Source organism: Streptomyces sp. SYSU D01066-1 (assembly GCF_054956795.1).
Genome location: NZ_JBUDHV010000018.1, coordinates 1 through 57,671, shown reverse-complemented (window position 1 = coordinate 57,671; position 57,671 = coordinate 1). Strand labels below are relative to the sequence as shown.

Here is a 57,671-nt window from a genome sequence, read left to right as displayed (position 1 = left end):
GGTTTCCCCCATGTCCGTGCCGTCCCCCCGTCCGGCCCGTCCGGCGTCCCGGCGTGACGTCCTCGCCCGCTCCGGTGCCCTGGGAGCGGGCATCGTCTTCTCCGGTGCCCTGGCCGAACTGTTCACCGGCACCGCCGCCGCGCACTCCCTCGGTCACCGCGGCTACGGCCCCCTGGTCCCCGACCCCGACGGGCTGCTCGACCTGCCCGCCGGCTTCCGCTACCGGGTGCTGTCCCGGGAGGGCGAGCCCCTGCGGTCGGGCGAGGGCCCGGTCCCCTCCAACCACGACGGCATGTCCGCCTTCCCCGCCGCCCGGGGCCGCGTCCACCTGGTCCGCAACCACGAGAACCGGGCCGACGGCCGGGTTCCCGTCCCCGCCGTCGAGGGCCTCACGTACGATCCGGCCGGCCGGGGCGGCTGTACGGCGCTGACCCTGGACGCCCGCGGCCGGGTGCTGTCCGAACGGGTCGCCCTGGCCGGCACGGCCGTGAACTGCGCGGGCGGGCCCACCCCCTGGCACACCTGGCTGAGCTGCGAGGAGACCGAGGACAAGGCCGGCACCGACGGCTACACCGAGGACCACGGCTTCGTCTTCGAGGTCGACCCGGCCGACCCGCACCGCACCGGCGCGGTCCCGCTGACCGCGCTGGGCCGCTTCCAGCACGAGGCGGTCGCCGTGGACCCGGGGCTGGGCGTGGTCTACGAGACCGAGGACGCCTTCGAGCACCCCTTCGGCCTCTTCTACCGCTTCCTGCCCGACCAGCCGCTCGGCGGCACCGGGTCGCTGCGCGCGGGCGGCCGGCTCCAGGCGATGCGGGTGCCGGGCGTACCCGACCTGTCCACGGTCCGGGAGACGGGCGCGGCGTTCGACGGCATCACCTGGGTGGACGTCCCCGATCCGCTGGCCGCCGGGACCCCGGTCCGCCTCCAGGACTTCGGCCGCGGCGGCGTCACCCACGCCCAGAAGCTGGAGGGCTGCTACTGGGGCGGGCGCTGCGTGTACTTCGTGTCGTCCTTCGCCCGCGGCGCGGACGGCTCGGCGGCCGACCACCACGGCCAGATCTGGCGCTACGACCCCGGGCGGCGCCGGCTCACCCTGGTGATCGTCTTCGGCCCGGACACCGACGTGCGGCTGCCCGGCGAGTCCCCGGACAACATCTGCCTGGCGCCCGCCGGCGGCCTGATGGTCTGCGAGGACGGGGGCGGCGCCCAGCACGTCTTCGGGGTGACCAGGAAGGGCGAGGTGTACGCGGTGGCCCGCGGCCGGCAGAACACCGGAACGGACGGGGAACCCGAGTGGGGCGAGTTCGCCGGGGTGACGTTCTCCCCCGACGGCGGGACGATGTACGTCAACTGCTACACGCCGGGGACGACGTTCGCGGTGACGGGGCCCTGGCGCGCGGCCGCCGGGTGAAGGCGCCGCGGCGCGGGGTACCCGCAGCCGCATGACGGAGAACGCGCGGCCCAACGGCTCGTACTGGTTGGAGACGGCACCGGGTGAACCCCACCCCGCGCTGACGGAGGACCTCGACGTCGACGTCGCCGTGATCGGCGGCGGCGTCGCGGGACTGAGCACGGCGTACGAGCTGACCCGGGCCGGGCGGAGCGTGGCGGTGCTGGAGGCCGGGCGGATCGCCGCGAGCGTCACCGGCCACACCACCGCCAAGCTCACCGCCCAGCACACCCTGGTCTACGACAAGCTGCGCCGCACCCGGGGCCCCGAGGGCGCCCGGCTGTACGCCCGCTCGCAGACCGAGGCGATCGCGCGCGCCGCAGCGCTGGTGGAGGAGCTGGGCATCGACTGCGACTGGGAGTCCAGGAGCGCGTACACCTACGTCCGCGACGCGGACCGGGTGGAGGAGGTGCGGGCGGAGGCCGCGGCGGCGAGGGAGGCGGGGCTGCCGGCCGAGTTCGTGACGGAGACCGGGCTGCCGTTCCCGGTCGCGGGCGCCGTGCGGGTCGCGGGCGGCGCCCAGTTCCACCCGCGCAAGTACCTGCTGGCGCTCGCCGGGGACCTGCTGGCGCGCGGCGGTCTGATCTTCGAGAACACCGTCGTGCACGGGCTGGACGAGGACGAGCCGTGCCGGCTGTCGACGGACACGGGGGCGACGGTACGGGCCCGGGACGTGGTGGTGGCGACCCATTACCCGGTCTTCGACCGGGCGCTGCTGTTCACCCGGCTCTCCCCGCGCCGCGAGCTGGTGGTGGCCGGTCCCCTCGGGGCGGAGCGGGACGTCGACGGCATGTACATCACCCCGGACGAGGGCACCCGCTCGGTCCGCACGGCCCCCCTCGGCCAGGACGGCCGACGTCTGCTCATCGTCACCGGCGAGCACTTCACCCCCGGCACGGGCGACACCCGGGAACGCTTCGAGCGCCTGTCCGGCTGGGCCCGCGACCACTTCCCCGGCGTCACCCTCACCCACTCCTGGGCCACCCAGGACATCGACCCCACCGACACCGTGCCGATGGTGGGCCCGCTGCACCCGGGCGCGCACCACACCTACGTCGCCACCGGCTTCGGCGGCTGGGGGATGAGCGGCGGCATGATGGCGGGCCTGCTGCTCACCGCGCAGATCACGGGCGCCGGCAGCCCGTGGAGCGAGCTGTACGACCCGCGCCGGCTGCGCACCCAGGTCCGTGAGGCGCCGCAGTTCCTGCAGACGCAGGCCGAGGTGGCCCGGCACTTCGTCGGTGACCGGCTCCGCTCCACGCCGCCGGTGGACGCCCTGCAGCCCGGCGAGGGCGCGGTCGTGCGGGCGGACGGCGACAAGGTGGCCGTCTACCGCGACGAGGCCGGCACCCTGCACGCCGTCTCCCCGCGCTGCACCCACCTGGGCTGTCTGGTCGGCTTCAACGCGGCCGAACGCGCCTGGGAGTGCCCCTGCCACGGCTCGCGCTTCGACACGGACGGCAAGGTCATCGAGGGCCCGGCGACCAAGCCGCTGGAGCGGCGGGAGATCTGACCGGCCGCCCGGCCGGGTGACCGTACGGCCGGGTCGGCGCCCGGCGGCGGGAAAACCGGCGAAGCCGCCCATACGTTCGTACGATGATCACTCTCGTACGACGTGCGGTCCTGGTCTCTCTCCTGGGCGCCGCCCTCGCCGCCTGCGGCACCGCCGAGGCGCCGCGCCGCCCGGCCGTCTCCCCTTCCGCCTCCTCGCCGAAGCCGTCCGTCGCGACCCTCGCGCCCGGCCCGGCCGGGCTCACCCCGGTCCTCTCGCACGGCCCGCGCACCGGCGAGCGGACCGTGGCGCTGACCTTCGACGCCGACATGACCGCCGACCAGGGGCCGCGGGCGGCGGCGGGCGAGCGGTTCGACAACCCGGAGCTGATCGCCGCGCTGCGGGAGCTGAAGGTGCCGGCGACGGTGTTCATGACCGGGCGGTGGGCCGAGGAGTACCCGGACCAGGCCCGCTCGATCGGCCGGGACCGGCTCTTCGAGGTCGCCAACCACTCCTACAGCCACTACGCCTTCACCGACGACTGCTACGGCCTGCCGACCGTGCCCCGCGCCCGGATGCGGGCGGACGTGGAACGGGCGTACGCGGCGTTCCGGAAGGCCGGGGTGCGGGACCCGATGCCGTACTTCCGCTTCCCGGGCGGGTGCCACGACCCGGCGGCGCTGAAGGAGCTGACGGCCGCCGGGGTCACCGCCGTGCAGTGGGACGTGGTGAGCGGCGACGCCTTCGCGACGGACGCGGACGCGGTGGCCCGGCAGGTGCTGGACGGGGTCCGGCCGGGGTCGGTGGTGGTCCTGCACTGCACCCGCAGCGCCGCCCCCGTCACCGAGCGGGCGGTGCGGACGGTGGTGCCCGCACTGCGGCGGCAGGGCTACCGCTTCGTCAAGGTCTCCGAGCTGGTCGGCGCCGCGAACGGGCGGACCTGACGGTTCTACGCTGGAGACATGAGTGACGACGACTACTGCCTGACCGACGACGCGGGCAGGCCGCCGAAGGCGGACGGGCCGCCCTACGCGGAGTGTGTCCTGTGCCGGGAGCCGACGGAGTACCCGGAGGCGTACAAGGGCGTCACCCTCTGCCCGGCCTGCGAGTGGCTGGAGGCGCAGCGGACGGCCTGCTCGGGGTGACCCGCGCCGCGGCGGCCTACGCCCGTCCGCCGTACCTCACGTCGCATGGCCCCGTACTCTCCCGGGTCCGCGGCGGCTTGGCAGACTGGGCGCGTGAACAGCGACGCGACACCCGTCCCCGACAGCACCGCCCCCGTCGGCCCCGCACCCGGTGGTCCCGCCGCCGACAGCCCGTTTCGCGCCGGCCCCGGTGACCGCGACCTCGCGCCGCAGTTCGTGCTGCCGCTGGTCGTCCGCATCGAGCGCGCGGCGCCGCCGGCCCGTACCGACGCGCTGGAGACCGCCGCCCGGGCGGTGCTGGTGATGCTCTCCGACGAGCGGTCGGTGGGCGAGGGGGAATGGGCGCGGGCGATGCGCGACTGGCAGGACGCCCGCATCCGCAAGGTGGTGCGGCGGGCGCGCGGCGCCGAGTGGCGGCGGGCCGGGACGCTGCCCGGCATCACGGTCACCGGCGAGTCGGCGCAGGTACGGGTCTTCCCGCCGGTCCCGCTGGACGGCTGGCCCAAGGAGCTGGCCAAGCTGCAGGTCTCCGGGACGGAACTCGACGACCCCGGACCGCCGGGCGACGCCGACCGGTCCGGGCCGGTGCTGTGGATGAGTCCCGAGGTCGAGATGTCGGCCGGCAAGGCGATGGCGCAGGCCGGGCACGGCGCCCAGCTCGCCTGGTGGGAACTGACCGGCGCACAGCGCGCCGCCTGGCGTGACGCGGGCTTCCCGCTCGCCGTCCGCACCGCGTCCCCCGCCGACTGGCCCCGCCTCACCGCGGCCGGCCTGCCGGTGGTCCGCGACGCCGGGTACACGGAGATCGCGCCGGGTTCGTGCACGGTGGTGGCGGACCACCCGGAGCTGCGGTGAGGCGGTGGAGCTGCGAGGCGGTGCCCCGGTGACGCGGTGAGGGCGCGAGGCGGTGACGCGGTGCCCCGGTGACGCTCCCCGAACCTCAAATCTTGCTCTGAACGCCCGCGTTCCATGATTCGGCCCCGCTCGCGGCGGCGATACCCCCGGCATGTACGCAGGAGAGGGGGTGGAGACCGTGCACCGACTGGGAACCGGTATCGGATGGCGTCCGGAGATCGCGGACGCCGTCGAGGCGATGCCGGGCATCGACTGGGTCGAGGTGGTGGCCGAGAACATCTGCCCCGGACACCTCCCGGCCTCGCTGCTGCGGCTGCGCGAGCGCGGGGTCACCGTGGTGCCGCACGGCGTCTCCCTCGGCCTCGGCGGCGCGGACCGGCCCGACGCGGGGCGGCTCGCGGCACTGGCCGAGCGGGCCGACGTACTCGGGTCACCGCTGGTCACCGAGCACATCGCGTTCGTCCGCGCGGGCGGGCCCGGGACCTTCTCACCGCGTCTGGAGGCGGGGCACCTGCTGCCCGTGCCGCGCACCCGGGACGCCCTGGACGTGCTGTGCGAGAACGTGCGCATCGCGCAGGACGCGCTGCCCGTGCCGCTGGCCGTGGAGAACATCGCCGCGCTCTTCTCCTGGCCGGGCGAGGAGATGACGGAGGGGCAGTTCCTGTACGAACTGGCCGACCGGACCGGCGTACGGCTGCTGATCGACGTGGCCAACCTGCACACCAACCACGTCAACCGCGGCGAGGACCCGGCCGAGGCGCTCGCCGCGCTGCCGCTGGAGGCCCTCGCCTACGTCCATGTCGCGGGCGGCTTCGAACGCGACGGCGTCTGGCACGACAGCCACGCCCACCCCGTGACCCAGCCGGTGCTCGACGTGCTCACCGACCTCGCCTCGCGGGTCGCGCCGCCGGGGGTGCTGCTGGAGCGGGACGAGGACTTCCCCGAGCCGGCCGAGCTGGAGGGGGAACTGGCCGCGATCGGGGCGGCGGTGGAGAAGGGGCGGGCGGCCGGGGGCCGGGGGTCCGCACGGCTGCCGGGCGGGGTGGCGGAGAACGGGAGGCGGGCCGCGGCTGCGGGCGACGGGGCGCGGACAACGGCTGCCAGCGACGGGGAGCGGACAACGGCTGCGGGCCAAGAGGACCGGGCAACGGCCGTGGCCGCGGGTGCGGCTGCGGGTCAAGAGGAGCGGCGGGCCGTCGGTGCGGGCGCTCGCGGGCGGCTCGCCTTTGCCCAGACCACCCTGCTCTCCTCGCTCGTCGCGGGGGCCCCCGCGCCCGAGGGGTTCGACCGGGCGCGGCTGGAGGTGCAGGCCCGGGCGCTGGCCGGGAAGCGGGCCGGCGTGGTGGCGAAGGTCGCGCCCGAACTGCCGGAGATCCTGGGCGCGGCGTACCGTCCGGCCTTCCTCGCCTACGCGCGGGAGCGGCCGATGACCGGGGGCTACCGCCGGGACGCCCTGGACTTCGCCGCGCACCTGGTGCGGAGCGGGACCGTGGCGGACGCCCGGGCCCGGCGGGAGGTACGGCGGTGGTGGCGGGAGCGGTCGGGACCGGTGCCCCGCTCGCGGCGTCCGGCGGTGCGACTGGCGCGGGCCACGCGACGGGTACTGCTGGGGCGCTGAGCTTCCCCGAACGGATCGTCACCCACCGGCGGCACCGGGTCCGGACGCCGGGCGGAGCACGGCGCGGGCCCGTCTCCCCGGCCGGGGAGACGGTGTGTTCCGGGTCCTCCTCCTGCCGCCGGTCCGGGACGCCGCCGCGGACCTCGCCCCGGTCGCCGTCCGCGGCGTCCGGGTGATCGGCGAACCGGGCCCGAGCGCGGCCCGAGCGCGCCGCGAGGAGCGCGGGGCCTGCGGGACCGGTCCGTCGGAGCCGCCCCGGGAAGGACGCGGCGCCGACACCCGCCGGGGTGCTTGCCTTCCCCCACCAGCGAACGAAACATCCCCTTTGTCGCACTTTCGCGCACCGAAGGGACACACGATGAGAGCAGCCGCCCTCTACCCGGCCGCCGGCTCCCTGCTCCTGGCCGCCCTCACCGCCGTCCCCGCCGGCGGCGTGCCGGAGGGCCCGGAGGCGGCCACGGCCACGGCCGAGCGGCGGGGTACCGAGGTGGCCGCCGCACGGGCCGCCGCGGCCGGCGTCAGGTTCGGCGACTGCCCGGACGCCGACGAGCTGCCGGGCGGCATGCGCTGCGGCACGGTCACCGTCCCGCTCGACTACGCGCGCCCCGACGGCCGGCGGATCGCGCTGACCGTCGGCCGGGTGCGGGCCACCGGCAAGGACCCGGAACGCGGTGGGCGGGCGGTGCCCCGGCAGGGCGCCCTCGTCCACAACCCGGGCGGGCCGGGCGCCTCCGGGCTGCACTTCCCCCTCATCGGCATGGTGCCCGAGTGGAAGCGGCTGGCGGCGGCGTACGACCTGGTCGGCTACGCGCCGCGCGGGGTCGCCCCCTCCGCGCCGCTGAGCTGCCAGGACCCGGCACGCTCCGTCCAGGGGCCCCGGCCGTCCCCGACGCGGCCCTCCGCGGCGTACAAGAGGGAACGCGCCGCCGAGGCCGCGGCGTACGCGCGTGGCTGCGCCGAGCGGGCGGGCGAGGCGCTGCGCCACTACCACTCCCTCAACAACGCCCGGGACCTGGAGGTGATCCGGGCCGCGCTGGGCGAGGAGGAACTGACCTTCATGGGCGCCTCGTACGGGACCTACGTCGGGGCGCTGTACGCGGAGCTGTTCCCGGGGCGGGTGCGGCGGATGGTGTTCGACTCGGTGGTGAATCCCGACCCGGCGGGGATCTGGTACCGCAACAACCTCGCCCAGTCGGCGGCGTTCGAGCGGCGCTGGCGGGACTTCCGGACGTGGATCGCCGCGCACGACGACGTGTACGGGCTCGGGGCCACGCCGAGCGCGGTGCGGGACAGTTACGAGCGGGCGAGCCGGTCGCTGGCGGCGCGGCCGGCGGGCGGCACGGTCGGACCGGCGCAGCTGCAGAGGTCGTTCCTGCGGGCCGGGTACTACGACGACCACTGGCCGCACCGGGCGCACGCCCTGTCGGCCTATCTGAAGGGGGACCCGGGGCCGCTGGTGGAGCTGGCGGAGCCGCTCCTGGAGACGGCCGCGGAGACGGAGAACACCGGCGCCGTGTACACGGCCGTGGAGTGCAACGACGCGCCCTGGCCGACGGAGTTCGCGGTCTGGGACCGGGACAACACCCGGCTGGCGCGGCGGGCACCGTTCGAGACCTGGGAGAACGTGTGGACCAATCTGCCGTGCGCCTTCTGGCAGGCGCCCCGGCGGCGGCCCCTGGACGTGCGCACCGCGCCGGGCGAACTGCCGCCGGTGCTGATCCTGGCGGCCGAGCGGGACGCGGCCACGCCCTACGCCGGGGCGCTGGAGCTGCGGCGCCGGCTGTCGGGCTCGGTGCTGGTCACCGAGCGGGGCGCCGGCTCCCACGGCGTCGCGGGCGGCCCGAACGCGTGCGTCAACGGGTACCTGGAGGCGTATCTGCTCGACGGCCGCCTCCCGGCGCGGGACGCGTCCTGCGCCCCGCGCCCGGCCCCGGTGCCCGCGCCGGAGAGCCGACCGGGCCTCTGACTTCCGGTGGCTGGTCAGGCCAGCCCGGCGATCAGCTCCGGCAGGTCCTTGCGGCGCCCGGTGTAGAACGGGACCTCCTCGCGGACGTGCAGCCGCGCCTCGGAGCCGCGCAGGTGGCGCATGAGGTCGACGATGCGGTGCAGTTCGTCGGCCTCGAAGGCGAGGATCCACTCGTAGTCGCCCAGCGAGAAGGAGGCGACCGTGTTGGCGCGCACGTCGGGGTAGCCGCGGGCCATCTTGCCGTGGTCGGCGAGCATCCGGCGGCGGTCCTCGTCGGGCAGCAGGTACCAGTCGTAGGAGCGCACGAACGGGTAGACGCTGATGTAGTCGCGCGGCGTCTCGTCGGCGAGGAAGGCCGGGATGTGCGAGCGGTTGAACTCGGCGGGGCGGTGCAGCGCCATGTTCGACCAGACCGGCTCCAGGGCGCGGCCCAGCCTGGTGCGGCGGAAGAGGTTGTACGCCTCCTGGAGCTGGTCGCTGGTCTCGGCGTGCCACCAGATCATCACGTCGGCGTCGGCCCGCAGCCCGGAGAGGTCGTAGGTGCCGCGCACGGTCACGTCCTTGGCGGCGAGCTGGTCGAACAGTTCCTGGACCTCGTCGGCGTATCCGGCCCGGTCCTCGGGGAGCGCGTCCTTCAGCTTGAAGACGGACCAGAGGGTGTAGCGGATGACCTCGTTGAGGTCCTTGGCCAGCTTGCCCTTGTTGGGGATGCGCTCGGCCGCGGGGGTGGAGGCGTCGTCACTCATGGCCTTATTCTCCCGCTCCGCTCTGTGGCCTTCGCACCGGGTCGGTGGTGAGTTCCTCCACACCGCCGAGGGCGTCGTGGACCTGGTCGGCGGCGGCTCGGGCGCTGGCGATGGAGGCCGGGACGCCGACGCCGTCGTACGCCGCGCCGCACACGGCGAGGCCGGGAACCTCGGCGAGGTGCTCGCGGACGCGGGTCACGCGCGCGTGGTGGCCGACGGGGTACTGGGGCAGACCGTCCTGCCAGCGGGTGACGCGGGTGGCGACGGGCGCGGCGGTCAGGCCGGTGGCCCGCTCCAGGTCGTGCCGGGAGACGGCGACGAGTGCGGCGTCGTCGCGGCCGAGGATCTCCGTCTCGCCGTAGCGGCCGACGGAGGTGCGCAGCACGACCAGGTCCGGGTCCTCGCGGTCGATCCAGCCCCACTTGCGGGAGGCGAAGGTGGACGCCTTGATGGTGCGTCCGTCGACCGGCGGCACCAGGAAGCCGCTGCCCTCGGGGAGCGCGGCGGCGTCCGCGCGGCGGTAGGCGAGGGTGATCAGCGCCATGGAGGCGTACTCCACGGCGGCCAGCTCGGCCGCGGCGGCGGGCGCCTCGGCGCGCAGCAGCGCGGCGGCGGCCGGGGCGGGCACGGCGACGATCACCGCGTCGGCGGTCAGCACCCGGCCGCCGGCGACGACGCGCCACCCGGCGGGCGCGGTGCGGCGCACCTCGGTCACCGGGCTGTTCAGCAGGATCTCGCCGCCGCGGGCGCGGACGGCGTCGGCGACGGCCGGGGGCAGGGTGCCGACGCCGCCCTCGATGCCCATGAAGACGGGGCCGCCGGGCGCCGGTGCGGCGGCCGTACGGCCCTGGATCGCGCGGACCGCCTCGGTGAGCGACGGGTGCGCGCGGACGGCGTCGAACAGCTGGGGCACGGCCGAGCGCATCGAGATGCGGTACGCGTCGCCCGCGTACACCCCGCCCAGCAGGGGCTCCACCAGGCGGTCGACCACCTCGCGGCCGACCCGGGCCGCCACGTACCCGCCGACCGCCACGTCGTCGCCGACCTCGGTGGGGGGCAGTTCGGCGTCGCGCTCGACGCGGGCCAGTCCCTCGTCCGACAGCACGCCGGACAGGGCGGCGGCGGTGCCGGGGACGCCCATGACGTGGCCCTTGGGCATGGGCCGCAGGGCGCCGCGGGTCCACAGCGAGGCGGTCGCGGTGGCCGGCGGCTGGAGGCGGTCGCCGAGGCCCACCGCGCGGGCCAGGCCGACCGCCTCGGGGCGGCGGGCCAGCATCGACTCGGCGCCCAGGTCGACGCGCACGCCCGCGATCTCGCCGGGCAGCAGCTTGCCGCCGACGCGGTCCGACGCCTCCAGCACGGTCACCCGCGCGCCCCGCTCCGACAGCCGGTGGGCGGCGGCCAGACCGGCGATCCCGGCTCCGATGACGACGACATGCCCCGTGCCCGCACGGGTCCGACTTGCGCACATGTTCCCACCTTCTCAGACCCCGCCGACAGGGGCCGAAGGGCCCCGGCGTCCGCCGCGCGGGCCCGGCGTCCGGCGCGCGCGGGACCGTCCCTGTGTCCCGCGCGCCGGGCCGCCCCGGCATCCGCCGCGCGAAGCCCCCGGCACCCGGCACCCGGCACCCGACGGACGCCCGTGCCCGGCACCCGCGGCCCCCGGTGTCCGGCGCGCGTCCGGACCGTGACCTCATCGGGACCCGCGCGCGCCAACGTTCCGGCCCGTCCCGGCGTCGAAGGAGCGTCAGTCGTCACGTCCCCGGGGGAGACCCGCATGCGCGCACACCGTTCCGTACGACCCGTTCCGGCCCTGGCCGGGCTGCTGCTGGCCGCCGCCCTCGCGCTCACCGGATGCGGCGGCGGCGCCGACGGCTCCGCCGGGAGCGGCAGCGCCGACAAGGCGGCCGGCCGGGAGCAGGGCGCCCAGCAGGGCGCGGGGGCCGGGGCCGGGGCCGCGAAGGGCTCCGAGGCGACCGCACCGGCGAAGCTCCCTGCGCAGCACGTCATCCGTACCGCCTCCCTGACCGTGCGGGTCGGGGACGTCCCCCGGGCGCTCGCCGAGGCCCGTACCGTCACCGAGGACGCGGGCGGCTACGTCGGCGAGGAGACCACCGGCCGCGACGAGGACGGCGACGAGCACACCGAGGTCGTGCTGCGGGTGCCCGCCGACGCCTACGACCGCGTCCTCACCGGCCTGGCGGGCACCGGCGAGCTGCTGGAACGGACCACCGAGGCACGGGACGTCACCGACCAGGTGGTGGACGTGGAGAGCCGCGTCGCCTCGCAGCGCGCCAGCGTCGCCCGGATCCGCGAGCTGATGGACCGGGCGGAGCGGCTGAGCGACGTGGTGACGCTGGAGGGCGAGCTGAGCACCCGTCAGGCCGAGCTGGAGTCACTGCTCGCCCGGCAGGCGTCCCTGAAGGAACGCACCGCCCTGGCGACCGTCACCCTCTCCCTCACCGAGACGCCGCCCCGCCCCGGCGGCACGGACGGCGGCCCCGGGTTCACCGACGCCCTCGCGGGCGGCTGGCACGCGTTCGTGACGATGCTGCGCTGGCTGGCGGTGGCGTTCGGCGCGGTGCTGCCGTTCGCGGCGGTGACGGCGCTCGTCGTGCTGCTGTGGGTGCGGCTGGCGCGGCCCCGGCTGCCGCGCCGCCCGGCGCCCGCGCCCGCCACGACCGCCCCGGGCCCGCTGCCGGCGGCCCGCCCGGCGCCGGCGGGTACGCAGGAGCGGGGGGAGGGCTGACGGGGACCGGGCCGTCCCGCCCCCGTAGCGTGTCCGCATGGACACGAGTGGTGCGACGGGTGGACGTGAGCGGCTGGTGGTGATCGGCGGCGACGCCGCGGGGATGTCCGCGGCGTCGCAGGCACGCCGGCTGAGGGGCCCCGACGAGCTGGAGATCGTGGCGTTCGAACGCGGCCACTTCTCCTCCTATTCGGCGTGCGGCATCCCCTACTGGGTCGGCGGCGAGGTCGACGACCGGGACCGGCTGATCGCCCGCACCCCCGAGGAGCACCGCGCCCGCCACATCGACCTGCGCATGCGCACCGAGGTCACGGAGATCGACGTGGCGGGGCGGCGGGTACGCGCGCGTGACCTCGATTCCGGTGCCGAGTCCTGGACCGCGTACGACAAGCTCGTCATCGCCACCGGCGCGCGGCCGATCCGGCCCGACCTGCCCGGCGCGGACGCCCCCGGGGTGCACGGCGTGCAGACGCTGGACGACGGGCAGGCGCTGCTGGACACGCTGGCACGCGCGCGTGGCCGTCGCGCGGTGGTCGTCGGCGCCGGGTACATCGGCGTGGAGATGGCCGAGGCGCTGATCAAGCGCGGCTACCAGGTGACGGTCGTCAACCGCGGCCGGGAGCCGATGGCCACCCTCGACCCCGACATGGGCCGCCTGGTGCGTACGGCCATGGAGGGCCTGGGCATCACCATGGTGAACGGCGCCGAGGTCACCGAAGTGCGCACCGGCGAGGACGGGCGGGTGAGCGCGGTGGCCGCCGGCGGCGCGGTGTACCCGGCGGACGTGGTGGTGCTCGGCATCGGCGTCGCCCCGGAGACCTCGCTCGCCCGGGCCGCCGGTCTCCCCCTGGGCGGCCGCGGCGGCCTGCTGACGGACCGGGCGATGCGGGTGCGGGGGCACGCGGACATCTGGGCGGGCGGCGACTGCGTGGAGGTCCTGGACCTGGTGTCCGGGCAGTGGCGGCACATGGCGCTCGGCACCCACGCCAACAAGCACGGCCAGGTGATCGGCACCAACGCGGGCGGCGGGTACGCCACCTTCCCGGGCGTGGTCGGCACGGCGGTCAGCAAGGTCTGCGACCTGGAGATCGCCCGGACGGGGCTGCGCGAGAAGGACGCCCGCCGGGTGGGCCTCCAGTACGTCGCGGTCACCGTCGAGTCGACCAGCCGCGCGGGCTACTACCCGGACGCCTCCCCCATGACGGTGAAGATGCTCGCCGAACGCCGCACCGGCAAGTTGCTGGGCGTGCAGATCGTCGGCCGGGAGGGCGCGGGCAAGCGGGTCGACACGGCGGCGGTCGCCCTGACGGCGGGCATGACGGTGGAGCGGATGACCGCGCTGGACCTGGGTTACGCCCCGCCGTTCTCGCCGGTGTGGGACCCGGTGCTGGTGGCGGCCCGCAAGGCGGCGCGGGCGGTCGAGGAGGCCGGCTGACGCCTCACGCCGTGCCGTTGATCCGGTCGATGACCTGCCGGGTCTGCTCGCCCGGCGGGCGGGGCTGGAGCGACGACACCGAGGCCGTGGAGGGCGCGGCGGGCGGCTGCTCCCCGGCCGGGCGGGCGTGTCCGGCGGGCCGGGTGGAGCGCAGCCGGTGGCTGACGGCCTCGTCGAGGGTGACGGGCCGGCGGTTCTGCGCGGCCAGCCGCCCGGCCTCCTGCCCGAGCCGGGCGACGTCCTCCCAGGGCAGTCGCAGCACGAGCGCGATCTCGGCCTCTCCGTCGGGCAGGGCCTGGAGCGCGGGGGTGATCCGGTCGTTCATCGCCTGTCCTCACCTCGTCCCCGCGACGCGCCTTCGTCCGTGCCGCGGTCGGTCGAGGACACATACGCGGACGGGGGTGCCGGCGTTCACTCCGCCCGCCCGGGCGGGCCGGCCTCCTGCGGCGCGGGGCGCGCGGCCGTCTCCGCGAGCGGGCCGGGCTCCAGCACGGTGCCGGCGGGGCTGGGCGGGTTGACGTACAGGGCGTGGCCGTCCGGCAGGCGGTCCAGGAGGTCGGTCACGGCGAGGCGTTCGAAGGCGAGGCCGCCCACGGCGTCGAGGTGGGGCGGGGAGGTGAAGACCGGGACCACGGGCCGGCCGTCCGCCACGGCGGCGGTCACCGGTGCTCCGTCCGGCAGGGTGAGCACCGCCACCTCGGCGCCGGCCAGCGCGCGCAGGACGTCCTCGGCCGGTCCGTGACCGGTGACGGCTTGCTGGAGGGCCCGGTCCACGTCGTCGGTGGGCGCGGGCCAGCCGAGCGCCTCCGGGGTGGGGCGGTGCCGCTCGTTGTCCTCCCACTCCTCGATCTCCCCGGTCGGGCCCGTGCGCCAGCGGCCGACCACGGCCCAGTCGGGCGGCACGCCCTCGCCGTGCCAGCCGGGGTCGACCATGCTGATCCAGTGGTCGGGCGCGAGCCGCGCGGCCTCGACGATGTCCTCGGGGGGCGCGGGCACCACCGGCGCCCGGCTCCTCCCGCTCGTCCCGTCCGTCCGCACGCGTTCTCCCTGGTCGTCGTGGTGGTCCGTCATTCCGGCCGTCCTTCCGGCTGTCCTTCCGGCCGTTCCTCCGGCCACCCCCGAGGTGACTCGTCCGCGCCCGGGGGCGGCAGGCCGAGGCCGCGCCGCAGCAGGCCGGCGAGGCGTACCGCCGCCGCGTGGTCCGCCCGGTCCGCCGCCAGCAGCTCGGCGAGCCGCCGTACCGCGTCGCGGAACTCCGCTCCGGCGTAGCGGGCGTCGGCGAGCACGGAGTGCGGTGCGGTGGGCAGGAGCAGCCCGAGGGCCGTGTCCCACGCCCGGGCGGCGTCGCCGTCCGCGCGGCCGGGCGGCAGCGCCCCGGCGAAGTCGGTGAACGCCGACCGCCACGTCCGCCGGGCCACCGCGGCCGTGACGGCGTCCAGGGCGTCCGGCCACGGGCCGGGCCGCACCAGCAGCAGCCGTACCTGGTCCAGTGGTTCCAGTGCGGTGCCGCGCAGGCCGCCGCCGAGCTGTGCCTCGACCTCCTGCCCGGGGGTCAGCGCGACGCCCGCGGCCCGGAGGTCGGCCAGTCCCACGGTGTCGGCGCCGCTGAGACCGGGCGGGTTCGCGGGCAGGTCCTCGGCCGTCAGGTGCCGGGCGACCCACTGGCGCGCGGCCTCGTCGTCGGGGACGGCGGGCACGTATCCCGCGTCGGCGGGGTCGGAGCCGGTGATCGGGATGACGTCGGGGCCGCCGGGGGTGATGCCGTCGGGGCCGCCCGTCGGGGTGACGCCGGGGGCGCCCGTCGTGATGACCTCGGGGGAGGTGGAGTCGTCGGGCGGGGATTGCGGCTCGGGCGGACGGGTCTCGGACCAGTGCGGGGCGCCGTCGGGGGGCGACACCATCACCAGCATGCTCTCCCGCGTCACCGGCCGGTCGATGACGCGCAGGGGCCGCGTCGGCATCCACACCGTCCGGGCGGCTCCCCTGCGGGCGGCGAAGGCCTCGGCCGCGGCGGTGTCCGCCGGGTCCACTCCGGCGGGGACGACCGGCACGTCCCGGTCCAGCCTCGCGAGGACGGGATCGTGGGCGAGGAGCTCGGCGATCTCCGCGTACGGCACCGGGCGGGTGCCGCCGCCCGGCCAGGGCATGTCGACCCGGCCCGAGGTGGTGCTGTTCACCTCCAGTACGTACGCGCTGGGATTTGTGCCCTTGCCGGCACCCGGCCGGTTCCAGGGCGCGAAGGACCCGCGGCCCTTCTCCAGTCCGCCGCCGGGCGAGAACACGTAGCGGTCCACCCACAGCGGGTGCAGGGAGGTCCGCCCCGTCCAGGTGCGCCCGGCGCGCACACCGGTCGCGGTGGTGACGAGGGTGCGGTCGTCCAGCGCGCCGTTGCGTTCGAGGTCGTAGGCGGCGAGCGCGGTGGGGTCGTGGACGTCGCGGCCGAGCGCCGCCGCCCTGGCCGCCGTCCGCAGCAGGTCCGTCCGTACGGACTCGTCCCGCGGGTCCTCCCCCGCGTCCAGGTGGAGCGCCTTCGCCGCCAGGGCGTCGGGGTCGGGATGGTTCTCCACGCTCTCCACGGCCTTGACCGTGGCCCACAGGGCGTCCTGCCGGTGGGCCGCGGTGACGGGCTCCGACGGGTGCAGCCCGAGGACCTGGCGGACCCACGGGTCCGGGTCGTCGTGGCCGGTCAGTTCGCGGGCCCGGTCCACGGCGGGCAGGGCGACGAAGGCGGACAGGGCGGTGTCCGGGTCGCCGGCCAGCCGCTCCGCCGCGGCCTCCAGCGCGGTCCGTACGCCGGCGGGGTCCGGCGGCGCGGGCCGGGTGCCGGGGGCGGTCACCAGGCCGTGGTGGGCGCGGGCGACCCGGTCGAGCAGGTCGAGGGTCAGCTCGCCGTACCCCCGCAGGTTCCCGTCCGCGCGGCGCATGACCTCCAGGGCGCCGATGCCGCGCAGCAGCCGCCGGTAGGTGCCGTCGGGGTCGTCCCGGTCGTCCTCCACGTCCGTGCCGAACGTCGTCCGCAGCGCGCGGACCAGGCGCAGCGTCGTGTTCCGGGCCGTCTCCGGGGTGAGGTCCGCAAGCGCCCCCAGGCCGGCCAGGACGGCCAGCTCGTCCAGTTCGGCCGGGGTCGGTTCGGGGCGCAGCCTCGCCATGTCCACCGAGTCGTTCGCCGGGGTGCCGCCGATCCCGTGGTCGTAGAGCACGCCGTCCTTGAAGCGGCTCAAGTGCTCCCGGTTCGGGGCGTAGACGTCGCGCCGGGTCACGTTGGAGACGTCCTGGGCCGGCGAGGAGACGGCGAGCGGGTCGGGGACGAACGGGCTGCTGCGCTTCAGGGCGGCGGCGGTGTGTCCGCCCGGTCCGCTCGCCCAGCAGGACAGGAACACGATGGGGGTGTCGCGGTCCAGCCGCGCCACGCTGGGGCGGCGCCGGAGGAAGCGGCCCGTCTCGGAGCCCGGGACCAGGACGTCGTTGCCGAAGTCGCGGTCCACCATGCGGGTCTGGCCCGGCAGGCCGTGGACCATGAAGAAGTAGGGCTTCCGGCCCTTCCAGGGCACCGGCCGGGGGCCGCCGGCCGGCCGGCCGGTGACCGGGTCGTAGGCGTACCACTGCGTGGAGCGGGTGAGCTGTTCGAGCCACGGTTCGCGTTGCAGCAGGTCGGCGCCGGGGAGCACCGCGCGACCGACGGGCCGGCCCTCTTCGGTGAGGGTGAAGGACTGCACCTTCTCGTCCGGGAACGCCTTGTCGTCGACGGTGCGCAGGACGCCCTGCGCCGCGGGGTCCGACCGGTCCCGGCCGTCCGGCTCCCGGCCGTCCGGGCCCAGGCCGTCCGGTCCCAGGTCGTCCGGTCCCAGGTCGCCGGGTTCGCTGCCGATCCACTGGCCCAGTGGTTCGCTGCCCATCATGCGGTCGTCGGTGACCTCGATGTGGTGCCGGCCGGTGTCGGGGTGCGGCTTCAGGGCGACCTCGCCGCTGTGCGACCACAGGGTCCGGCCGGACCGGGCGGCGGCACGGCGCGGCAGGTCCAGGCCCAGGGCACCGGCGTTCGGGGAGACCAACACCACCTCGGCGCCGGGGTCACGGCCCGCCAGTTCCCGGTCCTGTGCCAGCAGTTCGGCGAGTTCCGCCGCCGACACCCGCCACCTCCTGCTGCCGTCCGGCAGGACCAGCCTGACGTTCCTGTGATCGCCGTCCTTGGCCGCGACGACGTACGGCAGGGGGGCGCCGGGCTCACGGGCCCACGGCGCCGGCCGCGGGTCCCGGTCGTCGCCGTCCGTCACGTCGTACGAGGAGGCGTCGAGGTCCTGGACGGGCCGGCCGGTCCAGTTCCGCCCCAGCGGGGTGCCGTCGGGCGCGGTCAGGCGGGTGGCGTCGGTCAGCAGGCCCTGCCGGCCGAGGTGGTGGGCGGTCAGCGCGGCCCGGCTGGTGGCCCGTCCGGCCGCCAGCGCGTCGTCCACCAGCTCGTACAGCCGGCGCACGCGGCCGGACAGGGCGTCGGTGGTGAAGCGGGGCGCCGGCTCGGCGGTGGCGGCGGTCGCGTCGTCCACCGCGGGTGTGTCGTCCACCGCGGACGTGTCGTCGGCCGCGGATGCGTCGTCCACCGCGGATGCGTCGTCGGCCGTCTCGGGTTCGTGGTCGGACCCGGTCTCGTCCGGATCGGCGGGGCCGTCCGGCTCGTCGTCCGGCTCGCCGTCCGAGTCGTTGTCGGAGTCCGCCTCGTGCTCGTGCTCGTGCTCGTGGTCGGAGTCGCTGCCCACGTCACTGACCACGTCACTGACCAGGTCGCTGCCCACGTCACTGCCCGCGTCACTGATCACGTCACTGACCAGGTCACTGCCCGAGTCGCTGTCCGAGTCGCTCTCGGAGTCCGGGTCGTCGCCGGGGTTGTCGTCGAGGTGCAGGACGTGCCGGGCGAGCCGGTCGGGACCGGTGAAGTAGTCGTGCTCGGCGAAGTCCTCCGGGCTCAGCTCGGCGAGCCGGTCGGCGGCCGCCGCCAGCGGGGAGCGGTCGACCGTGATGACCGCCTGGCGCCGTGCGGCCCGCCCGGTGGCGCCGTCGTAGGGACCTACGGCGCTGATGTCCCGGCCGCCGCTCTCCACGGCGATCGGGAAGTCCTCGGCCCGGACCGCGGCGCCGCGTACGTCCCGGACGGTGTCCACGGCCCCCTCGTGGCGCTCCAGCTGCCGCCGGATCTCGTCACGGAGGAGGTCCCGTACCGCCTCCGCCCGTTCCCGGCCGACCGTCCCGGCGTGCTCCACGGCACCGCCGGACAGCGCGAAGCGCGGCCCGTTGCTGTACCCGGTGACCGTGATCCGGGGGATGCGCAGGCCGGCCCTGAGGTCCCGCAGGCCGGACACCACGATCTCCTCGGCCAGGTCGGCGAGGTACTGCCGCCGGGCCGGGTCGGTGATGTCCCGGTGGCGGTGCTCGAAGGCGACCCGGGAGGCCGGCGGCGCGGCGGGCTCGGCGGCGGTCCGCGCCGCCGGGGACGCCGCGGGTGCGGGGGTCGGCACGGGCGGCGCCGGGGTGTGCGGCTGCGGCACGTGGGTGCCGGCGGTGCCGTCCCACAGCGCGCGGACGGCCGTGTAGGAGTCGCCGCCGTCGCCCGGGGTGCCCTCGGCGACGTCCCACAGCGCGCGGGCGCGGGCCAGTGCCTCGTTCTCCGCGTCGGTGGCCTCGACGGGGTTGACGTCGGAGGGGCGTGCCCCGCGGGGACGGACCGGTTCTACGCTGCGCGGGTGGCGGGTCCGGGGCCGGGGGCCCTCGCCGTACAGGCGGCGCAGCAGCGGGTAGAGGGCAGGCTGCCGGGTGCGCACCCACTCCGGGCCGGCGTTGACGCGGGGCAGCCCGGTGTAGGGGTCGTCGCCGCCGTTGGCCATGAAGTAGACGTTGGTGAGCTGGGCGAAGAACTCCAGCTCGTTGCGGCTGCTGTAGTTGGGGGCGGTGCGGTTGCCGTCGGCGGTGCGGCCGTAGAGGGGACCGTCGGGCCAGTTGCCCGACTCGCCGGCCCGGGTGGTGGTGCGGAAGGTGTTGGTGATGCGCTGCCGGTCGACGGCGGTCAGCCCGTGCTGGTGGATGGTGTGGGCGAACTCGTGCAGGGTGGTCGAGTAACCGTCGGGATAGGCGGACAGGGCGGCGCCGACGTTGGTGCGCTCGCCGAGCAGGTTCTCCTCGGTGACGGCCGCGGTGCGCGCGCCGACGCCCCGCACGTCGTTCCAGGGGCGGCCGTCGCCGGTGACGGCGTCCCGCATGAAGCGGAAGGCGTCCATGGAGGTCAGGGCCTCGTTCACGGGCACCACCACGACCCGCGAGCCGGCCTTGAGCAGCCGCGCCGCGACATCGGGGTCCTGGAGCTGCCGGGCGATCTCGGCGCGGGCCCGGTCACCGGCGGAGACGGGGCGTTCGACCCCCGCGGGCACCTGGGTCATGAGGTACGCGGCGACCGAGGCGAACTCCGCCGGGGGCAGCCCGGCGCGCAGGGCGTCCACCAGGGCCGGGTCGGCGGCCAGCCGCTCGCGGTCCGCGGCCGGCAGCAGGGCCAGCGTCGCGTCGCGGTCGGCGGTGGACAGGCCGGGCAGCCGCGCGGCGAGCTCGCGGACCGGGTCCGCGGTCACCTCGGGCAGGGTGCGCAGCCCGCCGGCCAGCGCGGTCAGCTCGGCGCGCAGCGCGGGCAGGTCGGCGTCGGTGACGCCGAGGGAGCGCCAGGTCTCCTCATGCCGGGCGAGGGTGTCGGGGTCCAGGGCGGCGGAGTCGAGCAGTTCGCTGAGCCGTACGGCGAGGGAGGGGGCGGCGCCGACGGGCGGCGCGGCGCGGTAGGCGTCGGCGCGCGCGAGCGCCGGCGTGACCGTACGGGGGCTGTCGGCGGGGGTGCGGCGCAGTGTCCACAGCAGGTCGAGGAGGTCGCGTCCGCGCGGCTCGGGGTCGGTGCCGACGGCCAGCGCGAGGGCGGCGTCGGCCAGTGACTCCGCGGGCGCGGGCACGGTGAAGCCGTCGGCGGTGACCGTGCCGGCGTACGACCGGTCCACCGCGGTGACCGTGAGGTCGACGCCGTCCACCGACAGGTCGAGGACGCGGCCGGCGGCGGTGGCGGGCCCTACCCGCACCGGCGTGCCGGGCAGCGCCCGCTCCAGCGCGCCGCGCACCACGTCGGCGGCGGGCAGGGTGGCGGCGGGCAGCTCGAACCGCACGGTGTCCAGCGGCCGGGGCTGCCCGAACTGCACCCGGCCGCGGGCGGCCCCGGCCAGCACCACCGGGTGGCCGAGGCCGTGCAGCACGGCACCGGTCCGCCGGGCGACGTCGAGCTTGCGGGTGTCGTCGGCGGACCGCGTGTCCGCCCCGGTCGCCCCGGCTGTCCCGGTCGCCCCGGCTGTCCCGGTCGTCCCGGCCGCCTGCCCGGAGCCGTCCGGGGCACCGCGGCCGCCGGAGGCGGCGGGGGCGGCGGGGGGCGGGGGCGCGGCCTGCGGGGGCGGGACGGCCTCGGGCCGCGGGGCCGGCGGCGGGGGCGGGACGGCCTCGGGCCGCAGGGCCGGCGGCGGGGGCGGGACGGCCGACGCCGTCTTCACCTGGTCGGTCCGTACGACGACCCCGAGCCGGTCGCTGAACAGGGCCGCCACGTTGGTGAGCCAGTCGGCGGCCGCCGCGGCGTCCAGACCGGGCCGGACCGACTCGCTCATGTACCGGCCGGACTTGTCGTTCACCACCCAGGAACGCAGCTCCGCGTTCCAGCGGAACTCGCCGGAGACCCGGCTGCGCCCCGGCAGCGTCCGGCCGGCCGTGGGCGTGCCGTCCGCGGTGGCGAACTCCGCGGCGATGCCGGTGTGGCCCAGCCCGTCCAGCGACGCGCGCAGCCCCTCCGCCGTCAGCTCGGGGTCCTTCTCCCGCATGCCGGCCAGCAGCGCGTCGAACTGCTCGTCCGTGACGATCCGGCTGAGCTCCTCGGTGCCGACGATCACCCGGCCGTCGTCGGTGACCGTGTAGAGCCACACCGCGTCCGGGTTGCCGGTGATCAGCAGGTCCGGGTCCACCTCGTCCAGCGGCACCCAGGCGGGGTTCAGCCGTACGTCGCCGTCGTCGTCGCGCTCCTCGGCCTTGACGCGTTTGGGGCGGACCGCGTCGCCGAACCGGTCGCCGGGTTCGGCGTCGCTGCCGTCGTAGTGGTCGCTGCCGTTGTAGTAGACCTCCATCCGGCGCAGGGCGTTGTCGGGGCCCGCGCCGCTGATCCGCCGGGCGCCCGACGGCAGCGGCCGTACCACGTCCGTCAGCACCCCGAACGCGTGCGCCAGCAGCGGCAGGAACGTCTCGCCCGCCGGAGTCCCCCAGCGGTTCTCCCAGTGGGTGACGGCGTCCACCAGGAGGGGGAGTTCCTCCTCGTCCAGCGGGGCGGTGCTCTCGGTGTAGGCGGTGGTGAGCAGCCGGCCCAGGGCGGCGTCGTCGAGGTCTCCGGGGGCCGGCAGCAGGCCGTGTTCCGCCAGGTGCTCGAACATCCGGCGCGGGCCCAGCTCCGCGGCCTCGGCCGCCAGGGCGGCCCGCGCGTCCCGCGCCGGGACGTCCGGGCCGGGAGGCGTCGCCGCCAGACGGGCGTCGACGTAGCGCTCCAGCAGGTCGTCGGGGTCGAGCGCCTCGGGCACCGGGACGGACCTGACCCCGTGGTGGGCGAGCTGGGCGAGCATCTCCGCCCGGTCCATGCCCTCGACGCGGGCGGCGAAGGCGTTGGCGGACGTCTGCCGGAACTGCCCGGTGATCTGCGGGTGCAGCCGTCCCCCGCTGCGCTCCACGTACGCCTCGACGTAGGACCGCACGGCCCGCAGCGCGGCGACCGCGGGGCCGGTGGGCGGCCGTCCGGTCCTGGCGCTCTCGTCGGCCTGCCGGACCAGTTCGCGGCGGACGTCGGCGGGGCGCCCGAGCCAGTCGTAGGCGGCGCGGTCGGTGGCGGCCAGGCCGCCCAGCCGGCTGCGCAGGTGGACGGGGTCACCGGCCATGAAGGAGTACAGGAGGCACTCCCCGGTGGCGGGCACCCGGACCCGGCGGCCCCGCGCGCGGGTGTCGCCGGCCGGCGACCGCCCGTCCTCCGTGTCCGGGTCCCCGGGCGGCGCGGGAGGCGTGGGCGGGGCCGGTGGGGCCGGCGGCGCGGGCGGTTCGTCCGGGGACGGGTCCGTCCGCGGGTCAGCCGGGTCGGCCGTCCCCGTCCCCGCCGGATCAGCCGGATCGACCGGGTCCGCCGGGTCCGCCGAATCGACCGGGTCCGCCGGATCGGCCGAGTCAGTCGGCAGCGCCAGTTGGTAGTGGCGGTCCTGGAGGCTCAGCACCACCGGGGTGGTGGGGCGTGCGGAATCGGCGACCAGCCCCCGCAGGCCGCTGTCCGCGGCCGGGTCCGCGGGCGGGAAGGTCTGGAAGCCGCCGTCCGCCCGCACCACCGTGACCGGCACGTCGAAGGTCCGGGCGGCGAGCAGCGGGAGCAGGTCCGCCGCGCCGTGGTCCCAGCCGGAGCCGTCCTCGGCGTCGCCGCCCCGCAGGAGCTGCGCGACCGCCAGTTCGGCCCGTACCCCGGGCGTCAGGTCGACGGCGTGCGGCAGCAGACCGCCGAGGCCGTCGAACTCGCGGCGGGCGGGGGTGTCCGTGCCGAGGTCGAGGCCGGCCGCGGCGATCTCCGCCGCGCTGAAGGCGTCGGTGGCGTCCGGGGCGACGACGGCCAGCAGGTCGGCGTCGGCGTGGTCGGTGAGCCAGGACGCCGTCCGGCGGCGCAGGTCGGCCATGGCGCGCGGACCGTCGAGGTCGATGCCGTGCGCGGACAGCAGCCCCGGCGCGGTGTGTTCGAGGCCCTGGGCGAAGGCGCGGAAGAAGGCGTCGCCGTCCCTCGGCACGTCGTGGAGCGTGTACGTCTCGCCCGTGGGGGACGTCAGGACGGTGTCCGCCCCGGTACCGGTCCTGGTGTAGCGGGGCGGGGCCGGTGAGGCGGGCGCGGGCGCCTTGGGCGGCGCCTGGTAGGTCACCGGCGGCGGTTCGGCGAGGCCGTCCAGTTCCGCGCGGCCCTCCTCGGTGGCCGCGAGCCGGTGCCAGCGGGTGAGCTGGTCGGCGCCGGCCCGGACCCGGTGGTACTCCGCGGCGGCCGTCTCCGCCGTCTCCCGCAGCGCCTCCAGTTCGGCGCGGCGGGCGTCGAAGGCGTCACGTGCCGCGTCCCGGCGGGCGGTGGCGGCGTCGAGGGCCCGGCCGGGCGCCCGCGCGGACAGCAGGGCCGCGTCGAGCCGTGCCTCGGCCGCGGCCTTGTCGGCGCGCGCGTCCGCGACCCGCTGGTCCGCCGTGCGGCGCAGGGCGTCGGCGGCCGTCCGCGCCGCGTCCAGCCGGGCCCGGGCGGCGTCCAGTCCGTCCCGCAGGAGCTGCGCCCAGCCGTCGTGCTCGGGTTCGGCGGTGCTCTCGTCGGCGGCGGCCGTGTCCACCTCGGCCTGTGCGGCGGCCACCGACGCGTCCGCGCCGGCGTGGTCCCGGCGGGCGTCGGTCTCGGCCTGCCGCAGGGCGGTGTCGGCGGCGGTGACACCGGCCCGGGCCAGGTCGACGGGGCGTTCCGCCGTGCGGGCGACGGCGGCGGCCTCGTCCAGGGCGGTCTGCGCGGCGTCGAGGTCCGTGCGCAGGGCGGCGGAGGCGCGGCGCTTCTTCCAGTAGGCCTTGTCGGCGTCGACCCACGCCTTGCTCGCGCGGTCGACGGCGTCCCAGGCCGACTTGACGCGGGCGGGGAAGTTGGCGTCGGTGATGAGTTTCAGGTCGCGGGCGACGTCCTCCCGGATCCAGGTGACGACGTACGCCTCGGACTCCATCGCCTGCGGGCCGGGCCGGGCCCTGCCGCCGAAGGTGCCGCGGACGCGGTCGGCGAGTTTCGAGTCCACGACGCCGCGGTGCACGTCGCCGACGGCGAGCCAGGTGGCCGGGACGGCGAACAGGAAGGACCGGCCCGTCTTCGGCTTGAGGTTGCGGGAGGTCAGGTGGTCGTCGCCGACCGGCATGCCGTCGCCGTCGAGGTCGTTGGGGCCGGGGACGGACAGGCCGATCTGGTTGAGGCCCGCGTTGTCCGGCGAGTCGTACAGGAAGGCGCCGCCGAGACCGCCGGCCTGGGTGTGCTCGGCCGCCGCCGACGTGCCGGCGTTCTCCCCGTACCGCCTGAGCACCTCCAGTTTCTTGCCGTCGGCGACGGTCAGCAGCCGGGCGCGGCTGAAGTCGGGGGTCGAGCGCAGGACCAGGTGCCCGGTGTCGGTGCCGACCAGGGACTTCTCGGTCAGCCCGACCACCTGGTAGCCGTCCGGGTCGGTGGTGCGCGGGAAGAACGCGGTGAGGGCGGTGGAGCTGGTGCCGTCCTCCAGCGCCTGTGCCGAGCCGGTGCCGAGCCGGGTCAGGCCGGTCTCCCGGGTCCTGCGCAGCAGTGCGACGAGGCCGTCGGTGCCGGGACCCCCCTCGGCCTCCAGGGCCGCCAGGGAGAAGCCGGCGTCGTAGGCCCGGGTGAGCAGGAGGTCGTTGGCGATGCGGATGTTGTCGACGCCGATGATGCCGCGGGGGTGCATGCCGTTGTCCGGGAAGGTGAACGGCCGCAGGGTGCCCTCGCCGTCCCGGACCAGCACCTCCGTGCCCGTCTCGGGCAGCGGCACCGGCCGGGGCGCTCCGGCCAGGGCGGGGTCGGCCGCCGGGTCGGGCGCGGGCAGCCGCCGGGGGGCCGGGGAGGTGCCGGTGCCGTCCGCGTCGGGTGCCGCGGGGGCCGGCACCGGCTCCATCAGGCTGAGCGGTACGTGCTCGCGCAGCTCGCCGACGTCGTCCTCCGCCACGACGCGCAGCCGGTTGCGGAACCGGTCGAGGGCCGTGGTCCCGTCCGCGCGCGGCTCGCCGGTGGCGCGGGCGCCGGTGTGGGGGGTGTCGTCGGCCTCCAGGGTGATCCGCATCCGGTAGGGGGTGACGACCTCCGCGTGCGGTTCGGTGGAGGCCGCCCGGTAGATGGTGACCGTGGTGACCGTGTGGCTCGACGAGACCGTCTGGCGGTGCGAGCCGCCCTCGGCGTACACCGGTCCGGCGGCGGGGACCTGGGCGTTGCCGGTGTGCGCCAGCTGGGAGGTGAGCAGGCCCACGTCGGCGCCGGTCACGGACTCGGAGCTGTCCTGCGCGGTCTCGATGGCCCGCCGGTTCTCCTCCAGCTCCGCGCTGTGGTCGAGCCCGTCGAACACGGGGGTGCCGGGGATCAGCTCGACGCGGGTCCGCACCCGTCGGTCGCCGATCCGCACGCTGTCCCAGCCCCAGGCCCCGACGGTGACCGTCGTCGACGGGCCGGTGGTCGTCATCTCCCCCTTCAGGGCCCGGGTGGCGCGGGCCGTGACCAGTTGCCGGATCCGCTCGTGGCTCGCCTCGTCGAGTCCGAGTCCGCGCAGCCGTTCCTCGAAGGCGAGCAGCACGTCGGTGGGGTCGAGCGCGTTCACCGCGTACGTGCCGAAGGCGGCGCGGCCCAGCCAGGGCTGCGGCGTCCACTCCTGCCGCGTGTAGCGGGGCACCTCGCCCATGCCGTCGTCGAGCAGCCCCATGCGGTGCGCGCTCTTCTCGGGCAGGTGCCCCAGCAGGCCGCCGGGGGTGGTCAGTTCGGTCCCGGCCGCGCCGGCCAGGGAGCGCGGTACGAGGGAGCTGGCCGCCGCGGCCGTCCCGATCCGTCCGGTGCCCAGCCGGCTGGTGGTCAGCGCGAACCAGTGCCGCACGTCGCCGGCCACCAGCACCTGGTGGGTGAAGCCCTTGCGGTTCATGTCCGCGACGACCGTCCGTACGACGGTGGCGCTGCGGGCGTGGGACGTGGAGACGGGGTTGGCGACGACGCCGTAGCTGCTCAGCAGGCCGTGGCCGGGGTTGCGGGCGACGGCGTAGACCAGCTGGCCGCCGAAGACGAAGCTGGTGCTGTTGCTGGTCTTGCCGGCCGCCTGCCGGGTGCCGCCGAGGGTCATCTCGGTGTCCATGGACATCGGCGGGGTGAGGACGTGCAGGTCCCCGACGGTCGTCGCGTACCGGAAGGTCCCCCACAGCTCGCCGAACGGGCCCTTGCCCAGCAGTCCGCTGCCCACCAGGCCCAGCGGCCCCGAGCTCTGGTCGAAGCCGGCCGCCAGGTACTGCGGGGTGAAGGTGCGGACGATCGCCTCCCGGGTGGGGGCGCCGTCCCGCACCAGCTGCCAGGCGCTGCCGGACGCCGTGCGCAGGACCCGGTCCACCTCCGTGAGCAGGGTGGGCGACAGCACCATGTTGACGATCACGAACGGGTGCTGCCGGAACTCCCGGAACCGCCGGGTCCCGCGGTCGGCGAGCCGTCCGGCGGGCTGTCCGTCGCCGGTGCCGGCGGGCAGCACCAGGTCGCCCCTGGCCAGGGCGAGGGCCCGCCCGGTGGGCAGGTCGACGGGGGCGGGCTCCTCGGTCAGGTAGGGGTTGAGCGCCCCGTCCGCGTACGGGTCGGCGTCGGGGGTGTGCTGGACGGGCACGCCGATGAGGACCTGTCCGGTCATCGGGCCGCCGTCGCTCAGCAGGCCGGTGGCGGTCCGCCCGAAGAGCACGTTGACCGGCTCGTCCAGGACCAGCAGGCCCGGCAGTCCGAGGCCGACGCCGCGGACCAGGCCGCGGGGCCGCCAGTAGCCGCCCAGGGTCGCGGTGAGCGCCATGTCGTAGCGGTAGAGGTGGGTGGGCTGGTTGCTCACCGACATCGGCTCGTTGGTGACCGTCGAGCCGAAGGAGGTCTCCGCCTCCCACTGCCCTCCCCAGCGCGCGCCCAGGGTCAGGCCGAGGGTGTTGCGGGGGATGCCCGCGCTGTCGGTGTTGTTGTCGCGGCCGGAGAACGTGCCCTCGAAGCCCAGGTCCAGGCCGCGCTTCGCGCTGCTCTGGCCGTCGAGCCGGTCGATGCCCTGGGCGCTGAAGCGCATGCCCTCGCTGGTGTCCTTGCCCGCGTACCGGCGCCCGGTCAGCGTCGCGTGCGCGCGCAGGGTGTAGTAGGTCTGGCCGACGGCGTCGGGGTCGGTGAGCCGGACCGGCAGGCCGACCGTGGTCAGCGCCTCCAGGTTGGCGGTGACGTTCTGCTGGGAGAGCACCCCGAGGACCTGGAGGGTGTTCTGCAGCGCGATCCGGTACTTGACGGGGTCGGTCCACTGCGGCGGCACGGGCAGGGCCTGCGCCGCGCGCAGCACCCGGTCCGGGCGGCGCGCGAGCAGGTCGTTGAAGCGGGTGCGCCAGCCCTTGGGCAGGTTCGGCGGCAGCAGCTGGTCGAGGGGGACCACCAGTCCCCGGCGCCGGCGCGCGAGGGCGTCCACCACGCCGTCGGCGAAGGCGTCCAGCAGGGTGCGGCCGACGCCGTCCGCGGCGTCCGGCGTCACCCGGGTGCGCCGGCCGTCGTCGAAGGTGAACTCCTTGACCCGGTGCATGCCCAGGGTCCGGGGGCGGTCCACGGTCAGGTAGGCCGGGACGTGCGGCGGGGCGGCGCCGTTGCGCAGGGCCATCGTGCTGCCGTCGTCCCAGCCGGCCAGCCGCCGCGCCTCGGAGCTGGTCATCCGGTCCAGGCTCCAGGTGAGGAACCGCGTCGGCGGCGTGTTGTCCCCGGCCTGCCGCACCCGGACCGACTTCACCACCAGGTACAGGGCGGTCCTGGGGCCCTTGACCTGGCCGGCCGACTTGAGGGTGCCCGCCCCGCCGAGCCCGGCCGACCAGGTCCGGGCGTACGTGTACTGCCCGGTCGGTCCGGCCTGGAGCCGCAGGTCGAAGGGGGCCGTGCCGGGGTCGTGGAAGTTGAAGGCCGGTCCGGCGACGGCCTGCAGCAGCAGGCTCCTGCCCTGCGCCCGGCTCCGCTCGCTGCGGACCGTCGAGGTGTTGATGTCCCGCATCTCGGCCTGGTCGGTCTCGCCGACGAGCACCGCCGCCCGCGGGATCACCTCCTCCACCACGAACACGCCCAGCGGCGACTTCTTCTTGTCGTCGGCGAACAACGGCGGGGTGGTGACCCGGCCGCGGGCCAGCGTGCCGCCGTGCCGCTGGAAGCTGTCGGACGAGAAGAAGGTGTCCAGCTCGGTGTAGGCCGAGCTGCCGGGCAGGGCGCCGATCCGGCCGGCCGCCCAGTCGCGGATCATCGCGACGGGACCGAACCCCTCGATGCGGACGAACCGGTACTGGGACTCGCGGTCCAGGTCGATCGAGCGGGGGATGCGGCCCGGTTCCGGGATCTTGGTGACGCTGTCGGGCAGGCGCACCAGGAGCCCGTTGACGATGCCGAAGGTGGCCCGGGCGGGGGTGGCGGGGCCGGTGAGGGCGCCGGTGCCCGTCTTCGGCCGCGCGCCCGCCGGTACGTCCCGTGGGTCCTCCGCCGCGGTGACGGTCCGTCCGTGGGCGTCGGTGACCCGTATCTCGTAGTGGACGTCGTCCAGGAACGACCGCGAGCCGTCCAGGGTCCGCGTCTCCATCTGGTTCATGCGCTGGTCGGTGAGCGTGTAGCCGACCTTGTCGATGAAGCCGAACCGCAGGGCGAGGCGGCCGAACCCGGCGAACGCCGCGGTGCCCGCCGGACCGATCGGACCGCCGAGGCCGAACTGGGAGTTGGCCTGCATGTTCTTGGTCAGCCCGAACGTGGCGGCGCCCCGGTGCATGCTGTCGATCTTCGAGGCGTGTCCGACGCCGTCGTCGAACTGCGACCAGTTGCCCCGGTGCAGCGCCCTGACGTACAGGACCCGGGCCTCGCCGTCGGCGTTGACGTACGGGAAGGGGCGCCCGGTGCCGTCGGCCAGGGTCTTCGGTTTGTCCCGCAGCGTCAGCCGTACGTCGGTCAGCAGACGGGTGTCCGTGGCCGGCCGGGTCGCCCGCCTGCGCCGCACCACGCGGTCGATCTCGGCCAGCGCCTGGTCGATGCCGCGCAGGGTGACCGTGCTCTGGCCGAAGGTGCTGGGGCTGGACAGGAGCTGGGCGGTCTCGGCGTCGGTGAGGCCGGGGGGCAGCAGCGACCGGAGGTCGTCGACGTACTTCGGCATCCGCCGGCCGTCCTCGAACCGGGCGGGGGTGCGGCGCGGGTCCGGGGGCGGCATGTCGGGGTCGAGGCGCGGGCTGCCCGGCGGGGGCGGCGGGTCCGGCTCCGTGCGCGCCACCGTCGTGAGGGGGCCGGTGGAGGGGGTGACGAGGGGGGTGGGGGTGGGGGTGGGGGCGGACGTCGTCGTGGTCGTGGTCGCGGTCGTGGTCGCGGTGGTCGTCGGAACGGTCGTGGTCGCGGTCACGCTCGCGGGTGCGTTCGTGGTCGCGGTGGTCGCCGGAGCGGCGTCCTCGCCGGCGAAGGTGACGGTCTGGCCGGTGCCGGTCCCCGTGGAGGTGATGCTCGGTGGGAGGAGGTCCTGGGGGCGCACGACCCCCCAGTCGGAGGCCACCTGGCCACCGGGCACGGTGGACAGCAGGGTAGGCATGTGCGGCCTGGACTGACCGGTGGATGCCAACCCGGCGTTGCCCCGCGAGGCCCACACGCCGCGGCCGGTCACCGCGCTGACGACGGTGCGCGGATCGGTGGCCGAAGGGCTTCCGGCCGCGGCGGGCGTGGCCGGTACCGCCTTCGAGACGGCCAGCACCACGTCGACGTCCAGGTGGTGGTTGGACAGCACCGGGTCCCGCGACAGCACTTCGGCGACCTCGTCGTACGGCACCCGGCGCCGCGGCAGACCGGGCAGGGTCATGAGGACGTGGCCCGTCTCGCTCCCGGCCCACACCAGGTACGGCGTCGGCCGGCCGGGGGCGCTCCACGGCGCGGGCTCCACCCGCACCGGCTGGTATCCGCCGCCGGGCTTCGGCTCGGCGACGACGACCCGTTCGATGTCCGCCTTCACGCCCGGCGCGGACTGCGCCCACAGCCGGCCCACCGGCTCGTCGGCGGGGTTGCGCAGCTCCGTCTCGGGGGCGAAGGCGCCCAGCACCTCCAGGTGGAAGGCGGCCAGCTCGGTCGGGCTGTCCAGGTTGCGTCCCACCGCCGCGGCCTGTGTGACCAGCCGGAACAGGTCCGCGCGCCGGGCGGGGTCCGGCTGGTCGAGGTGGAGCGCCTTGGCGGTGAGGGCGTCGGGGTCGGCGGTCCGCCCCTCCCACTCCAGGGCCTTGACCGTCGCCCAGAACAGCCGGGACCGCTCCGGCTCCCCCACCGTCGCCGGGTCGCCCTCCAGCCGCAGGACCGCGGCCGCCTCGGCGTCCAGGTTCACGGTGCCGCTCAGCCGCCGCGCCGCGGCGACGACCTCGGGCAGGGCGACGAAATCGGCGAGGGCGCTGCCGGGCCGGCGGTGCGCGGCCTCGGTGGCCGCGACCAGCAGTTCCCGGTAGGCGTCGGGGCCCACGTCGCCGTCGGCCGTGCCGTGCCGTTGCAGGCGGTCCGCCCGGGCCGCGCGTTCGAACAGGTCCATGGTGAACGGGCCGAAGCCGCCCAGCACCGGATCACGCTCCCGCATCGCCTCCAGCTCGCCGATGCCGCGCAACAGGTCGGGATAGCCGGGATCGTCCTCGACGGCCGGGCCGAGGGCCAGCCGCAGGGCGCGCACCAGGCGCAGCGCCCGGTCCCGGGTCGCCTCGGGGGCCGGTCCGGGGCCGGTGTGCAGGCCCGCCGCGCGGGCCCGGTCGTCGAGTACGTCGCCGGCGGGTTCGGGGCGGTGCTCCACCCACCGGCCACGCCGCCCCTGGGCGTCGGTGAACGAGACGTGCACCCAGCCCCGGCCGGGCAGCGGCGCGAGCCCGACGGACCGGGTGCCGCCGTACACGGTGCGTCCGGTGATGTTGGCGGTCTGCTGGCCCTCGCTGAGGGCGCCCAGCGGGTCGGGGACGAAGGCGTCCCGCGCGGCCCGGCGGGGGCGGGTCACCCCCTCCTGGGCCGCGTCCCAGCACGCCTCCATCACCACACCGTGGTCCGGGGGGAGCTGGGCGAGGCTGGGCCGCCGTTTGAGCATGCGCCCGGTCTCGCCGCCGCGGGCGACCTTGACCGTGTTCCCCTCGGTCGGCAGGTGCGTCTCGCCGGACCGGGCGTGGGCGGCGAAGACGTACACCGGCTTGCCCGCGAACGGGACGGGCTGCGGGTCCCGGGTCCAGACCTCGGTGGCCGGGTTGCGGTGCCACAGCTCGGTCGCCTTCGTCGCGTTCCGCAGCGCGTTCAGCGACTTCGGGGCCTCGGCGTCGTCGAACACGGCACGGCCGATCGGCCCGCTCTCGGTGACGATGGTGTGGGTCAGCAGCTGGCGCTCCCACGCCGGGACGTCGTCGTACTCGGCCGGATCGAGGACCTGGCCCGGGGTGCTGCGGATCCAGTCGGCGCGCGGCCGGCCGTCGCCGACCACCAGGGAGACGATGTCCGGCAGGGACGGGTCCTGCTGCGGATCCAGCCGGACGGCGCCGTTGGCCGACCAGACGTCCCTGCCGGTGCGGGCCGCCGCCCGGCGGGGCAGGTCCAGGCCCCGGGCGCCCGCCCCGGGGACCAGCAGGACGACGGGGACGTCCGCGGGGAGCGCGGCCAGCGCCGGATCGCGGACGAGCAGTTCGGCGAACACGTCCATCGGCACCCGGCGCGGGCTGCCGTCGTAGCCCCGGACCACGACGTGGTCGTACGCGCCCGACGCGATGATCACGTACGGATCCGGCCCCCCGGGCCGGCTCCACGGGGCCGTGGTGACGTCCCCGTGCCGATAGGTTCCGTCGGCCTCGCGGACGGCCCTCCCCACCTGCGTCATGTCCACGTCCGCGATATCCACGCCCGTCCAGTTGCGGCCCCACGTGGTGCCGTCGAGGGCGGTCAGGGCGTGCGAGGGGGCCAGCGCCCCGCGAAGGTCGAGGTGGAACGCGGCCAGCTCGGAGAGGCTGCCGGCGGACTCCACCGCCTCGTCCATCGCCACCCGGAACAGTTCGCCGCGGTGGGCGGCGGTCACCGGCACCGTGGCGTCCAGGCCGAGCACGCGGCGGGCCACGGCGTCCAGATCGAGCGGGCCGCCGCGCAGGTCGGGGTCGAGGCCCCGCAGGTGATCGAGGCGGCCGATGGCCTCCTGGACGCCGGGGTAGATGCGCTGGGTCGCGATGTCGTTCCCGAAGACCTCCGTCAGCAACTGCCGCTGGTGCGCCAGTTGCTCCGGCGTGAACGACGGCGCCTGCGGCGTCGCGTCCGCCTCGTCGTCGGTGTCGCCGTCCTCCCAGTCCATGATCATGTCGGTCGAGTCGGGGGAACCGGCGTCGGAGCTGAAGTACTGCATCCCGGCGGGACCGGCCTGGCCTGCCACGGGGGCCACTGGGGCCGTCCCCGGGGCCACCGGGTCGGCCTGGCCGACCGGCACGGCCTCGGACTCCGTCGACACGGCGGGCCGGCGGGGGGTGGCCTCTGCGAGGACGTCGGAGTCGTCGGTGGGGGTGGGGGTGGTGCGGAGGGCGGAGGTGTGGGAAGTGGCGGGGGTGGTGGACGTTGTGGGGGTGGTGGACGTTGTGGGGGTGGTGGACGTTGTGGGGGTGGTGGACGTTGTGGGGGTGGTGGACGTTGTGGGGGTGGTGGACGTTGTGGGGGTGGCCGGTGTTGTGGAAGTCACCGACGTTGTGGGCGTGCTGGATGTGACGGGGGTGGTGGGGGCTACTGGCGTCGTCGAAGTAACCGGTGTCGCCGGAGTGACGATGCCTGTTGGGTCGGCGGAGACGACGGAGTCCGTGTCCGCGGTGTCCCTGGTGCCGGCGGGGACAACAGAATCCGTGTCGGCGGTGTCGCTGGCGGCGACGGGCGAGGCGGCCGGAACCGGGTCGGCGTCGAAAGAGGTGTTGGGGCGTGCCGTGGGGGCGGTGGCTGTCGGGCTGCCGCCAGCGGTGCCGGCGGTGGAGGGGAGCTGCGTCGCCGGGACCGTGGATGTCGGCGGCACCTGCCCGGGGAGCATCGTCTCGTCCTGCCCGGTCACCGAGTCCGTGGTGTCGACGTCGACCTGGCTGAGGTCGGACTGGACGACAGGGGACGTGGCGGGCGTGACGTCCCCGTCGAAAACCACGTCCGTGTCCACGTCCAGGTCCACGATCCGCTGTACGGGATCGGAAACCGCGGAGGGCTGCACACGGCTCGGGACTGACGTCGTCCCGTCCTGGTACTGGGTGACCGACTGCGCTACGGGAACGGACGAACCGTCGGCCGAGTCGTTGCCGTAGTCGCGCGTGTAGTCCGTGTAATCCGTGTAGTCCGGCACGTAATCGGACGTGAGGTCCGACAAGGAGTCCGGCGTGTAATCGGACGAGGAGTCCGGCACATAGTCAGATGTGCGGTCCGATGAGGAGTCCGGCACGTAGTCGGACGTGGAGTCCGGCACGTAGTCGGACGTGGAGTCCGGCACGTAGTCGGACGAGTAGTCGGAGATGGAGTCCGATGTCGTCCGGGAGTTGAGCGTCGAGAAGACGGAGTCGCCGCTCAGGCTATCCGTCGAGGAAGACGAGTACGGCGAGGAAGAGCTGTAAGGCGAGGAAGTGGTGTAAGGCGAGGAGGAGCTGTAAGGCGAGGAAGAGCTGTAGGGCGAGGAGTCGCTGTACGGCGAGGAGTTGCTCGTGGGCGTGGAATCCGGGACCGACCGGTTGGTGGACTCCGTGCCGTAGTCGTAGCCGGAGTCGGAGTCGGAGTCGTAGCCGGAGTCGTAGTCGACGTCATTGTTCAGGTCATTGGTCTTGACGTAGTTGTTCTTGTTGCCGGCGCCTGTACTGACGTCACTAACGTCAGTGTTGTCGTTGTTGCCGAAGTCGGTCCGATTGACGTTCAGGTTCTGGAAGAAGTTCTGGTTCAGCCATTTCCCGCCGTACTCCGCGACGCCCGAGGCCGCCTCGAAGAGGAGCCCGCTGGTGCCGGCGGAGAGGAACGTCCCAGGATTGAGGGAGAACGTGCCGGTGAAGAAGAGCTTGGTGAACGCCTCCGCGAAGGTTTCGGCCTGGCCTTCGTTGATGAAGGTGAGGGGGAGGTCGAACACCTCCTTCCATGCCGGGCTGTCCTTGAAGAACTTCTTCACGAACGGCGCGGTGACCTCCGAGAACACGCCTCCGAACAGCCCCGCCAGGGCGCCCACGACGGCTGACTGCCCGATGTCCGTCCAGTCGAAATTGTTGCGCCGCCGGTCCGGGTCGTCCGGCGCGGTCATCGAGATGACCTGCGACATGAACGTGACGAACGCCTCCTGGATCGCCTCCAGCACCGCCGACAGCGGGGTCGGGATGGCCCGGCTCATCCGTTGCAGGATCAGCAGTATGCTGAGCGCGGTACGCGCCTTCGTCAGGGCTATCTCGGTCAGCGAGGTGCCGCCGGTGATGAGGGCGAGCGCGGCGATCAGCGCCAGTTCGATGTTCATCAGGATGAACTCGAGGAGGATCTGGTATTTTCCCTCGCTGAGTTTCATCGACCGGTCCGTCTGCCGGGACCCGATGTCCCGCAGCTCGGTGGAGAAATTTTTCAGGTGATTCTCTCCGCTGTCGTCGACGAAGAGCTTCACCGCGGCGACGAATTCCTTGGCGATCTCCGGGGGGAGCGACTTCCCCGCGGTTTCGATCGCTCCCTTCATCGCGTCGGACAGCGCGTCGATGTCGTCCGCCAGCCGGTTGTAGGCGCCACGGCTGTCGAAGCCCTGGTCCTCATTGCCGGTGGCGACGTTCGCGCCGACCCAGACCTCGATGAACTCCCGCAGAGCGGGTGGGAAAATGATCGCCATTGCTACCGACGGCTCTCGCTCTCCGCGCTCAGCGTGTCGATGTCGTCCACCGCCTGGATCTGCGGACGCTGGACGTTGTCGGCCTCGTTGGCGACCGCGTCGACCAGGGCCAGGAAGCCGCTGGTGATGTCGTTGATCGTCTGGGTCACCTGCTCCTTCTCCTGGCGGCACTGGGGCCCCACGGCGTCGGCGAAGTCGTCGCCGCCCTCCTCGCCCCACCACCCCGCGGTCATCTGCCAGTTCTGCTCGAACCGGGGCCCCAGTTCCTCGGCCCCCCGCACGGCGTCGTCGATGTACTTCGAACTGGCCCGGATGTCCGAGACGTTCGCCGAGTACTCACTTGACATCGCCACTGGCTCCTTGTCCGTCCTCGTCGTCCTCGTGGATCTCGTCCCGGAGCCGGCTCATCGGTGACGGCCCCTTCTGCACGGCGGTCTCCTTCAGCAAGGACCCGAAGATCGAGTCCCAGTCGACGCCCATCCGTTCCGGGGCCATGCCGCGGGAGGTCATCCTGGTGAGCGGGTCGAGGGTGTCGACGACCCGGCGTGCCATCTCCGCGCGGGCCACGTTGGCGGCCTCCAGCACCGCGGCGGAGAGCTGCGAGGCCGCCATGGAGCGGTACTTGCCGTCGAGGAACTCCAGGCTCGTCAGCTCCCCCTTGGCCCCGACCGTCACCCGCACGGACCGGTCGGCCGAACGCGCGGTCACCGACGCCGCGTTCAGCTCGCCCCGTGCCTTCGCCACCGCTTCCTCGGTGGCCTTCAGATGGGCCATCGCCTGGGCCACCCGGCTGTCGATCGACTCACTCATCCTGATCTCCTCACCCGGGACGCTCATCGTCCCAGTGCCTGTGGTGCGCCGCCCTCGTCGGTGCCCCAGACGTCCTCGTCCTCCGCCAGCCACGTGGTCCGCTCGCGGTCGCTGCTCTCCGTCTGCTGTCCGGGCCCGCCCGCCCCGGGCATGCCGCCCATCGGGGGCATGAAGGGCGTGCTGCTGCTGGTCTGCGTGGTCCTCGGGACGACCTGGTGTTCCTCGTCCTCGACGGTCGCGGTGGCGCCGGTGGCCCGGGCGGTGCGGCCGGTGCCGGGCTCGATGACGGTGCGGACGCGTTCGCCGGACGACCCCGACTCGCCGCCCGCGCCCCGCATCATCGGCATCATCGGAGCGCCGGAGCCCCCGGTGGTCCCGTCGGACGACGAGGACGAGGCGGCGAGGGCGTCACTGCTCTGCGGCCGGCCCAGCGCGGACGCCAGGTCGTCCTGGCCGTAGAGGTCGTCGCTGAACGCGGAGGCGTACTCCGAACCGGTGGAGCCGACGGAGGCGGCCGACGGCACGTACGACGAGAGGTCGGGGGCCTGCGGCAGGTCGGCGATGCGCTGACGGATCAGCTCGTCGATGTCCTTCTCGTCGGCTGCGATCCGGTCGTACTCGGCCTGGATGTCGCCCATGCGCTGGTCGTACTCGGCCTTCGCGTCCCGACGTGCCTGCTCGGCGTCGGTACGTGCCTGGTCGCGGGCCTCCTGGGCGGCGGCCTTCTCCTCCTGGTACGCCTCCTTGGCCTGCGCCTCGGTGGCGTCGGCCTGCTGGAGGGCCTCCTGCTCGGCGGCGTCGATCTCGGCGATCCGGTTGTCGTACTCCGCGCGGGCCGTCTGCTCGTCGGTGCCGGCGGCGATCTCGCGGTCGTACTCCTGCTGCGCCTCGGCACGTTCCTGTTCGGCCTGCTGCTGGGCCTGTTCCCGTTCCTCCTGGGCCTCGGCCTTCTGCTGCTCGTACTCCTGCCGCGCCGCGGCCTCCTGGCGGTCGGCCTCCTGCTCCGCCTCGGCGCGCTCCTGCCGGGCCTCGGCCTTCTGCTGCTCGTACTCCGCCTGGGCGTCCGCCTTGGCCTGTTCGGCCTCCAGCCGGGCCTGCTGCTTCTCCGTCACGGCGTCCTGGCGGGCCTGCTCCTGCTGGCGTTCCGCCTCGGCCTGCGCGTCGGCCTGCTCCGCCTTCAGCGTGGCCTTCTCCTGCTCGGCCTCCGCCTTCGCGGCCTCCTGCTCCCGCTCGGCTTCCGCCTGAGCCGCGGCCTGCTCCTGCTTCGCGGCTTCCTTCTCCGCTGCGGCCTCCGCCTTGGCCGCCTCCTGCTCGGCCTCGGCCTCGGCCTTCTCCTGCTCCGCCTTCGCCTCGGCCTCGGCCTTCTCCTGCGCGGCCTCCGCCTTGGCCGCGTCCTGCTCCTGCTTCGCGGCTTCCTTCTCGGCTGCGGCCTCCGCCTTCGCGGCCTCCTGCTCCGCCTCCGCCTCGGCCTTTTCCTGCTCCTGCTCGGCCTCGGCCTCGGCCTTCTCCTGCTCCGCCGCCGCCTTCTCCGCGGCCTGCTCCTCCTTCGCCGCCGCCTTCTCCGCGTCCGCCTCCGCCTTGGCGGCCGCCTGCTCCGCCTTCGCCTCGGCCTTCTCCTGCTCCTGCTCGGCCTTGGCCTCGGCCTTCTCCTGATCGGCCTGCGCCTGGGCCTGGGCCTGGGCCTGTTGCGCCTCGGCCTTCTCCTGCTCCTGCTCGGCCTTGGCCTCGGCCTTCTCCTGCTCCGCCTTCGCCTCGGCCTCGGCCTTCTCCTGCGCGGCCTCCGCCTTGGCCGCGGCCTGCTCCTGCTTCGCGGCTTCCTTCTCGGCTGCGGCCTCCGCCTTCGCGGCCTCCTGCTCCGCCTTCGCCGCCGCCTTCTCCGCGTCCGCCTCCGCCTCGGCCTCGGCCTTCTCCTGCTCCGCCGCCGCCTTCTCCGCGGCCTGCTCCTCCTTCGCCGCCGCCTTCTCCGCGTCCGCCTCCGCCTTGGCCTCCTCCTGGGCCTTCTTGTCCTCCTCTCGCTGCTGCTTCGCCAGGGCGAGGGCGGCCGCCTGCTGCGCGGCGGCCTCCTGCTTGGCCTGCTCCTGCTCCGCCTTGGCCTCGGCCTTCTCCTGCTCCTGTTCGGCCTTCGCCTCGGCCTTCTCCTGATCGGCCTCCGCCTTGGCCGCGGCCTGCTCCTCCTTCGCCGCCGCCTTCTCCGCGTCCGCCTCGGCCTTGGCTTCTTCCTTCTCCCTCTGCGCCTCCGCCTTCGCGGCCTCCTGCTCGGCCTTGGCCTCGGCCTTCTCCTGCTCCGCCTTGGCCTCGGCCTCGGCCTTCTCCTTCGCGGCCGCCGCCTTCTCCTCGTCGCGGATCCGCTGCGCCTCCGCCTTCTCCTGCTCCTGCTCGGCCTTCGCCTCGGCCTTCTCCTGCTCCGCCTTGGCCTCGGCCTCGGCCTTCTCCTTCGCGGCCGCCGCCTTCTCCTCGTCGCGGATCCGCTGCGCCTCCGCCTTCTCCTCCTCGCGGAGCCGCCTCGCCTCTTCCTTCTCCTGCTCCGCCTTGGCCTCGGCCTCCGCCTTCTCCTTCGCGGCCGCCGCCTTCTCCTCGTCGCGGATCCGCTGCGCCTCCGCCTTCTCCTCCTCGCGGAGCCGCCTCGCCTCCTCCTTCTCCCTCTCCGCCTTGGCCTCGGCCTCCGCCTTCTCCCTCGCGGCGTCCTTCTTCTCCTTGTCGGCCTCCTCGGTCGCGGCGATCTCGGAGAGGTCCCGCTTGTCCTTGTCCGTCACCTTCGTGTCGAAGGCGTCCTGCGCCGTCGCGAAGGCGTCGGAGATGGCGACGATGGCGTCGGCGCCCGCCACGCTGAGCCAGTTCTGGACGGACTGCTCCCACCGGCGTACGGCCTCCTCGCCGATCGCCTTCCACGTCGCCATGTCGCTGGGCGGACCGTAGGACTTGCCCTCGATCATGATGTCGTTGGAGAAGCCGGGCTTGGCCACGACCACGAGCCGGCTGGCGCTGCCCATGCCACCCGAGATCACGTCGATGTCCGTCTTGTCGAACTGCGTGTCGAACAGGCCCAGCCGGGCGTTCTGCAGCATGTCGTACAGCCAGCGCTGCGGATTGCGCTCCGGCCGCCACGCGTTGTACGCCGCCACGAGGTTCTTCGCCTGGGTCAGCAGGGTGTTCTGGGCCGTGGCCAGCGCGCGGGCCGGGCCGGACGTCACGGTGACGCCGTCGACGGTCGCCGCGCTGCCCGTGTCGACGTCACCGTTGATCTGCTCGGCGTAACTCTCGTAGTTCCGCGCCAGCTTGTGGATGAGTTCCTTGAAGATGGCGGCCGAGGTGCCGTCCCAGTCGTCGCTTCCCTCGCCGATGTTCTCGGTGTCCCACTTGCCGACGGTCAGGGAACTGTCCTGGAAGAACTTCACCGCCCGGTCGAACGCCTTGGCCACCTTCGTGAACGAGCCGAGGTCGACGTAGGCGGCGTCGTTCACGGAGATCCCGCGGTCCGAGAACCCGTGGGTGGTGTGCGGCCACAGCAGCAGCTGGTCGAGGGCGGCCTTGGAGCCGTAGATGTACCGGACCAGGTCGTTGGTGTCCCAGTCGAGCTTGTCGCCCTCCTTGTTCCACCCTCCCTTGTCCTTCAGCTTGTCGCTGGTCTTGGTGTAGCCGGGGATGATGTCGTCCCCGCTCGGCGGAAGCGCCTGGCTCGATCCGAGGAAGGTGATGTGCGCCCGGTACTCGGAGAGGATGCTCCCCTCCGAGACGCTCTCCGGGTCGTGGTACTTGCGGTAGAACGGGATCGTGTAGTCGGTGTTCTTGGTGTGCCAGCCGCCCGAGGAGATGAAACCCGAGGAATAGTCGTCGCTCACGTGGTCCAGCCGGACGTGCATGAGCGGGATGCCGTCGTTGCCCTTCAGATTCTCGAACAGCTTGTCCCGCGACGGCAGGATGTAGCCGGTGAGCATGTCAACTGCGGCTTTCCAGTTGTCATTGTTGTTGTCCTTGGGGTCGGCCATCACCGTGCTCCGCGAGGTCGGGGGAGAAAAGAGGGCGGTCGGTCCTGCCTCAGATCGGGCTATTCCTCTTCTTCTTCACTGTCCGAACCGCTCAGATCGCTGTCGACGTCCTCGAAGATGTCCATGAACTCGTCGGCGACGATGTCCTGGAGACTCTTGTCCTGGTTCTTGTTCAGTTCCTCGATCGTCGCCCAGAGCGCGGCCTCCAGGTCCTCGAAGAGAACCGTCTGGTCGTCGATGATGCGATCGATCTCGCTCGCGGCCTGCTGGATGACCGTGTTCAGCGCGTCACCGCCGACCACCGCGTTCTGACCCGCCATCCCGCCGAGGATCAGCGGCTTCGCGGTGTCGATCGTGGTGTTGGTCGCCCTGCTCTCGGCGATCGTCTTGATGGCTGGACCGCTGGTCGGGTCGTCCTTCGCGATCCGCTCCAGGGTGGTCGCGAACGCCTCGATCTGGTCGGTGATGAACTGCTTCAGGAAAGTGCTGTTCAGGACCGTGACATCGGCCATGTCATTACCCTTTCGTGCGGCACCGGGAACCGGGTGGTCCGGCGGACGGGCGGTCGGGGATCACGCGGTCATGCGTCGGGCGCCGTCGGCCTCGGCTTCCGCACCGCGTCGGCGGCGCCCGGAGAAGCTGAGGCCGACGGCGCCCGGTGGTGCGTGCGCCGTTCCCACGCCCGGCTGGGGGCTTGCCCGTGCCGTCGTGCACGGAAAGGACGGGAGACGGCCCTTGCGGGGTCAGCGGCTGCCGATCCTGATGTCACCCCACCGCTGCGAGAGGTTCTGCTCGGTGTAGCGGTAGTTGGCGGAGATGTCGGTCAGCAGATTGGAGTGGTTGGCCAGCAGGTCCTTGATGTTCTGGACGGCCTGGTCCCATTTCGCCTGGACCTCGCTGTAGACGTCCCGGTCGTCACCGATCCAGCTGTTCCTCAGCTCGGCCAGTTCCATTTCCAGGTTCGCGATGATGCTCATAATGGCCTGGGACTGGCTGATCATGTCTTCGGCCGCGCCCTCGGCGTGGTTGTAGTCGACGTAGATGTAGCCGTCGGAGAAGTCCATCAGAATCCTCGATTCGCCGCGAGTACGGTGATGTGTGCGGTCGGGTCGGCGGGCGGGACCGGGGCCGCTGAGCGGTGATCGCCGCGAGCGGTGCCGCGGGAGAACACGGGTGGGGCGCCGGCGGTCAGCCGGAGTTCGTGGTGGTGCCGTTCAGCTCGTCGAACACGGCGGTGGAGCGCGAGTACTCGGTGTCGATCGTCTCGCTGTTGGAGCCCTGCACCAGGCCGTGCTCCTGGAGGGTGTTGTTCAGCTCGTCCACCATCCGGTCGAGGTTGACCAGGATCGTGTCGACGTGCGAGTCCCACTGCTCCAGCAGCGACTTGTACTTGCCGCCGTCCGCGCCACCGTAGTTGTTGGCGAGGTTGTCGGAGGTCGACTGGACGTCCTGCTGGCACCGCTGGACACCGGTGAAGGCCTGTTCCAGCGCCATGATCCCGTTGCGGGTCGCCTGCTCTTCGGACTGCTGCATGGCCATCAGAAAACTCCACTCCCTTTCGGCGTGAATCACCGACCTGTGGGCCCCGCACCCCGTGGGCAGACAGGGTTCCCGCGTTCACGAGTGTTCTCGCGGGCCAGGGGTGGCCAAATGCTAGGCAGGGCGCAAGTTGTTTCGCAATTGACCGGCCCACCGCCCGGGCGGCACACACACACGTTTTCCGGCGCTCGACTGAGCGGTCCGCCCCAATTCACGCCGCTCACGTGAGCGGCGGCGCGGCGCCTGGTCAGGCAGATCGGACATCGCACCCCTCCTCATGGCGGGCACATGACTTCTGGATTAATGAAAGGCGGCCTGGGGGACGACAAGAATTCGCCCCGCCGAAGGAATCACGGCGGGGCGATGTACTCCGGTATGTCTCCTATTCCTCCGGGCAGCGCAGCGTCACCCGGGCCTCCCCCGAGGTGGCCGCCTCGGGGGTGAGGTCCGGTCCGCTCGGCAGCATGGCCAGCATCGGGGCGGGCATCGTGTGCTCCTCGGCGCTCCCGTACCCCAGCGCCTCGACCCCCTCCTGGGAGAGCAGCCGGTACTTCACGCCCTCGTCCGTCACCAGGTAGGTGGTGTCGCCGAGCGCGCTGCCACTCGCGCTCACCGCCCTGACCAGCGCGCCCTTCCCGGCCCGCACGGCGATGGCGTCGACCTTCAGACAGCCCGGCACGACCTCGGGGGCCGGTGGCTGCGCCGCCGGGGGCAGCGCGCCCTCCGGCAGCACCGAGGTGCCCACCCGTACCCGGCCGTCCGCGGAGTCGACGTCGGCGCAGGCGAGCGAACCGGTCGGCACCCCGACCGCCGTCGGTGGCTTCTCCGGCAGCTGGGCCGGGTTGACCACCGACGTCTCGGAACCGGGGGCGAGATGGCCGGTGAGGACGTCGGCCCCGATCGTCACCACGGCCGCGGCGGCGCCCCCGTACGCCTTCTCACGGGTCTGCGGGTCGGCCAGCAGCAGCGCGGCACCGGTGGCCGTGAGCGGGACCAGGCCCTCCTCCTTCAGCAGGTGGTACCGGGGTGCGGAACCCGGTACGGCGACGCGGAAGACCTGGCCGATCCGGGTCTCGCGGCCCGCCAGCGCGGGCCCCTCCTCCCCCCTGCCGGGCACGTCGGCGGGTGCCAGGTCGGGCCCCAGCGGGAAGGCGTCGAGGAACGTCGCCGAGACCGGGCGCGGTGAGACGCTCCCGTACCCCAGGGCCTCGGCCGCGTTCGCGCGCTCGTCCAGGCGCAGCCGGCTGCCCTGCCACAGCAGGTACGCCGTGCCGTCGGGGCCGGCCACCAGGAGGCCCTCCTCCTGCCCCAGGGCACGCCCGCCGGCCACGTCCTCGGCCCGGTCCGCGCCGAGGGCGAGCGTCGTGGTGGCGGTGACCACCCCGGTCGTACGGGGCAGCAGGCCGGAGCAGACCAGCCACGGACCGGTGTCCAGGTCGGCGGTGCCCGGCAGCGCCTCGGGGCCGTCCGGGATGCCGACGGGCGACCCGTGCGGGGTGCCCGCCAGCGAGGAGGTGCCCACCGTGGTGACGCCGAGACCGCCGCCGGCCATCAGCTGGGCCGAGGCGTAGTTGCGCACCGGGCGCAGCCGTCCGTCCAGGTACAGGTAGCGCGCGCCCGTCTCCTTGTCGAGGATCAGGTTCTCCCCGCTGCGCCAGGAGTCGTTGCCGCCGGGCTTGATGAGCCCGAAGACGAAGGCTCCGGCGCACACCAGCACGGCGATGATCAGTCCGATCGCGGCGCCGCGGTTGGTCCTGCCCAGCGGGCTCTCCGGGTCGTCGGGCTCGGAGCGCAGCATGGCCGAGGCCAGCCTGCCCATGACGAAGAGGTGCGCCTGTACTTGGTCCCGTTTGCTGTGCATGTCACCGTTCTCCCGGATCAGCCGTTGATGCCGCGGAGCAGGCCGTAGACGCCCATGGACCAGAGCATCAGCGGCAGCATGCTGATGGCGGCGAGCGAGTGCAGCAGCTCGGCCGCGCGTCCCCAGTACGGCACCAGCCGCCGGCCCGGCACGGACCAGGAGGCGATCGTGAGCACCGCGGTCAGGCCCGTCAGCGCGGCGGTGAGGATCAGCCGGTCCGCCGGGTCGAGGGAGCGGGCGGCCACGGCCAGCAGCAGCGCCACGCCCCAGGCCCCGGCGGTGGTCAGCGCCAGCCGCTGCAGGACGTTGCCCAGCCCCCTGCTGTGCAGCAGCAGCAGCAGCGACAGGGCCACGACGGTCAGCACCCCGGCGAGACCGGGCTCGGTGACCAGCGCCGTCAGGCAGGGCACGCAGACCAGGCCGATGGCCGTGTAGAAGGCCGTCATCCAGCCGTCGGCCAGCGTGGCGCGGGTCTCCACGTCCGAGGAGGAGTACGGGTCGATGCCCTGCTGCAACTGCTGGACGTTGGTGGGCAGCGGCGGCATCCGCATGCCGGAGAGCCGGAACGACAGCGAGGGCACGAACCCCCCGAACAGCACCACGACGACGGCGACCAGGCTGGCCGCCTGTTCCGGCGTCAGGTCCAGCAGGATCAGGGTGGCGCCGAGCGCTCCCGCCACGGCGATCGAGGCCACGCCCATGAACAGCGCCGGGAACACACCGACCGTCGCCAGCGCCAGCACCGCCGCGCCCCCGCCGGCGGCACAGGCCGCCAGCAGCCGGGCGCCGAGGACCGCCGAGCCGTCCGCGCCGCCCAGGTCGCCGCCCGGCAGCAGCCAGCCGGCCAGCGCGAAGTAGGGGCTCGCCATGAGGCCGAGCACCGAACCCGCCCCGGAGTCACCGACGGCACGGGCCGCCGAACCCGCCCCGGCCAGCAGCAGCAGTCCGACGACCGCGGCGGCCAGCGCCCGCAGCCAGCCGGCCGGTCCGGGCACGGCCAGCAGCGCCAGGCCCAGCGCGAGGGTGGCCACGGCCAGCCCGAGCAGCACCCGCCGGCCGGCCTCCGCGCTCCAGCCGTAGGGCCGCTGCTGCATGGTGGTGGAGATGCCGTCGACCAGGTCGTCGAGGTGAACCTCGGGCAACGCCTCGGTGCGGGGCCGCAGCCAAAGGGCCTCACCGTCCCGCAGACCGAGGGAGTCCAAGGTACTCTCTGGATCGAGCGGCGGACCGCCGAGGCGCTGGAGCACCCAGCCACCGTGCTCCAGGCCGGTTTCCTCCAGGTTCTCGCCTCCGTAGCCGATCACAGTGGGCAGCAGATCGGCGACGGGGACGTCGGAGGGCACGGCCAGGTCGACGACCCTGGCCGGGGCACGTACGGTGACGCGGCACAGGCTTGCCGCCTGAATGTCAGTCATGGGCTTCTGCTTCACACTTTCTTGCGGAGTGACAGGGCGTCGGGCGCAGCACGCGTCGATGAGTTTGACGGTACGTCCGGCATTTTCGCAACACCACCGAGGAATTCAGCGCCTGACGGTATCCCCCTTGCAGAACTGCGCCGGCCACGCGGGACTTCGAGCCTTTAGCAGCGTAAACCGGACCGACCCTTGCCGTTGCCACGGAGTTTCTCCGATTTCACTGAGGAGGTTATTCGTTGAGCGTGATCCTGTTCCGCCGTCCCGCACGCCGCAGGGGTCCGGAATTGCCGTCGGGAGAACTGAGTCTTCAGGAACCGCCGACCCTTCCGGAAGTCGTTCCGGACAGTTCCGCAGTATGGACGTACCTGCCGATGGCGTTGATGTCCGTCTCCATGATGCTGATGTTCATGCGGCCGGGGATGACCAAGTCCAGCGGCGGTTTCATCTACATCGCGCTCGGTGTGATGGTGGTCGCGTCCGCGGGGATGATGCTGGGGCAGGTCATGCGCCGCAACGGCGAGCGCAAGCAGCGCATGAAGGGCGAGCGCCGCGACTACCTGCGCTATCTGCGCCAGACCCGTCGCAAGGTACGGGCCTCCGTCGTCGAACAGCAACGCGCCCTCGCCTGGCGCCACCCCGAGCCCGACGCGCTGTCCTCGTTCGTGCGCAGCACCCGGCTGTGGGAGCGCCGCGCCGCCGACGACGACTTCGCCGAGGTCCGCATGGGCGTCGGCGACCAGCGTCTGGCGCTGAAGCTGGTCCCGCTGTCGACCAAGCCCGTCGAGGACCTCGAACCGCTGTCCGCGCACGCGCTGCGCAGCTTCACCAAGGCGTACTCGACCGTGCGCGACCAGCCCATCGCCATCTACCTGCGGGCCTGGTCGAAGGTGCTGTTCCGCGGTGACGAGGAGCGGATCCGGGGCCTGGTGCGCGCCCTGCTCGCCCAGCTGGCGGTCTTCCACTCCCCCGACGACCTGTGGATCGCCCTGTGCGTGTCGGACGAGCGGCGGGCCGAGTGGGAGTGGGCGAAGTGGCTCCCGCACAGCCTGCACCGGCACGAGGAGGACGGCGCGGGCCCGGCCCGCATGATCACCTCGGTCTTCACCGAGCTGGAGAACCTGCTCGGCGCCGAGTTCCAGGAGCGCCCGGCCGCCGACCCCGACGCGGTGCCGGGGCGGGAGGAGCCGTACACCGTCGTCGTGGTCGACGGCTGCACCGTGCCCGCGGGCCACCGGTTCGACGGTCACGGGCTGCGCAACGTGGTCGTGCTCGACCTCACCGGGGCGCTCACCTGGAAGCCGGGGCGCACCACCCTGCGGCTGGAGGTGGACGAGCGCGGGGTCGCGCTGGTGCGCACCGACCGCGACCGCAAGGAGCAGACCACGGTGCTGGGCCGGCCCGACCGGTTCGGCACGGTGGGGGCGCTGGCGCTCGCGCGGCTGCTGGCGCCCTACCGGATGAGCATGGGCGGCGACGACTCCAAGCCGCTGGCCGACGACGTCGAGCTGACCACGCTGCTCAACATCCCCGATCTGCGCCGGCACGACCCGGCCACCCTGTGGGAGCGGTACACGGGCAGTGCCCGGCTGCGGGTGCCCATCGCGGTCAGCGGCGAGGGCCGGCCGGTGGAACTGGACATCAAGGAGTCCGCGCAGGGCGGCACCGGACCGCACGGCATGCTGATCGGCGCGACCGGTTCCGGCAAGAGCGAGCTGCTGCGCACCCTCGTGCTGTCCCTCGCCCTCACCAACTCCTCCGAGACGCTGAACTTCGTCCTCGTCGACTTCAAGGGCGGTGCCACCTTCCTGGGCCTGGACGAGCTGCCGCACACCTCCGCGGTGATCACCAACCTCGCCGACGAGGTCGCGCTGGTCGCCCGGATGCAGGACGCCCTGCACGGCGAGCTGATACGCCGCCAGGAGCTGCTGCGGGCCGCGGGCAACTACACCTCCGCGCTGGAGTACGAGAAGGCGCGGCAGTCCGGGGCGCCGCTGCAGCCGCTGCCCAGTCTGTTCGTCGTGGTCGACGAGTTCAGCGAACTGCTGTCCGCGCACCGCGACTTCATGGAGCTGTTCGTGATGATCGGGCGGCTCGGCCGGTCGCTCGGGGTGCACCTGCTGCTGGCCTCGCAGCGGCTCGACGAGGGCCGTATGCACCAGTTGGAGAGCCATCTGTCGTACCGCATCGGTCTGCGCACCTTCTCCGCGATGGAGAGCCGGGGTGTGCTGGGCGTGCCGGACGCCTACGAGCTGCCCGCGCAGCCGGGCGCCGGTTTCCTCAAGAGCGGGGTCGACGCGCTGACCCGGTTCCGCGCCGCGTACGTGTCGGGTCCGTACCAGGGCCGTCGTTCCGTCGTACAGGCGCAGGTCGCGCGGCAGGTGGTGCCGTGGAGCGCGGACTGGGTGGTGCCGCGGGCACCCGCCGACCCGGATCTCACCGGGGAGGGCGAGGAGGAGCCTGCGGAGGGTGGCGGCGAGGAGAGCGGTGAGACGCTGCTGTCCGTGGCGCTGGACCGGCTGCGCGGCTCCGGGCCGCCCGCCCACCAGGTGTGGCTGCCGCCGCTGGGCACGCCGGCCACCCTGGACCAGATCCTGCCGCCGCTGGCGCCCGACCCGGTGTACGGGCTCACCACGGCCGGCTGGGCGCTGCGGGGCCGGCTCACCGTGCCGGTGGGCATCGTGGACCGCCCCTTCGACCAGCTCCGGGACCTGCTGACGGTGGACCTGTCGGCGGCCGGGGGCCACGTGGCCATCGCGGGCGGGCCGCAGAGCGGCAAGAGCACCCTGCTGCGGACCCTCATCACCGCGCTGGCCCTCACCCACACCCCGCGCGAGGTGCAGTTCTACTGTCTGGACTTCGGCGGCGGCACCCTCGCCGCGCTCGACGGGCTGCCCCATGTGAGCGGGGTCGCGGCCCGGGTGGACACCGAGCGGGTGGGCCGGGTGATCGCCGAGGTCAACACGCTGCTCAGCAGGCGGGAGCGGTTCTTCCTGGAGAACGGCGTCGACTCCATGCCGACGTACCGCAAGCGGCGGGCCGCGGGCGAGTTCCCCGACGAGCCGCACGGCGACGTCTTCCTGGTCATCGACGGCTGGTCCACCGTGCGGCAGGACTTCGACCGGCACATCCCGACCTTCAACGCGCTGGCCGCCCGCGGTCTCAACTACGGTGTCCACCTGCTGATCACCACGGCCCGGTGGGTGGAGCTGTCGTCGTCGGTGCGCGACCAGACCGGTACCCGGCTGGAGCTGCGGATGGGTGATCCGATGGACTCCCAGATCGACTCCCGCAAGGCGGCGGCGATCCCGCGCAGCCCGGGGCGGGGCCTGACCGCCGAGAAGCTGCACTACCTGTCGGCGCTGCCGCGCATCGACGGTGTCGAGGACGCGGACGACCTCGCCGACGGTGTCGCCGGGCTCGTCTCCGCGATCGACGACTACTGGACGGGGCCGGCCGCGCCCCGGGTGCGGATGCTGCCGACCAGTCTGCCCGTCGGTGACCTGCCGGAGCCGGAGGGCGAGGAGGGGCTGCGGGTCGCGATCGGCCTCGACGAGAACGAACTCGCCCCGGTCTGGCACGACTTCGCGGAGAACCCGCACATGATCGTGGTGGGTGACAGCGAGTGCGGCAAGACCAACCTGCTGAAGGTGGTCGCCCGGGGCGTCACCGAGCGGTACACCCCGGCCGAGGCCCGCATCATGACGGTGGACTACCGGCGGGAGCTGGTGGAGAGCGTGCCCGAGCCCTACCGGCTGGGCCACGCCGTCTCCCTGGACATGCTCAAGGACCTCGTGGACGGGGTGGCCCGGGCGGTACGGCAGCGGGTCCCGGGCGAGGACATCGCCCCGTCGCGGATGCGGCTGTGCGACTGGTGGCAGGGGCCGCGGCTGTTCATCCTGGTCGACGACTACGACATGATCGGCAGCGGTCCCATGGCGCAGCCGTTCGCCCCGCTCCTCGACCACCTCGCGCTCGGCCACGAGGTGGGCCTGCACCTGATCGTGGCGCGCTCCTCGGCCGGCGCCGGGCGCGGCCTCAACGAGGCGCTGCTGCGCAGGCTCCAGGAGGTCAACACCCCCGGCCTGCTGATGTCCTGCCCGCCGAGCGAGGGCTACCTCTTCGGCAGTGTGAAGGGGCGCGAGCTGATCCCCGGGCGCGCGGTGCGGATCGCCCGCCGCAAGACGCTGCAGGTGCAGACCCCGCTGGTGGAGGCCGACTGATGTCCCGCACCGCGGGCGGCGGGGGCCGCTCCCGCTCCTCCGGGCCGGTCCCGGCGGCCACCCGCGTCCCTCCGGGGGCGCGGGCGGTGCCGCGTGGGGGCGGTGCCGCCCGGACCGGCCGTCGGGCGGCCGGTCCGGGTGCCGGGGAAACCGTGCGCGGAGCCGGCGCCGACCGGCCGCCGGGCGGCATCCGCCGTGCAGCGGCCGGTGGACGCCCCCTCCCCCCGGGACGGCGGAACGACACGGCACGTGAAACCAACGCCCACCAGCCGACAGCCGGCCCGGAGACGCCGGACGTCCCGCACGGCGCCGACGCCCGCCGACCGACGGCCGATGGACGCCCCCTCCCCCCGAGACGGCGGAACGACACGGCACGTGAAGACGGCGCCCACCGGCCGGCGGCCGGCCCGGGGGCGCCGGACGTGCCGCACGGGACCGGCGCCGGCCGGCCCCCGGGGGGCGCCCGTCGCCTACCGGCCGGTGGGCGCCGCGTCCGCCCGGCGTTCGCGGGGGAGCCAGTTCCTGGCGCGGCCGCGTGGGATCACCACGGCCATGGCGGTCACCAGCAGGGCGACCGCGAGCCCCCCGGCGGCGACCGCCAGGGCCCGAACGCGGGGGGCGGGGTCGGCGGGCTCGGGGAAGTCCGCGGGGACCGGCTCGGCGGCGGCCGTCTCCCGGCCGTCCCGGCCCGCCACGGCGGACAGCGCGGCGTACGGGTCGAGCCGCGGCGTGTCCGACGGGTAGGCCGTGGTGAGGAGCTGCCGGGCGACCTCGGCCGCGCTCCACTCGGGCTGGTAGGCGCGGACCAGGGCCGCGGCCCCCGCGACCCCCGCGGCGGCGAGCGAGGCGCCGGAGCCGATGTAGTGCCCGCTGCCGCGTGGGCCGACGCTGACCATCGAGCCGCCGGGCGCGGAGAGGTCGGGTTCGTAGGCGGGCGGGGCGTCCTCCTGCCGTACGCCCCCGGGACCGAAGTCGACGACGGCGAGCACGCCCGGCGCGGCGGCCGGCCAGTACGGTCCCCGGGGCGGTTCGTCGTCGGAGCCCTGGTCCTCGTCGGACAGGGCGTCCGGCGCGGCGGGCGCCACCACGAGCGCGTCGTGCTCGGCGGCGTAGGCGGTGGCGGCGGTCAGCTCCGCCTTGCCGGTGGCCAGGGCCTGGCCGACGTAGATGACCTGGGCGCCCCGGTCGGCCGCCTCGCGTATCCCGTCGGCGACGCGCGCCACGGAGGGCACGCCGCGGTCGTCGGTCCCGCGCAGCGCGAGGACGCCGGCCCCCGGCGCGACGCCCGTGATGCCGCTGCCCTTCTCGGGTGCCGCGGCGATGAGGCCGGCCGCGAAGGTGCCGTGCCCCACGCAGTCCTCGTCCGCGGTGCCGAGGGCGGTCACCCGCCCGGACAGGCTGGGGACCCCGGTGGCGACGCCGGTGTCGACCACCGCGACGGTCACTCCGTCGCCCCGGGAGACCTGCTGGGCGCGCGAGAGTCCCAGTGCCGTCTGCGACCAGGCGACCGCGGTGGCGGTCCGGTCCGAGGCCCCGGTGCACGGGCTGTCCTCGCCCAGCCGGACGGGCATCGGCGGCAGCAGCGTCGTGGCCGGGTCGCCGGTCTCCGCGGTGGCCGGCGACCCGACGTAGGCGGCGGAGGCGGGCCCGCACGTCATCAGCAGGACGGCGGCGACGCCCGGCGCAAGGCTCACATACCTGCGTTTCATGGCATTGCGCATAAGTCACATGATATGCACACGACTTGCTCGGGCGCACGCACGGGGCAGGACCAAAGACGAATGAACACAAGGAGGTTCGAGGCGCGTGGCACGGCAAATACTCACGGTCTGCCCGGAACGGTCGGACAGCTTCCAGACGATCGGTGAGGCGCTGGCCCAGGCACGCACCGGGGCGGTGATCCGGGTGCGTCCCGGACGCTACGCCGAGAATCTCGTCATCAGGAACCGGGTGACGATCGTCGGCGAGGGCGAACCGGGGACGGTCGAGATCTGCCCCCGCGCCGGCTCCGCCGTCAGCCTCATGGCCGACGCCGTGATGCTCGGCACGCTCACCCTGCGCGGCCGGGACAAGGAACTCCCCGTCGTGGACGTACCGGCCGGCCAGGCCGCGCTCGACGGCTGCTTCGTCACCGGCGCGGGCTGGACGGCGCTGCTGGTCCGCGGCAAGGGCTCGCTGGCGGCCCGCGGCTGCCGGATCAGCAACCCCGGCGGGGCCGGGTTCGTCGACTCCTCCGGGACCGAGAGCGTCATCGAGGACTGCGCCTTCGAGAACTTCGGCACCTCCGCGGTGGTCCTGGGCGAGAGCGCCCGGCCCCTGATCCGCGACTGCCGCATCCGCGGCGCCCGGGCCAACGGCGTCCTGGCCAGCGGCGAGGCCGGGGGCACGGTCGACGGCTGCGACATCTCCGGCACCGACAAGCCCGCCATCGCCCTGGAGGGCCACAGCTCGACCCGCGTGGTGCGCTCCACCGTCCACCACACCTCGGTGGGCCTGCTCGTCACCAGCGTCTCCCGGCCGGAGATCGAGGAGACCACGTTCGAGTCCATCGCCCAGAGCGCCATCGTCGTCTCCGGCGGCGCGGACCCGTTCCTGAGCCGCTGCGTCACCCGGCGGACCAAGCAGAGCGGCCTGCTCGTCCTCGACCGCTCCCGCGGCACCCTGGAGAACTGCGCCTTCCACACCGCGGCGGAACCCGCCGTCCGGGTCGTCGAGGGCAGCGCGCCGATGCTGCGCGACACCCTCGTCAGCGAGTGCTCCGACACCTCCGGCGCGGTGCTGCTGACCGACGACTCCACGGCCGAGTTCGACCGTCTGGAGGTACGGGACGCGGCCGGCGTCGGCATCTCGGTGCGCTCCGCCGCCAACCCCCTGCTGCGCCACGCCCGGGTCACCGGCTGCGGCGGCGACGGCATCGCCGTCACCGGCGACGGGCGCGGCCGCCTGGAGCACTGCGAGGTCGAGTCGCCGGGCGGCTGCGCGCTGAGCATCGACGACGACGCCGACCCCGAGGTCAGCGACACCGTGCTGCGCTCCGCCGCCCGTTCGGGCGTCGTCGTCGGCGAGCGCGGCCGGGGGACCCTGCGGGACTGCGAGATCAGCGACAGCGCCGACGCCGGGGTGAGCGTGCAGGACGGCGCGGACGTCGCCCTGGACCGGGTCCGGATCAGCGGCTCCCGGGCGCACGGCGTCCAGGTGTCCCGCGGCGGCCGGGCCGCGCTCACCGGCTGCGAGGTGACCGGCAGCACCGGCGACGGCATCCGCGTCGACAGCGCCGAACCGGTCCGCGTCGACCGGTGCGTCGTACGCGACAACCGCGGTGCCGGACTGCGCCAGAGCCGGGCCGGCGACCGGCTCACGGTCGACGCCCTGACCAGCGCGGACAACGGCGCCGCCGACAGCTGGGGCGCGGACGCCGGGGCGGCCGGCGCACCGGGCCCGGCGGACGGGTCCGCCCAGGGCGGCGGCGAACCGACGGGTCCGCTCGCCGAGCTGGAGGCGCTCATCGGCCTGGACAACGTCAAGCACCAGGTGAGCACGCTGGTCAACCTCAACCAGCTCGCCGAGCGCCGCCGGCGGCTCGGCATGCCGGTGCCCTCGATGAGCCGGCACCTCATCTTCGCGGGGCCGCCCGGCACCGGCAAGACCACCGTCGCCCGGCTGTACGGCAGCATCCTGGCCGACCTGGGGGTGCTGCGCTCCGGCCACCTGGTGGAGGTTTCCCGGGCCGACCTGGTGGCCCAGGTCATCGGCGGTACCGCCATCAAGACGACGGAGGCCTTCAACAGCGCCCTCGGCGGCGTGCTGTTCATCGACGAGGCCTACACCCTCACCCCCGAGGGCGGCTCCTCCAACGACTTCGGCCGCGAGGCCGTCGACACCCTGCTGAAGCTGATGGAGGACCACCGCGACGACGTGGTCGTGGTCGCGGCCGGCTACTCCGAGCAGATGGAACAGTTCCTGTCCGCCAACCCGGGCCTCGCCTCCCGGTTCACCCGCACCATCGAGTTCGGCAACTACGCGGTCGACGAGCTGGTGACCATCACCGAGAACATGTGCCTCCAGCACCAGTTCGAGCTGGGGCCGCTGACCCGGGAGGCGCTGGCCGTCCGCTTCGAGCAGATGACCCGCGACGCGTCCTTCGGCAACGGCCGCGCCGCCCGCGCGGTGTTCGAGGACATGGTGGACCGGCAGGCGTTCCGGCTGGCGGCGATGGCGGACCCGGGCGAGAGCGACCTGACGCTGCTGCTGCCGCAGGACGTCGGGGAGGCGGAGGCCGAGGCCGTCGGCGGCACCCCCGGCGACACGTCCGGCGCGGCCGACCCGATGGCCGAACTGGAGGCCATGGTGGGGCTCGGCGCCGTGAAGCGGGAGGTGGCCGACCTGGTCAGCCTCCTGTCCAACGCCCGGCAGCGGGCCGCGGCCGGACTGCCCGCCCCCAGGATCAGCAGCCACCTGGTCTTCACCGGACCGCCCGGCACCGGCAAGACCACCGTGGCCCGGCTGTACGCCCAGCTCCTGCACTCCCTGGGCGTGCTGCCCCGCGCCTCCCTGGTGGAGGTGGCCCGCGCCGACCTGGTGGGCCAGTACGTCGGGCACACCGCGCAGCGCACCAAGGAGGTCTTCACCAGCGCGCTCGGCGGCGTGCTGTTCATCGACGAGGCCTACACCCTCACCCCCGAGGGCGGCTCCTCCAACGACTTCGGCCGCGAGGCCGTCGACACCCTGCTGAAGCTGATGGAGGACCACCGCGACGAGGTCGTGGTCATCGTCGCCGGGTACACCGAGGAGATGGACCGCTTCCTGGCGTCCAACCCCGGTCTGGCGTCCCGCTTCTCCAAGTACGTGGAGTTCGAGGACTACAGCACGGAGGAACTGGTCACCATCATCTCCCGGCACGCCGTCGCCTCCGGCTACGAGTGCGGCCCCGACACCCTGGCGGCGCTGCGCGCGTACGTGGACGCGATCCCCCGGGACCGCTCCTTCGGCAACGCGCGGCTCGCCCGCCGGCTGCTGGAGACCATGATGACCAGCCAGGCCCGCCGGCTCGGCGCGATCGCCACGCCCAGCCTCACCGATCTCACCACGCTCCTGCCGGAGGACCTCCCCGCGGAGCAGCACTCCGCGCGGCGCCCGCAGGCCACCGCGTGAGACGGCGGCGCCCGCCGGGCCGGCCGGCCCGGCGGGCGCCGTCCCGCACGGCTCGTCACGGAGCCGTACGGGGTGAGCGGGTCACACGGTGAGCCGGACGGCCTCCAGCCAGTGCTTCTGGTTCACGTCCCCGCCGAAGATGTAACCGCCGGGTTCGTCGCACTTGAAGCCGAGCCATCCCGAGACGCTGACCTGGGCGTTCTGGCAGACGATGCCGTCGTTGACGCTGATGGCGAAGCCGGAGAGGTTCGGGGCGCTGTTGCTGGGGCTGCCGATGGTGAGGTCGGTGCCGGCCGACACCCCCTCCCACTTGGTCGGCCAGCCGGTTCCCTGGACGTACTCGTTGGCGTTCACGCCCTTGGTGTCGGTGACCGCGATGTTGAGTGCCTTGATGGGGCGGTCCTGCCCCTCGGTGCCCGCCGTGGCGCCGTCGCAGACCGGGGCCTGCCAGCCGATGCCCTTCACATAGGCCCGGTAGCAGACGTGCCGGCCCGGGCTGGACGTCGCCAGCCGCTGGACGGCCAGCGCCGCGGTGTTCGGCGGGGGCTTGGGGGTCTCCTGCTCGGCCTGCGCGGTGGCCTTCTTCGTCACCGTCGGCTCGGGCGCCGGAGCCTCGCTCGTCCGCACGACCGTCGGCTTCGCGACCGGCACCGTGCTCGGCTTCGTGGTCTTCGCGGACGGCTTCGGGCTCGGCGTCGGCTCCGCGGTGGGGGACGCCGGGGCGTAGTCGCCCTTGGGGGCGTCCAGCGGCTCGTCGTCGAGGAGGGTGTCGGACTTCGAGGCCACCTCCACCTCGTCCTTCTTCTCGGAGTCGTCCGTGGCCCAGATCAGCAGCGGTACGGCGAGGAAGAGCACGCCGGCGATGCCCGCCGCCGCGAGCAGCGGGGTCTTCGGGTTGCCGGACGGCGGCTCGTCGTCGCCGTGCGCGCTGCCGTCACCGGCGGCCTCGCCCATCGCGGTCGCGGCCTCGGCCTCCGGGACGGCCGCCGACGCGGCCGACGCCTTCCGCGTCCCGGCGCTCGCCGCCGCGGCCTGCGGCTGCGCGGCCTGGGCCGTCCGCGCGCCCTGCGCGGCCTCCTCCTCGGCCGTCCCGCTCGCGGTGGCCGGTCCTGCGGACGCGGAGGCGGCGCCTTGCGCCGGGGTGCCGGGGCGCGGCCGTCCCGTCCCCTCGCCCTCGGCCCGCGCCCCGTCGGAGGACGGCGGGGTGGCCGGTGCCAGCATCGCGCCCGGATCCGCCGCGGCGGACCCCAGCGCCACCGCCCGGCGGACGGACGCTCCGTCAGGTCCGGACGGCTGGTGACGACTAGTCATCATGCTCCTCTTCGTTACGTGCGGGGGATCGTACGGAGGGGGTTGTACGGGAGTGTGCACGGGGATGTGGACGGGGGCGTGTACGGGAGGTGTGTACGGGGAGGAGTTGTACGGGGGTTGTACGGAGGGGGTCCGTACGGGGGTGTACGGACTCGCTCCCCCGGGCGGGTTCATGACGGTTCGCGCCGCCCCACCGGCCCGGTGCAGCGTTCCGGCCAGTCCTGGTCCCCGCCGGTGGGGAAGCCCTTGTCGAGCGCCTCTTCGAGCTGCGCGAGCGCCTTGAGGTCCAGACCGGTCAGTTCCTCCGCGCCGTCCATGTAGGAGGTCGCGTCACCGGGGAGTTCGCGCAGCAGCACCACGGCGGGACCGGCCGGCTCCGGCTTCCGCACGCCCAGCACGCGGAAACCGGTGCCGGGTACGAAGACGATCTCGTCGTACGGGGACGGCTCGGGCCGGTCGAACAGCTGGCGCACCTTGCGTCCGGTGACGGACCAGATCGCGCAGCGCACGGAGGACGCGGGGGGCAGCGCCGACGTCCCGGCCAGGGCGCTGACGGGCCCGGGCTCCCGCAGCAGCGTCCCCACGGCGGGCTCGGGCACCTCGGTGCCGTCACCGCGCAGCGCCACCCCGCGGTAGGAGGGCAGCCGGCGCAGCGCGGAGGCCAGGCACCCGGCGTAGGGCAGCAGCCGCCCCTCGCCCGTGCGCAGGTCCCGGACCAGCTCGCGGTGGTGCAACGGCCCTTCCTCGGTGGTGAGGTAGGCGTGCGCGGCGATGAGATCGGCCCGCGCCGCCTCCAGTTCGCGCCCGCGCAGCGCGGGCATCCGGGTGAGCACCCGGGAGACGGCTGCGGCGTGCCGCTCCCAGTCGGCCGCGGCGAAGTCCCGGAACGCCGCCCGCTCGGCGACACCGCTGACGTGCCCCGGCCCGACCGGCAGGGTGACGGGCGTCCGCGAGCCACGTGCCGCGCCGCCGCCCGCTTCGGCCCTCCCGTCCGGGACGACCGGGTCGCCCGGCCGGGCCGGACGCTCCGGGGTGACGGGGCCACCGGGTGCCCCGGCCTGCCGGGAGGGCCGGCCCGGGCGAACCGGGCCGTCCGGGCGGCCGGCCCGAGTCCCCGAGCCGTCCGGGTGACCGGCTCCAGTCCCCGGGCCGGACGCGTCGGCCCCGCCGGGCAGCTCCTCCGGGCCGGGAAGCCGGTCCGGGCCGCCGACTGGGCCGGACGGGCCGGACGGGCCGTCACCGCTGCCCGTCCCATCCGGACCAGCCGATCCGGGCCGGCCGTTCGGGAGGCCGACCCTGGCGGCCGGTCCGTCCGAGGCGGTCGGGCCGTCCTCGCTGGACGAAACGACCGGGCTGGACGGGACGACCGGGCTGGACGGGACGTCCTCGCCGGCCGGGACGACCGGAGTGGGCGCACCGTCCGGACTGGAGGGACCCACCGGGCCGGACGGGGCCACCGGGCCGGACGGCCCGTCAGTGCCGTTCGCCCCGGCCGGTCTCGGCCGCACTGGCCGTGGCTCGGCACGCCCAGGCTGCTCGGCCCGCCCCTCCGGCTCCGGCCGCCCGGCGCCCGCGGCACCCTCGGCCCGCTCGCCGGGTTCGGGCCGCCCGACGGGTTCGGGCCGCCCGGCGAGTTCAGCCCGCTCAGCGGGTCCGGAGAGGCCGGCGGGTCCGGAGAGGCCGGGCTGTCCTGTCCGCTCCGGCCGTTCGGTTCGCCCGGAGCGCTCGGCCCGCCCGGCGCCGCCAGGCGCCCCGGCCGGCTCCGCGCGTCCGGCCCGCCCCGCCGCTTCCCCGTGCCGGACCGGCTCCACACCCTCGGGGCCTCCGAGGGCCCCCCGCCGCTCGGGCCGCTCAGGGCCCCCGGCCCCCTCCAGGCCCTCGGGCCGTACACCCGGCACGCCGTTGACCGGCCCCGCGGGTGCCCCGGTCCCGGCTGCCGGCCCGTCCGAACCGGTGCGCGCCGAGGCACTCCCAGGGGTGCCCGCAACGGTCGGGCCGCCCGGGAACGGGCCGGCGCCGACGCCGTTGGACCCGGCCCGCGCCGCCCGGCCGGCCGGCACCGGCCGTTCCCGCGCCGCACGGTGCCCGGCGGGCTCCGGCCCGCCGGGGGCCGTACCGCCCTCCGGAGCCGGTCCGCGTCCCCTCCGGCCCGGCGCCGCCCCGCCGACGCCCGCCACGCCGACGGGCACCGCTCCCGGCACTCCGGTCCCCGGCACCGGGGACGGCACCGGTGCGGGCCGCG

Annotated in this window: 27 protein-coding genes; 11 read left to right on the top strand and 16 right to left on the bottom strand. The window is 74.6% G+C overall.

All coding sequences use genetic code 11. The annotated features are described in order from the left end of the window. The first annotated feature begins 10 nt into the window (after positions 1–10). The 7 genes from ACY1JF_RS18420 to ACY1JF_RS18390 all read left to right on the top strand — a co-directional run bounded on the left by ACY1JF_RS18420 (position 11) and on the right by ACY1JF_RS18390 (position 8,529). Positions 11–1,414 carry an alkaline phosphatase PhoX gene (locus tag ACY1JF_RS18420; RefSeq protein ID WP_462706234.1) on the top strand — a complete coding sequence of 468 codons (1,404 nt, stop codon included), beginning with the start codon at positions 11–13 and terminating at the stop codon, positions 1,412–1,414. A gap of 31 nt (positions 1,415–1,445) precedes the next feature. After that, entirely contained in the window at positions 1,446–2,966 is a 1,521-nt protein-coding gene (locus ACY1JF_RS18415) for an FAD-dependent oxidoreductase (protein WP_462706233.1), read from the top strand. 83 nt (positions 2,967–3,049) lie between these two features. Continuing rightward, on the top strand, positions 3,050–3,889 hold the full coding sequence (locus ACY1JF_RS18410) for a polysaccharide deacetylase family protein (protein ID WP_462706232.1): 840 nt from the start codon (positions 3,050–3,052) through the stop codon (positions 3,887–3,889). Positions 3,890–3,907: 18 nt separating this feature from the next. Then, on the top strand, positions 3,908–4,090 hold the full coding sequence (locus ACY1JF_RS18405) for a hypothetical protein (protein ID WP_462706231.1): 183 nt from the start codon (positions 3,908–3,910) through the stop codon (positions 4,088–4,090). Between the two features lie 45 nt (positions 4,091–4,135). After that, positions 4,136–4,945 (top strand): aminoacyl-tRNA hydrolase, encoded by an 810-nt coding sequence (locus ACY1JF_RS18400; protein ID WP_462706230.1) that lies wholly within the window; start codon positions 4,136–4,138, stop codon positions 4,943–4,945. Positions 4,946–5,123: 178 nt separating this feature from the next. Next, on the top strand, positions 5,124–6,563 hold the full coding sequence (locus ACY1JF_RS18395; RefSeq protein WP_462706290.1) for an MbnB/TglH/ChrH family RiPP precursor modification enzyme: 1,440 nt from the start codon (positions 5,124–5,126) through the stop codon (positions 6,561–6,563). Positions 6,564–6,921: 358 nt separating this feature from the next. Further along, positions 6,922–8,529: an alpha/beta hydrolase gene (locus tag ACY1JF_RS18390; RefSeq protein ID WP_462706229.1), complete on the top strand. Its 1,608-nt coding sequence runs from the start codon at positions 6,922–6,924 to the stop codon at positions 8,527–8,529. 14 nt (positions 8,530–8,543) lie between these two features. Here ACY1JF_RS18390 and hemQ read toward each other — a convergent pair whose 3' ends face one another. Together hemQ and hemG are read right to left on the bottom strand one after the other, a co-directional pair. Then, positions 8,544–9,275 carry a hydrogen peroxide-dependent heme synthase gene (gene hemQ / locus ACY1JF_RS18385; protein WP_462706228.1) on the bottom strand — a complete coding sequence of 244 codons (732 nt, stop codon included), beginning with the start codon at positions 9,273–9,275 and terminating at the stop codon, positions 8,544–8,546. A gap of 4 nt (positions 9,276–9,279) precedes the next feature. Then, entirely contained in the window at positions 9,280–10,746 is a 1,467-nt protein-coding gene (gene hemG / locus ACY1JF_RS18380) for a protoporphyrinogen oxidase (protein ID WP_462706227.1), read from the bottom strand. 306 nt (positions 10,747–11,052) lie between these two features. Between hemG and ACY1JF_RS18375 the strand changes: the two genes are divergently transcribed. Beyond that, on the top strand, positions 11,053–12,024 hold the full coding sequence (locus ACY1JF_RS18375) for a DUF4349 domain-containing protein (RefSeq protein ID WP_462706226.1): 972 nt from the start codon (positions 11,053–11,055) through the stop codon (positions 12,022–12,024). 37 nt (positions 12,025–12,061) lie between these two features. Continuing rightward, positions 12,062–13,459 carry an FAD-dependent oxidoreductase gene (locus tag ACY1JF_RS18370; protein WP_462706225.1) on the top strand — a complete coding sequence of 466 codons (1,398 nt, stop codon included), beginning with the start codon at positions 12,062–12,064 and terminating at the stop codon, positions 13,457–13,459. 4 nt (positions 13,460–13,463) lie between these two features. On the opposite strand, the gene ACY1JF_RS18365 is transcribed toward ACY1JF_RS18370, so the two are convergent. From ACY1JF_RS18365 to eccD, 11 genes are all read right to left on the bottom strand, one after another. Continuing rightward, positions 13,464–13,784: a hypothetical protein gene (locus tag ACY1JF_RS18365; protein WP_462706224.1), complete on the bottom strand. Its 321-nt coding sequence runs from the start codon at positions 13,782–13,784 to the stop codon at positions 13,464–13,466. An 86-nt stretch (positions 13,785–13,870) separates the two neighbouring features. Then, positions 13,871–14,530: a type VII secretion system-associated protein gene (locus tag ACY1JF_RS18360; protein WP_462706223.1), complete on the bottom strand. Its 660-nt coding sequence runs from the start codon at positions 14,528–14,530 to the stop codon at positions 13,871–13,873. Beyond that, positions 14,527–35,136: a lonely Cys domain-containing protein gene (locus ACY1JF_RS18355; protein ID WP_462706222.1), complete on the bottom strand. Its 20,610-nt coding sequence runs from the start codon at positions 35,134–35,136 to the stop codon at positions 14,527–14,529. The genes ACY1JF_RS18360 and ACY1JF_RS18355 overlap by 4 nt, the downstream gene beginning before the upstream one ends. 2 nt (positions 35,137–35,138) lie before the next feature. Beyond that, positions 35,139–35,483, bottom strand: a complete 345-nt coding sequence (locus tag ACY1JF_RS18350) for a hypothetical protein (protein WP_462706221.1) — start codon at positions 35,481–35,483, stop codon at positions 35,139–35,141. Further along, the gene (locus ACY1JF_RS18345; RefSeq protein ID WP_462706220.1) at positions 35,473–35,946 is read right to left on the bottom strand and encodes a YbaB/EbfC family nucleoid-associated protein; all 474 of its coding nucleotides are present in this window, start codon (positions 35,944–35,946) and stop codon (positions 35,473–35,475) included. The genes ACY1JF_RS18350 and ACY1JF_RS18345 overlap by 11 nt, the downstream gene beginning before the upstream one ends. A gap of 23 nt (positions 35,947–35,969) precedes the next feature. Beyond that, complete coding sequence (locus ACY1JF_RS18340; RefSeq protein WP_462706219.1) at positions 35,970–39,932, bottom strand: AAWKG family protein; 3,963 nt, start codon at positions 39,930–39,932, stop codon at positions 35,970–35,972. Between the two features lie 59 nt (positions 39,933–39,991). Then, positions 39,992–40,444 carry a type VII secretion system-associated protein gene (locus ACY1JF_RS18335; RefSeq protein WP_462706218.1) on the bottom strand — a complete coding sequence of 151 codons (453 nt, stop codon included), beginning with the start codon at positions 40,442–40,444 and terminating at the stop codon, positions 39,992–39,994. 231 nt (positions 40,445–40,675) lie between these two features. Next, a complete protein-coding gene (locus tag ACY1JF_RS18330) occupies positions 40,676–40,996 on the bottom strand; it encodes a WXG100 family type VII secretion target (RefSeq protein ID WP_462706217.1) in 321 nt (106 codons plus the stop codon). A 124-nt stretch (positions 40,997–41,120) separates the two neighbouring features. Then, positions 41,121–41,465 (bottom strand): hypothetical protein, encoded by a 345-nt coding sequence (locus ACY1JF_RS18325; protein WP_462706216.1) that lies wholly within the window; start codon positions 41,463–41,465, stop codon positions 41,121–41,123. A 388-nt stretch (positions 41,466–41,853) separates the two neighbouring features. Further along, a complete protein-coding gene (eccB, locus tag ACY1JF_RS18320; RefSeq protein WP_462706215.1) occupies positions 41,854–43,332 on the bottom strand; it encodes a type VII secretion protein EccB in 1,479 nt (492 codons plus the stop codon). Positions 43,333–43,349: 17 nt separating this feature from the next. Continuing rightward, a complete protein-coding gene (eccD, locus tag ACY1JF_RS18315; protein ID WP_462706214.1) occupies positions 43,350–44,747 on the bottom strand; it encodes a type VII secretion integral membrane protein EccD in 1,398 nt (465 codons plus the stop codon). Between the two features lie 242 nt (positions 44,748–44,989). Here eccD and eccCa point away from each other — a divergent pair, with 242 nt between their 5' ends. Continuing rightward, positions 44,990–48,967 (top strand): type VII secretion protein EccCa, encoded by a 3,978-nt coding sequence (gene eccCa, locus ACY1JF_RS18310; RefSeq protein WP_462706289.1) that lies wholly within the window; start codon positions 44,990–44,992, stop codon positions 48,965–48,967. A 470-nt stretch (positions 48,968–49,437) separates the two neighbouring features. Here the strand turns inward: eccCa and ACY1JF_RS18305 are convergent, their stop codons facing one another. Next, a complete protein-coding gene (locus ACY1JF_RS18305) occupies positions 49,438–50,688 on the bottom strand; it encodes a S8 family serine peptidase (protein ID WP_462706213.1) in 1,251 nt (416 codons plus the stop codon). A gap of 85 nt (positions 50,689–50,773) precedes the next feature. On the opposite strand from ACY1JF_RS18305, the gene ACY1JF_RS18300 reads away from it, so the two are divergent. Then, positions 50,774–54,118, top strand: coding sequence for a right-handed parallel beta-helix repeat-containing protein (locus ACY1JF_RS18300; RefSeq protein ID WP_462706212.1), 3,345 nt, complete (start codon positions 50,774–50,776; stop codon positions 54,116–54,118). A gap of 81 nt (positions 54,119–54,199) precedes the next feature. Here the strand turns inward: ACY1JF_RS18300 and ACY1JF_RS18295 are convergent, their stop codons facing one another. Beyond that, positions 54,200–55,429 (bottom strand): hypothetical protein, encoded by a 1,230-nt coding sequence (locus ACY1JF_RS18295; RefSeq protein WP_462706211.1) that lies wholly within the window; start codon positions 55,427–55,429, stop codon positions 54,200–54,202. A gap of 170 nt (positions 55,430–55,599) precedes the next feature. Then, the gene (locus tag ACY1JF_RS18290; RefSeq protein ID WP_462706210.1) at positions 55,600–56,250 is read right to left on the bottom strand and encodes a hypothetical protein; all 651 of its coding nucleotides are present in this window, start codon (positions 56,248–56,250) and stop codon (positions 55,600–55,602) included. Positions 56,251–57,671: the final 1,421 nt, after the last annotated feature.

Bases quoted from the DNA above. Each gene is read 5' to 3' on its own strand.
- ACY1JF_RS18420 (WP_462706234.1), top strand. From the start codon at position 11: ATGTCCGTGCCGTCCCCCCGTCCGGCCCGTCCGGCGTCCCGGCGTGAC.
- ACY1JF_RS18415 (WP_462706233.1), top strand. From the start codon at position 1,446: ATGACGGAGAACGCGCGGCCCAACGGCTCGTACTGGTTGGAGACGGCA.
- ACY1JF_RS18410 (WP_462706232.1), top strand. From the start codon at position 3,050: ATGATCACTCTCGTACGACGTGCGGTCCTGGTCTCTCTCCTGGGCGCC.
- ACY1JF_RS18405 (WP_462706231.1), top strand. From the start codon at position 3,908: ATGAGTGACGACGACTACTGCCTGACCGACGACGCGGGCAGGCCGCCG.
- ACY1JF_RS18400 (WP_462706230.1), top strand. From the start codon at position 4,136: ATGGCCCCGTACTCTCCCGGGTCCGCGGCGGCTTGGCAGACTGGGCGC.
- ACY1JF_RS18390 (WP_462706229.1), top strand. From the start codon at position 6,922: ATGAGAGCAGCCGCCCTCTACCCGGCCGCCGGCTCCCTGCTCCTGGCC.
- hemQ (WP_462706228.1), bottom strand. From the start codon at position 9,275: ATGAGTGACGACGCCTCCACCCCCGCGGCCGAGCGCATCCCCAACAAG.
- hemG (WP_462706227.1), bottom strand. From the start codon at position 10,746: ATGTGCGCAAGTCGGACCCGTGCGGGCACGGGGCATGTCGTCGTCATC.
- ACY1JF_RS18375 (WP_462706226.1), top strand. From the start codon at position 11,053: ATGCGCGCACACCGTTCCGTACGACCCGTTCCGGCCCTGGCCGGGCTG.
- ACY1JF_RS18370 (WP_462706225.1), top strand. From the start codon at position 12,062: ATGGACACGAGTGGTGCGACGGGTGGACGTGAGCGGCTGGTGGTGATC.
- ACY1JF_RS18365 (WP_462706224.1), bottom strand. From the start codon at position 13,784: ATGAACGACCGGATCACCCCCGCGCTCCAGGCCCTGCCCGACGGAGAG.
- ACY1JF_RS18360 (WP_462706223.1), bottom strand. From the start codon at position 14,530: ATGACGGACCACCACGACGACCAGGGAGAACGCGTGCGGACGGACGGG.
- ACY1JF_RS18355 (WP_462706222.1), bottom strand. From the start codon at position 35,136: ATGGCGATCATTTTCCCACCCGCTCTGCGGGAGTTCATCGAGGTCTGG.
- ACY1JF_RS18350 (WP_462706221.1), bottom strand. From the start codon at position 35,483: ATGTCAAGTGAGTACTCGGCGAACGTCTCGGACATCCGGGCCAGTTCG.
- ACY1JF_RS18345 (WP_462706220.1), bottom strand. From the start codon at position 35,946: ATGAGTGAGTCGATCGACAGCCGGGTGGCCCAGGCGATGGCCCATCTG.
- ACY1JF_RS18340 (WP_462706219.1), bottom strand. From the start codon at position 39,932: ATGGCCGACCCCAAGGACAACAACAATGACAACTGGAAAGCCGCAGTT.
- ACY1JF_RS18335 (WP_462706218.1), bottom strand. From the start codon at position 40,444: ATGGCCGATGTCACGGTCCTGAACAGCACTTTCCTGAAGCAGTTCATC.
- ACY1JF_RS18330 (WP_462706217.1), bottom strand. From the start codon at position 40,996: ATGGACTTCTCCGACGGCTACATCTACGTCGACTACAACCACGCCGAG.
- ACY1JF_RS18325 (WP_462706216.1), bottom strand. From the start codon at position 41,465: ATGCAGCAGTCCGAAGAGCAGGCGACCCGCAACGGGATCATGGCGCTG.
- eccB (WP_462706215.1), bottom strand. From the start codon at position 43,332: ATGCACAGCAAACGGGACCAAGTACAGGCGCACCTCTTCGTCATGGGC.
- eccD (WP_462706214.1), bottom strand. From the start codon at position 44,747: ATGACTGACATTCAGGCGGCAAGCCTGTGCCGCGTCACCGTACGTGCC.
- ACY1JF_RS18305 (WP_462706213.1), bottom strand. From the start codon at position 50,688: ATGCGCAATGCCATGAAACGCAGGTATGTGAGCCTTGCGCCGGGCGTC.
- ACY1JF_RS18295 (WP_462706211.1), bottom strand. From the start codon at position 55,429: ATGACTAGTCGTCACCAGCCGTCCGGACCTGACGGAGCGTCCGTCCGC.
- ACY1JF_RS18290 (WP_462706210.1), bottom strand. From the start codon at position 56,250: ATGCCCGCGCTGCGCGGGCGCGAACTGGAGGCGGCGCGGGCCGATCTC.